This window comes from Pseudomonas sp. 1L-C-7-B-C1 (genome assembly GCF_057291635.1).
Genome location: NZ_JBXAWH010000002.1, coordinates 451,598 through 504,253, shown reverse-complemented (window position 1 = coordinate 504,253; position 52,656 = coordinate 451,598). Strand labels below are relative to the sequence as shown.

The following is a 52,656-nucleotide window of genomic DNA, read 5'->3' as shown; positions in this document are numbered from 1 at the left end:
GGCAAGACGCCAATCAAATTGATGCCCAAACTGACCCAATCCAGCGGATCGCGCTTCTCACTCGTCGCCAGCCGAACGATGTCATTCAGCGCATCAACCAGCGCCATGATGTTGCCCACCACGGGCAAAAAACCGGCAGCGCTCTTGATCCGCTCAAGCGTGACAACCCCGCCGCTGATGTCCCGAAGCCAGGCATCGACATGGGCTGCGCCGGCCCCGACGTCCTCAAGCTGAATCAGATCAAGTGGAACGATCGCCACCTGCGGCTCGTTTTTTGCGTCACTGCCGGACGTAACTGCGGGGTTTGCCAACGGTGCTCTCCGTGCTCAAGAAACCATCCGAGAAGGCGTGAATGCCAATCCGGGGGGCACGGAGATATCAAGGGCTGTGCCAACTATGAATTAGCCAAGCAAAATCAATAGCTTAATAAGAAAAACAGGAGGATTTAGCGAATGCCAACCCAGACGAAAAGGCAAAGGTGCGCAAGAAGTTGCGCACCCCTGCGCAACTTCTTGCGCACTCGTCTGCACACCCCGAACGACGTGGCCTGCAGAGCATTGCCCCTTCCATTTTCAACAAACAGCTGCGCAACTTCTTGCGCACTCCGCCAAACCCGCACGCGACCGCTCTTCACCAGCAACGCCGCACAGCGAACAAAAGTACGGCGAAAAAACGCAGCCAAAAAAAAGCCCCGAACAGTCGGGGCGTTGAGCATTCAGAGCGGCTTAAGCTTTAGCCAACTGCTCCTCATACTCCTTGTGATACTCACGGGCCAGCGACTGCTTCTGCTGGTCGTCCAGCAACTTGCCCGCTGACTGGAAGAACTTCTGCTCTTCTTCCTTCAGGTGGTGATGAACCTTCTCTGACAGCTTCTTGGCCGTGGCCAGCCATGAGGGGCTGGACATCTCGGTCTCGTCGAGCTCTTCCATCATTTCGTCCATTTCATGGTGCTCGGAAATGGCATGGCGGCTGAGGTCGACGCCATTGTCGAACTGCATCAGCGGGATGTAGAAGAAGCGCTCTTCGGCGGTTTCATGGGCCTGGAGTTCAGCTTTCAGCTGTTTGTAGGCCTCGACACGCTCCTCACTGTCGCCATGGGTTTGGATCAAGGCGTCGGCATAGCCGCGTTGCCGTTCATGACTTTCTCTCAGCGCTTCAAAAATGTTCACGGGTGCTCCTGGGTTCGGCAACGGACTGATGTGCTTATCCCTAGACCGCAGCGGGTATTCAGCCGTTCCGTTGCACTTCGGGCATATGGATAGATCTATAAGTTTCTTTCATAACCTGCGCCGTTTTTTATAATGAAAGTGAAGCTGTTCCGATGTGCTCATTCGTTTTCGTGCTGAGCGCCCCTTAGTGCCCGTCCAAGGATCCTCATGTCCCTGCGAAAGATCATCGTCGCCGCTGCGTTAATGCTGGCGACCGTCACCGCTCACGCCGAGCAGGTCATCAATATCGGTTATCAGCGTTCGTCCACGCTGTGGATTCTGCTCAAGAACGACGGCCAGTTGGAGGAGCGACTCAAGCCGCTGGGTTTCACCGTCAACTGGCATGAATTCAGCAGCGGGTTGCTCAGCGCCATGAACGCCGGCAGTGTCGACCTGCACGCCGACGTCGCCGATGCGTTTGCCTTGTTCACGCAGGCGGCGAATGCACCGCTGACCTATTACGCCCGTGAGAATCCTTCCCCGACGGCGCAGGCCATCATCGTCCCGGACAACTCACCGATTCACAGCGTTGCCGACCTCAAGGGCAGAACCGTTGCGGTGTCGAAGGGCTCGGGCAGTCATTTTCTGCTGATTTCGGCCCTGAAGCGCGCCGGGCTGACCCTCAAGGACATCAAGCCGATTTACCTGGAGGCGCCCGACGGTGTCGCCGCGTTTGCCAGCGGCAACGTTGACGCTTGGGCAATCTGGGACCCGTTCCTGGCGACCCAGCAGCGTGAGCATCATGTTCGCGTGCTGACCGACGGCTCCGGCGGCATTGCCAATTACAACCGTTTTTATGTGGCCAACACGAGTTTCGCCAAGGCCCATCCCGAGGTGCTGCAAGTGGTGTTCGACACCTTGCACGACGCCGGGCAGTGGGTGAAAGGTCATCCTCATGAAGCCGCGGCGAATCTGGCGCCGCTGTGGGGCAACATCCCGCCTGAGACCGTCGAGCTGGCCAACAGCCGACGCAGCTACGACATCGTCCCGGTCAAGGTGGATGAACTGGCCGAGCAGCAGCGCATCGCCGACTTCTATTTCGAGGCCGGGATGATCCCCAAAGCGTTGAAGGTGTCCGACATCGCTGTCTGGACCCCGCACGCCCACTAAGTCAGGAGCGCGATCATGAGTCGTCACATTCACCTGTCGGCGTTCCTGCTGACCGGGCCGGTCATTCACAGTCATGCGGTTTGGCGTCATCCCGAAACGGTCGGCCATTACCTTGATCCCGAGTATTACGCCCGCACGGCGCGGGTGGTGGAGGAGGGGCTGTTCGATTTCCTGTTCTTCGCCGACCGGCTGGCGGTGGGTGATCAGATGGGCGGCTCGCGCGACCTGGCCCTGCGTTACGGTGCGCAGGATGCGACGCGTCTGGACCCGCTGCCGATTCTGTCCTATCTGGTCGGGCAAACGAGCAAGCTCGGCCTGGGCGCTACCCGCTCGACGACGTATTACGAGCCGGCGCACATCGCCCGGGAGTTCGCCACGCTCGATCATCTGTCCAAAGGCCGCGCTGCCTGGAACATCGTCACGTCGATGAACGACAGCGAAGGGCGCCTGTTCGGCAAGGACAAACACCTTGAGCACGACCTGCGTTACGACCGCGCTGACGAGTTCGTCGAAGTGGCGCTGAAGTTGTGGCGCAGCTGGGCGCCGGATGCGTTGAAGCTGGACCGGGAAAGCGGCGTGCTGGCCGACCCGTCGAAGATCACTTCGGTGCAGCATCATGGCGAATGGTTCAAGGTCGAAGGTCCGCTGAACATTCCGCGTACGCCGCAAGGCCGGCCGGTGCTGATTCAGGCAGGCTCCTCGGGCCGTGGACGGCGGTTCGGCGCGCGCTGGGCCGAGGCGATTTTCACCATTCACCCGCACCTCAAAGCCATGCACGCGTTTCGCCAGGACGTGCGCGAACAGGTCGTCGCGCAAGGCCGCCACGCCGACAGCTGTAAAGTGCTGACGGCGGTGATGCCGTTTATTGGTGGCAGCGAAGCCGAGGCGCGGGCCAAGCGCGACAAGCACAACGCATTGGCGCGCCCGGAACTGGGGCTGGTCACCCTGGCATCGCAACTGAACGTCGATCTCTCTCCGTTTCCGCTGTCGGCGACCCTGGCAGAGATCGCACGCTCGCCGTCGATACCGCCTGCTGCAGCGGAGAAGCTGCTGATGCAGGGGCCGGACACGACGCTGGAGGAACTGGGCCGGATTTTCGCCAGCAGCGTGCGGGTGCCGCAACTGGTCGGCACGGGGGCGCAGATTGCCGATCAACTGGCGGAGATGTTCACGTTGGGTGGTTGCGACGGGTTCGTGATTTCTCCGGCGTATCTGCCGGGCTCATTCAGCGAATTTGTCGAAAGCGTCATTCCGCACCTGCAACGCAAAGGGCTGTTTCGCACAGCCTATGAAGGCTCGACCCTGCGTGAGCATCTGGGGTTGGAAGCGTTGGAGTCCTGAACACGCGCCTGAGAATTCATCTTCCGTACAGGCCCCCGACAGCTTTGCGCGATCACTGACGGGCTGACATTCGCGACATGCTGCGTATGATGAGCCCGACGTTTTTCGCAAAAAGGCTCACGCTCATGATGAAGTTTTTCGCCGCGCTGCTGTGTGTGTTTACCGGCATGGCCCACGCAGAACCCGCGCTGCTCACCGATCTTGCCCTGCCGTACCTGGCGGCGGCGCCCGCTGAATCCAAAGACAAGCCCCTGATCATTTTCCTGCACGGCTACGGCAGCGACGAGCGCGACCTGCTCGACATCAAAAACGATCTCTCCCCGAATTACACCTACCTCTCCGTGCGGGCGCCGCAGGAAGTCGACGGCGGCGGCTACAAGTGGTTCACCCAGGACACCGATCAGGCCGAATACGAAGGCGTGACCAGCGATGTCGACAAAAGCACCGACCTGCTGCGGACTTTCATCCAGCAGGCCACCGAGAAATACCAGACCCAGCCCGACAAAGTGATCCTGGTTGGCTTCAGCCAGGGCGCGATGATGAGCTATCAGATCGGCCTGCAATACCCAGAACTGGTGCACGGCATCGCGCCCTTGAGCGGCAAGATTCTCGCGTCCCTCCATTCACGCCTGAAACCCGATGAGCGTCTGAAATCGCTGAAGGTGTTCATCGGCCACGGCTCGGCCGACACCCGCGTGGCTTACTCGGGTGCAACCGACGCCAAAGCGGTGCTGGAGAATTTGCTGATCGTTCCCGAGTTTCATGCCTACGCCGGGGCAGGGCATACGATTACAACGGATGAAGTGGCGGACTTGAAGCACTGGCTGGAAGCGCAACTGCAGAAATAACCCCGTGGAAGAGGCCAGGGCCGCTACAGGCCCTGACTGCCACGAATCAGCTCATACGCCCGGCGCGCCCCGGGCATAGTTGGTAAAGTCAGCAATCGTAAGACCAATGCAGGGAGGTGCTCATGAATATCAAAAAACGCAAGGCCAAGATTCGGGAAATGACGGAATTCAGTGCCGAAGCGCACAAGCGTGCTGCGGAGTATGCCCAAGCTCAGCTGCACTTTCTGCGCGTAGCGATCGAAATTGGAAGAGACCTTGAACCAGCCGGCCCCATGGCTGGGTTCAGGGGCTGAACCTTCAAAAGAAAACCGCCGATATCGGCGGTTTTTTCTTGGGCGGCGATCAGCGCCTCCCGCCTATGGCCTGAGCATCCGTTGAGTGCCGTGCTCCGTTATTCATGGCCGTGAGTTCTTCAAAAACCCTAATAACGCCAACACCGGAAATACACTCCCCACGATCACAATCCACACCCAACCACCGTGGTCATACAGCGCGCTGGCCACCACCGAACCCATCGCGCCGCCGATAAAGATGCTGGTCATGTACAGCGCGTTGAGCCGGCTGCGGCTTTTGGCGTCGAGGGCGTAGACCGCCCGCTGGCCGAGGACCATGTTCATCTGCACGCAGAAATCGAGGATGACGCCGGTCACTGCCATGCCGATCACGGCGTAGGCAGGGTCAATCAGGCTGGGCAGAAAACTCAGTGCGGCGAACAGCATCGCGCATAGGCTGGCGACGCAGGTGTGGCCGGCGTCGGCCAGGCGGCCGGCGATGGGCGCGGCGATGGCACCGATGGCCCCCACCAGAGCGAAGAGGGCGATCTGGCTTTGCGACAGGCCATGATTGCGCGCCAGCTCCAGCGGCACGGCGGTCCAGAACAGGCTGAAGGTGGCGAACATGCACGCCTGATAAAACGCGCGCTCGCGCAGGACCGGCTGTTTGCGCAGCAGGGTCCACAACGATTTGAGCAACTGACCATAAGTGGCGGTGTGGGCCGGCTGATGTTTCGGAATGGTGGTCGCCAGCACCACGCTGATCAGCAGCATCATCACGGCGGCGGTGCCGAACACCGCGCGCCAGCCGAAGTGGTCGGCGATCAGACTGGCGGCGGGTCTCGCCAGCAGGATGCCCAGCAGCAGGCCGCCCATGATGCTGCCGACCACGCGCCCGCGTGTTTCTTCCGGTGCGAGGTTGGCGGCCAGTGGCACCAGAATCTGCACCGCTACCGAGCTGAAACCCACCAGCAACGAGGCGACCAGGAACAGATTGGGCGTTTGCGCGAATGCGGCGCTGAGCAGGCTGAGAATGGCAACGCCGGTGGTCACGATCATCAGGCGACGGTTTTCCACCAAGTCGCCCAGCGGCACGAGGAAGAACAGGCCGAGTGCATAGCCGATCTGGGTCAGTGACACGATGAAGCTGGCGAGTGTGCCGGACAGGCCAATGTCCGGCGCAATCAAGCCAATGATGGGTTGCGCGTAATACAGGTTGGCAACGATTGCGCCGCAGCAGAACGCGAACAGCATCGCCAGGCCCTTGGTCATTGTGGCGCCGTGGCTTGCGGAAGAAATGGACGTCATGGGAATACCCGGGAGAGGTCGCAGGCCTGACAGAGACGGCTCTGGTACGGCGTGCAGAATGGAGTGGCGGGAGCTTAACGCTTTTTCGTTGCGTTAAGAAGGGGCTTCGGCGAATAGGTGTGCGATCTGTCCAGGCGGGCGTTTACGTGACAAGTCTTGCGCACCAAAAGGCGGGCAGCCCCCGCCCTCTATGTTGATGCAAGCGACGCTCCGGTCGGTGGCCCGAAACTTTTCCGCGTGCGCTCCGGTCACTTCCTACACATACCCCTCACACCCCATCGGAAATAAAAACTATGCCTCGGGCAATCTGGAAAGGCGCGATCAGTTTTGGGCTGGTGCATATTCCTGTGGCGCTGGTGTCGGCGACGTCGCGGCAAGGTGTCGATTTCGACTGGCTGGACAAACGCAGCATGGACCCGGTCGGCTACAAGCGCATCAACAAGGTCTCCGGCAAGGAGATCAATAAAGAAAACATCGTCAAGGGCGTGCAGTACGAGAAGGGGCGCTACGTCGTTATCAGCGAGGACGAGATTCGCTCGGCGCACCCGAAATCGACCCAGACCATCGACATTTTCGGTTTCGTCGACAGCGACCAGATTCCGCTCCAGCACATCGACACGCCGTACTTCCTTGCCCCCGACAAGCGCGGCGAGAAGGTGTATGCCCTGTTGCGGCAAGCGCTGGTCGACACCGGCAAGGTGGCGCTGGCCCATGTGGTGATTCGCACCAGTCAGCACCTGGCGGCGGTGATGCCGCTTGACTCTGCGATCGTACTCGTACTGTTGCGCTGGCCCTCGGAAGTGCGCGGGCTCGACAGCCTCGAGCTGCCCAAGGAGGCCACTGACGTCAAGCTCAGCAAAAGTGAGCTGGACATGGCCAAGCGGCTGATCAAGGACATGAGCACCGAGTGGACGCCGGACGCCGAAGAGTACCGCGACACCTTCCAGGACCAGATCATGTCGCTGGTGGAAACCAAGGCCCGCGAAGGCAAGATCGAGAATGTGGAGACGGACGCTGGCGACACCGAGCGCAAATCGGCGGATGTCATCGACCTGACCGAGCTGCTCAAGCGCAGTTTGGGCGGTCGCAGCGGCGCGGCCAAGGCGCCTGCAAAAGCCAAACCGGCCAGCAAAAGCAAAGCCGAGTCCAAGGACGATGCGCCGGCGAAGCGCCGTGCGCCACCCCGGAAGAAGACCACCAAGGCCTCTTGAACGCGTGTCCTGTTGAAGCGTTAAAAGATGCACCGTTCCACTGCGCAGAGGTTCATCGTCATGACAAAACCTGTGAGTGAATACACCCGCAAGCGCAACTTCGATGTCACATCCGAGCCGGCCGAGAGCGAGGGCAAGACGCGAAGCAAGAAAGGCAAGGCGCTGAGTTTCGTCATTCACAAGCACGATGCGCGCAATCTGCATTACGACTTTCGCCTTGAGCTGGATGGCACGCTCAAAAGCTGGGCAGTGCCTAAAGGACCGAGCCTGGACCCGAAGAACAAGCGCCTGGCGGTGCACGTCGAAGACCACCCGCTGGGCTACGGCACGTTTGAGGGCAGCATTCCCGAGGGCGAATACGGCGCTGGCGACGTGATCGTCTGGGACCGCGGCATCTGGCAACCCCACGGCGACCCTCAGGAAACCTACAAGGCCGGCAAGCTCAAATTCACCCTGATCGGTGAAAAGCTCACCGGCGACTGGGCGCTGGTGCGGACCCGCTTGCCGGGCAACAGCGACAAGGAGCAGTGGCTGTTGATCAAGGAAAGGGACGACGCCGTGCGCTCGGGCGAGGAGTACGACATCGTGGCCGACAAGCCGGCCAGCGTGGTCAGTGGCGCGACGGTGGGCGAGGGGCGCGCGCCGACCAAGACCGCCAAACGTCGATCGGCAGCGTCTGAGCCCGTTGCCGAGACCTCTACCGCGAAGAAGCCCGCAAAAAAGCCAGCGGGGAAAGAAGCCAAAGCGCCTTCGCCCAAAAAGAGCGGCGTGCCGGCCAAGCTCTCGCCTCAGTTGGCGACGCTCATGGACACCCCGCCCGAGGGCAAGTGGTTTTACGAAATCAAGTACGACGGCTACCGGATTCTGACTCGCATCATTGATGGCGAGGTGAAGTTTTTCACCCGTAACGGCAATGACTGGACCGAGCGACTGCCGTTGCAGGCCAAGGCCGTCGGCGAGTTGAAACTGGACAACAGCTGGCTGGACGGCGAAGTCGTGGTGCTCAACGACGCCGGGTTGCCGGACTTTCAAGCGCTTCAGAATGCGTTCGACATCGACCGCAGCATGGACATCATCTACTACCTGTTTGACGTGCCGTTCCTGAACGGCGAAGACCTGCGCGAGACGCCCGTGGAAGACCGTCGTGCGGCGCTGAAGAAAGTGCTGGGACGACAGAAAAAGGGTCTGCTCCGGTTCTCCGAAGCCTTCTCCGCCGGCCATCGCGACATCATCGAAAGCGCGAGCCTGATGTCCCTCGAAGGCGTCATCGGCAAGCGGGCCGGCAGCATGTACCAGTCCAAACGGAATGCCGACTGGATCAAGCTCAAGTGCAAGCTGCGCCAGGAGTTCGTCGTCGTCGGCTTCACCAAACCCCAAGGCGCCCGTAATGGTTTTGGCGCGCTGTTGCTGGCGGTGAACGAGGAGGGCGCGGGCCTGGTGTATGCCGGTCGGGTCGGCACGGGGTTCAATCAGCAGATGCTCGGCGACGTGCTTGAGCAGATGAAGCCGCTGGAACAGGACGCCTCGCCGCTGGCGAAAAAAGTGACCAGCGCCCAGGCCCGGGGTGTGCACTGGATAGAGCCGACCTTGGTGGCGGAGGTCGAGTTCGGCGAATGGACCCGCGACGGCATCATTCGTCATTCGGCGTTTGTTTCGTTGCGCAGCGATAAGCCCGCCAGCGAAGTGGTTCACGAATACCCCAACACGCCGAAAGACATCAAGGCACCGTTCAAGCCTAGCGCCGCCAAGGGCAAAGCGCCGAGCAAAAAATCCGCAACCAGCGCCGATTCTTCAGCCGTGAAACCCAAGCCTGCCAGCAAGCGTGCGGGCAAGGACCGTATCGACGTGGCCGGCGTGATGGTCAGCCATCCCGAACGGGTAATCGATGCCGAAAGCGGTCTGCACAAGATCGAGCTGGCGCAGTATTACGAATCGGTGGCGGACTGGATACTGCCGCACCTCGACCATCGGCCCGTGGCGCTGTTGCGTTGCCCCGAAGGCGTGGCAGGTGAGCAGTTTTTCCAGAAGCATTCCGAGCGCATGGCGATTCCCAATATCAAGCAGCTGGACCCCAAGCTCGACCCCGGTCATGCACGGTTGATGGAGATCGACAGCGTCAAGGCGCTGGTGGGTGCCGCCCAGATGGGCACCATCGAACTGCACACCTGGGGCGCAACGTACGATCATATCGAGCTGCCGGACCACTTCGTCCTCGATCTTGACCCGGACGACCAGTTGCCCTGGCGCAGCATGATCGAAGCCACGCAACTGACGCTGTCGACCCTCGACGAGCTGGGCCTGGATGCGTATGTCAAGACCAGTGGCGGCAAAGGCATGCACATTGTGGTGCCGCTTGCACGCCGGGCCGATTGGGAGTCGGTCAAAGCCTTCGCGAAGGCGCTGGCGCAATTCATGTCACGGGAGTTGCCGGACCGATTCACCGCGACGTCCGGGCCGAAGAACCGGGTCGGCAAGATATTCATCGATTACCTACGCAACAGCCGGGGCGCCAGTACGGTCGTGGCCTACTCGGCGAGGGCGCGGCCGGGGTTGCCGGTGTCGGTGCCGATCACCCGTGACGAGCTGACCGAGGTGAAGTCATCGGCGCAGTGGAACATCGGCAATCTGCAGCAGCGGTTGCGCAAGCTGAAGGCTGACCCGTGGGCCGGTTACAAGAACACCCAGCGGCTGACCAAACCGATGTGGAAACGCCTGGGCGCCACGCGGCCGGCTTGAAGCATGGGTCACCCGTCGACAGCGCTGATCAGGCTGCGGCGCAGTTGACCGGGCGCCATGCCGTAGGTGTCCTTGAAGACTTTGCTGAACGCCGCTTGGGATTGGTAGCCGACCTGGGCGGCAATGTCGCTCAGGCCTTCTTTCGACGCACTTAATAACCCATAAGCCCGTTGCATGCGAACCTGGGTCAGCAACGTCCACGGCGAGCTGCCGCTGAGTTTCGTGAACGCGCGCATGAAGGTCGCGCGGGACATGTTCGCCCGTTCAGCCAAGGCGTCGACGTTCCAGTCGTGGGACGGATTTTCCAGCATGGCCTGCCACGCCCGACCCAGCCGTTTGTCTGTCAGCAGCGCCAGGCTCCCGGTGTGCTGCGGGAACTGGCCAAGGTGCTCGCGCAGGACGAGGGTGAACAGCGCCGAGGTCAGCGCATTGACCATGAACTGGCCCCCCGCCAGGTTGGCGTCCGCTTCACTGCGCAGCAGTGCGACCAGCGCCGGTAACGGGTCGCCGTGGCCCAGCGCCTGGGTCGAGACCTTCACATGATCGGGGAGGGACGAGAACAACATCGCGTGGGGCTGATGGATGAAGCGGCCGCACAGTAAATCCAGCTCCACCCCGTCGCCGAAGCGTTGCATCGGCAGTAAGCCTGCGTCAGTCCGGCGCTGGGGCCGGGAAGGCGTCACGCGCTGGCCGGGGCTCAACAACAGGTGCTGGCTGCCTCGCGGCAGAACCAGAATGTCCCCGGCCGTCAGGGTCAATCGATGTCGATCGGCCATCTCAACGTGACAGTGCCCGGCCAGCACAATGTGGTAGGGGGACGTGCCGGCGGGCTCCTGTTCATGGTCAAGGGCCCAGTCACCCTGAAACTGACAGCGAAGGTCGAGGCTGCCGCGGATGTCAGCGAGGGCGATGAGCGTATCAATGGCATTCATAGGCGACTTTCGGACAAAAGAATGAGCCAAACGAGCAAGTCGCCGCGCCGTGGCTGGCGGAGACTGAAGGTGTTCCGGCGCAGTCTAGTCGCCGCCCTCAGGAGATACCAACATGTTCAGCAATTGGCCCGATCTGGTTTCCACCATCAAGCAGTCGTTTGGCGCGCTGTCCAAATCCAACCCGAAAATGGTCAAGGCCTACATGGCCCTTGGCGAAGCCGCCGCAGAGAACAACGTTCTCGACGCCAAGACCCGCGAATTGATTTCCCTCGCCGTTGCCGTCACTACTCGCTGCGACGGCTGTCTCGGCACCCATGCCCAGGCCGCGATCGCCGCTGGCGCGACCCGCGAAGAAGTCGCCGCCGCACTGGCTACCGCGATCTCGTTGAATGCCGGCGCCGCGTACATCTACTCCATGCACGCGCTGGAAGCGTATGACGCGCTGAAGTCATAAATCGCGGTAACTCGCGGCGATACGCAAAGGCTGGCAGGTTTATTCGCCGGCCTTACGCGTCGCTTCCGCACTTGGTTAGATCACTTGACCCCGTCAGTCCGCTCGCCCACCTCTGCCGGGTAGAACTCCCCTTCAAGCCCTGCGGTCAGCAGGCGTTCACGCACTTGTGTTTCGACTTCAAGCACCTGCTCAGAGTCGTCGATGTCGTCAACCACCAGCCACACCGGCATGACGTTCTGACCATGGGTGCCTTCGCTGAGCATGTCGTGGGAGAAGACTTGGTTGGCGCGCCACAGGCACAGTTCGTCATCGGTGTGGCCGGGTTCGCGAACGGCGGTCGGCGAGGTCAGCCAGATTTCGGTGTAGGGGCGCAGATCGGCATTGGCGAGTTCATTCAGGGTAATGACGGTTTTCATTTCGTGTCCTCCAGTGTTCAAGATGGAGTTCTGACGCATCGTACTGGGCAGCGTTCCCGATATATCAATTGCGTCGGCCTAACGGCCTCGGTTTCGCCTTCGGCGAGTTACTTGGAAAAGCACCCCAAGTAACCAAGGGTGCTTGCTCTCGGTTGGGCCCGACTTCGTCGGGTTCCCTCACTCCGACGACGCTCCGTGGGCCCGCGCCGAACGGACATCCATGTCCTGACGGCGCTCTCGCCGCATCCATGCGGCTCGGCCCACTGCGCGTCGTCTGCGTTCGGCCTGCACCAAAGTCGCGATTGGTGGTGACTGGACTTTTTGCGCATGAAGATCAAAAGCAAATTAAGATCAAAAGCTTCCCGGCTGAAGCCGGTCCTACAGTCAGAGCCAATTCCACTGGCTGCGCGCGCTGCTGTTTAGTGGGACCGGCTTTAGCCGGGAAGAGGCCGGCCGGGGCGCAGGCATTCTTGCGGTGTTTAGAGGGGACTGATTTATTTACAACGCTTCACCGTAAATTAATCTGTCCCCGGTTCAGAGGTTTTCGATCGTTCCCACGCTCCGCGTGGGAATGCATCCAGAGACGCTCTGCGTCATTCCGGGTCGTTAGGGGAGTGATTGAGTTCCAGCGCGGACCTGCGATCTGCGCAGATGGTCGTGCGGACTTGAACCGAGGCCGCCTGCGTGGGGTCGATCAATCACTGTGCGCTCACGTCAGCCCGCCCCGGAGACATGCCCGTGACCGACCCACGCCCGCTCACCCGCAGAAGACTGATCACCCTGGCAGCAGGTGCCTCGGTGGCGCTGGTTCTTGACGCCTTCGGGCGCCGTGCGCAGGCATCCGAAGCCCCGCCACCCGGCACATCCCCCGGTCAACCAGGAGAACGGAACATGCTCACGCGAGACATTCCATCCAGCGGCGAAGCCTTGCCGATGATCGGACTTGGCACCTATCGCGGGTTCGATGTCGAACCCGCGAGCGACGCGTACAAACTGCTGCCCGCCGTGGTCGACCAGTTGTTTCAGGCGGGCGGCACGGTGATCGACAGTTCACCGATGTACGGCCGCGCCGAGGAAACCACCGGCGAGTTGCTGTCGATCCATCAGCCGTCATCGCCAGCGTTCCTGGCGACCAAGGTCTGGACCCGAGGACGGGACGAAGGCATTGCCCAGATGGAAGCTTCGTTTCGGCTATTGCGAACCGCGCGCATCGACCTCATGCAGATCCATAACCTGCTGGACTGGAAGACCCATCTGCCGACGCTGCGTCAGTGGAAAGAGGAAGGGCGCATTCGTTACATCGGTCTCACGCACTACACCCCATCGGCCTACACCGAGGTGGAAGCTGCGCTGAAGGCTGAGGCGTTTGATTTTCTGCAGATCAATTACGCACTGGACGATCGCGCTGTCGAGGCACGGCTGCTGCCGCTGTGTCGTGAGCGCGGGGTGGCGGTGATCTGCAATCGGCCGTTCGGTGGCGGCGGTCTGCTCGGCCGCTTGCGCAACACGCCGCTGCCGGGCTGGGCGGGGGAGGTTCAGGCCAGGAGCTGGGCGCAACTGGCGCTGAAGTTTCTGATCTCACACCCGGCGGTGACGTGCGCGATCCCCGGCACGGGAAATCCCAAATACATGAAGGAAAATGCCGAAGCTGCGCGCGGTCCGCTGCTCACCGACGCCCAGCGGCAACAGCTGATTGCATTGGTGGGGTGAGCACCCGTCAGGGGACTGATTTATTTACAACGCTTCAGCGTCAATCACCCGGTCCCCGGTGCGGAGGCTTAGCCGACACCGGCCCGGTCATCATCTATTCACCAGCTTCGCCGGCAACGCCACCACCAGCAGGCTGCTCAAAATCAAACACCCGGCAAAGAACCACAATGCCCCGGCGCTGCTGCCGGTGACGTCGATGGCGATGCCCATCATCGAGTTGCTCACCAATCCCGCAATGTTCGCCAGCGAGCAGGCCAATGCAAAGCCTGTCGCCGCTGCCCGGCCCTTGAGGAACGTCGCCGGCAGGCTGAAGAACACCGGCACGGCACCGATGATGGCGGCTGAAGCGACGGCGAACAGCGCGACGGTCACGACCAGGTTATGGGTGAAGAACGGGCTGGCGGCCATGGCGACGGCGCCGATCCAGAACGGCACGATGATGTGCCAGCGACGTTCGCGACGGCGGTCGGAACTGGCGCCGATCATCAGCATGCCGATCAACGCGGCCACGCTGGGCAATGCGGTCAGCACGCCGATGTGGAAGGTGTCGGTGACCCCGGCGTTCTTGATGAACGTCGGCATCCAGAATCCCATGGCGTAGGCGCTGAGCAAGATCGAGAAATCAATGCCGCCGAGCATCCACACTTTCAGATTGAAGAAGCCGTCGCGAAAGCTGTGCTTGCTGTCTTTGCCCTCAACGTCGTCCAGGCGCAGTTCGCCTTCCAGCAACGTTTGTTCTGTGCTGTTCAGCCATTTGGCTTCTTTCGGATTATTCGGCAGCGCCCAGAACGTCATCACCCCCAGCAGCACGCTGGGAATGCCCTCGATCAGGAACAGCCACTGCCAGCCGCGCAGCCCGGCGGTCTGGTCGAAATGGCCCATGATCCAGCCCGACAGCGGGCCGCCGATGACGCTGGAAAGCGGCAGGCCGATCATGAACAACGCGATGATGCGGCCACGGCGATAGGTCGGGAACCAGGTGGTCAGGTAGAACAGCACGCCGGGCAGAAAGCCCGCTTCAGCGGCGCCAAGGAGAAAGCGCAGCACATAAAACTGTGTCGGCGTGCTGACGAACAGCGTGCAGGACGACAGCAAACCCCAGGTGATCATGATCCGCGCGATCCAGATTTTCGCGCCGACCTTCTCCAGCACCAGGTTGCTCGGCACTTCGAAGAGGATATAGCCGACGAAGAACAGCCCGGCGCCCAGCCCGAACGCGGTCTCGCTGAAGTGCAACTGGTCGAGCATCTGCAGCTTGGCGAAGCCGATGTTGATGCGGTCCAGGTAAGCGGCCAGGTAGCAGAAGCACAGGAAGGGAATGAGCTTCCAGGTGATCTTGCTGTAAAGCGCCTTGATCGGGTCCGCGGCTAAGTTCGCGGAGGTTTCTACATTCGCAGAGGGCATGGGTGTCTCCTGGCGGTTCTACGACCGGTGAGCGCGGCGGCGGCTGATTTTGCCTGTGTTTGCGGTGTTGTCATATGGGGGAAGAAGCGGCAAGCGGTAAGCCTCAAGCTGCAAGAGGGGACCGCGTGCTCTTCACTTGCGGCTTACCGCTTGTAGCTTGCAGCTCATCGCTTACCGCTTGGCGCTCACGGCCAGCAACTGCTCCATGGCTTCCTGCTTGCCGACCACATCCCCGTACTTACTATCGATGTCGAACAGGTTCGCTTCATGGGGATCGGGGTGACGGTCGCCCACGCATTCGCGCACCACGATGGTCCGGAAACCATGCTGCACGGCATCCACCGCCGTTGCCCGGATGCAGCCGCTGGTGGAGCAACCGGCCAGCACGACGGTGTCGATGCCTTGGGCGTGCAGCATTGATGCCAGTGACGTGCCGAAGAACGAACTCGCGTACTGCTTGCTGATGACGACCTCTTCAGGCAATGGCTGCACGGCCTCGCAGAACGCGGCCAGCGGATTGCCTTCGACCATGTCCTTCATCACCGGCGCTTTTTTCACCCACATGCCGCCGTCTGCGAAATGCGTGGGGTGGTAGCGGATATTGGTGTGCACCACCGCGATGCCGTGTTCCCGTGCGCAGGCCAGCAGCTCGACGCTTTCGGCCACCGCGCCGACCACGCCCGGCGCATACAACGGCGCACCGGGTTGGGTGTAGCCCTGCATGAAATCGATCATCAACAGGGCCGGTTTCGCACCAAAACCGATGCGATTGCCCCAGACGCCCTGATAGTTGGCGTCCGCGCTTTGTGGGTCGGTCATTGGGTTCTCCTGTTCATCGTGTTAAGCGAAGGCCGTTAATTGAGCGGCGTACCGAGAAAATCCCCGAACGCGGCAAAGAACCCCGGGAGGTTGTCCCACGGAATCATGTGGCCGGCGTTTTCCACTCGCGCGATCAGAATGTTCGGTTGCAGCTGTCGGATTTCGGCTTCGTCTTCCGCCTGAATCACGCCCCCACGCTCGGCGACGATTAACAGGGCAGGGACCGGAAGGTTCGGCAGGTCCTGATGGAAATCCACGTCATGGAAGTCGTTGAAGGCGCGCACGATGGCGGGTTCGTAGCAGGTGTGCAGCCACTCGGCGCGCAGCTGCAGTTGCTCCTCGGTCCAGGTCGGGCAGAACGCGCGCATGTCTTCCGCGCTCATGCCCTGTTGCGACTGGCGGATCGAATCGACGTACCACGGTAACTTCGCCGGGTATTCACGACGCCCCGGACCGGACACGGGCGGATCGATCAGCACCAGGCTTTTCAGCCCCTGCGGACAACGAACCGACGCCCGTACGGCAAACCGCGCACCCATCGAATGACCGGCCAGGTGATAGCTGTCGATGCCTAAGGCGGCGGCGAACGCACCGATGTCGTCGGCGCAGGTGTCGACGCTGTAATCCAGATCCGGCCCCGTGGAGGAAAGTCCGCGCCCCCTCGCGTCCAGCACGTAGGTATCGAAATGCTGACCCAAACGTTCAGCGACGAACCCCCAGGTAATCGCCGGGCTGGTGATGCCCGGAATTAGAATCAGCGCCGGTTTGCCGGAGTGAGTGTCGCCGCCGTAGCGCAGGTAATGCTGACGGATGCCGTTGGCCTGGACGTTGCCGCCATGGATGAATGTGCTCATGCCGCCACCCCCGATTTCAGCTCCTGGCCGTACAAGTCATAACCGTAGACCCAGGCCGGATCTTCCTGGGTGCGCAGCCAGGTGTTGGCGTTGGAAACCGCCTGCACGCGAGAGGCGCGCTCCTTGCGATTGGCTTCGTAGAGCTGGAACGCGGTGCGGTAGTCGCTGAGGCCGGTTTCCTGCAGGCAGCGGGTGAGCATCGCGGCGTCTTCGATGGCCATGCCGGCGCCCTGAGCCATATGCGGCTTCATCGGGTGGCAGGCGTCGCCCAGCAAAACGAGGCGGCCGCGACTCCACAATGGCAGCGGGTTGCGGTTAAGCAGCGGCCACTTGGTCACGGTTTCAGTGGACTCGATCAGGGCCTGCACGGTGGGGTGATACCCGGCGAAGGCTTCGTACATTTCGTCCCGGCTGCTGTCGACCCAGTTGCCTTCGAAATCCCATGCTGCATGGGGCACGCCGGTGACGTAGTAGTACTCATCGCGCTTGCCGGTGGTGTGGTAAACCATCATGTGGCGGTCCTCGCTCCACCACTTCACGCAGTTCTCGAACTCAAAGTCGTACTTGGTCAGCACCTCGCTGGGGATCAGCGCGCGGTGGGCGACCCAGCCGCTGTACAGCGGTTTCTCGTGGCCCAACAGCTCTTCGCGAATCCTGGAATTGATGCCATCGGCGCCGATCACGATGTCGGCATCGGCATGGGTCCCGTCGGCAAAATTCAGACGCACACCATTGTCGCGTTCCTCCAGCGTGGTCAGGCACTTGCTGAAGTGCACGCTGCCGGGCGCCAGCGTCGACATCTGCAGTGCGTGCAAATCGCCACGGTGCACGGTGATGTAGGCCGCGCCGTATTCCTTGAGCGAGAACTCGCCCAGGGCGATGCGCGACAGGTAGTCGCCGGTCGCACCGTCGCGGCTGAACCAGAAATCCGGGTGCGAACCCATGTCGCTGAGCTGTTGCTCGATCCCCATGCGCCGGAAGATTTTCATGATGTTCGGGCCCATGTGGATCCCGGCGCCGATGCGTGAAAACGCAGGGGCCTGTTCGTAGATGTCGACGTGGAAACCGGCTTTCTGCAACAGCGTCGCAGCCGCAGCGCCCCCCAGACCGGATCCGACGATGGCGATTTTTTGCGTGGTTGGCATGGCGCGCATTCCTTCGTGTTTCGTGAGTTCTGAATGACAGCAGCTCTGGATGACCGCGAAGCGAGATTGACTGTCACGTCGTAGCGTTTTTGAAGTGTATACGCTGATATTTTCAAAAGTGAACCGATATTTCCAGAAACGGCCGGCGGTGTCGTAAACAGGCATGTCACTCGCTGTAACCCATATATTCTGGTATCTGTGTGGTTAGGTAACAGAATGGCGTGCCTATTGCAGCGGCGCGCGGATTGATGTCTTATCGCTTTTAATAAGTGTGTACGCTTTAAAAAATGCACTGGTCTGATGCGCGACGCCTTGCAATGGTGCATCCGGCTCGTCATCCGCCCCAGAGGAGAAAAGAGATGCCGGTTAGCGATTGCGAATTGACCCAGATGTTCGAGCACGTCCTGAAACTGTCGAAAGTGGGCGCGACCCAGAGCGTGGCAGTGCTCAAGAGCCACTACTCCAATGCGCGTACGGTGCGCGCCGCGATGGACGCTGCTCAACGCTTGGGCGCCAAGGTTTATGCGGTGGAGCTGCCGTCGTTCAATCACCCCAAAGCCATGGGCAACGACATGACCGCCTACTGCGGCGACACCGCGCTGACCGGCAACATTGCCGCGCAACGTGCCCTTGAGGCGGCGGACCTGATCGTCGACACGATGATGCTGCTGCACTCGCCGGAGCAGGAGCAGATCCTCAAGACCGGCACGCGGATTCTGCTGGCGGTGGAACCCCCGGAGGTGCTGGCACGGATGCTGCCGACAGTGGCGGACAAAGAGCGAGTGCTGGCCGCCGAACAGGTGCTGAAGGCGGCGCGCTCGATTCAGGTGAAGTCCCGCGCGGGCAGCGATTTCCGTGCGCAACTGGGGCAATACCCTTCAGTGACCGAGTACGGTTTCGCCGACGAGCCGGGCCGCTGGGATCACTGGCCCAGCGGTTTTCTGTTCTCCTGGCCCAACGAAGAGACCGCCGAGGGCACGCTGGTCATTGATGTCGGCGACATCGTGCTGCCGTTCAAAACCTATTCCCGCGAGCAAATCACGCTGGAGATCGACAAGGGGTTTATCACTGGGATTCACGGTGGATTCGAAGCCGAGTACCTGCGCGAATACCTGAAGTACTTCAACGATCCGGAGGTCTACGGCATTTCCCACATCGGCTGGGGCCTGCAACCGCGCGCACAGTGGACGGCCATGGGCCTGCACGACAAGAACGACGGCATGTGCATGGACGCCCGGGCGTTCTATGGCAATTTCCTGTTTTCTACAGGGCCGAATACCGAAGTCGGCGGCACCCGCAAAACCCCGTGCCATCTGGATATCCCGCTGCGCCGTTGCGATATATATCTCGATGATCAGGCCGTGGTGTTGGCGGGAGAAGTGGTGGCGCCAGAGGCGTCGAAAGCCTGAGGTTGATGTCCGCGCTTAGGAGGTAGTTTTGAGCGACGGACACCACGGTGTTACTCAGAGAACGCGGTCCTTGTGGGAGTGAGCTTGCTCACGAAGACGGCATTCCTGCCGCCTGATTTCTGGAGGATGTATTGTCCTCTTCGCGAGCAAGCTCGCTCCCACAGGTTTTGCATACGCCCCGGGATCTTCCGCGCACAGCAATCTTGTGGGAGTGAGCTTGCTCACGAAGGCGGCATTCCTGCCGCCGAATTTCTGAAGGATGTACTGTCCTCTTCGCGAGCAAGCTCGCTCCCGCAGGGTATGAGGAAGGCCGGGCCATCCGTGTCCGGTCACGACACAACTCACTCATTCCGAAGATTCCCCTCAACCCCCGCAAACGTTACTGTAGCCACCACTTCCCCGATCCTGCCAAACGAGCCATCCGTGTCCACTGACCACCCTTCCGATAACAATCCGTCCTACACCTTCTCCGAGCAGGTCGGCCATCTGCTGCGCAAGGCCTACCAGCGGCATTTGGCGATCTTCCAGCAGAATGTCGGTGATTCGCAGCTCACGGCGGTGCAGTTCGTGACCCTGTGCGCGCTGCGCGATCACGGCCCCAGCTCGCAGACCGAGCTGGTCAAGGCCACGGCCGTGGATCAGGCGACCATTCGCGGCATCGTCGATCGCCTGAAAGCCCGGGACTTGATCAGTCTTGAGCCGGACCCGCAGGATCGCCGCAAAGTCATCTGCAGCCTGACCGACAGCGGCCTGCAACGGGTGCAGGAAACCGTGCCCCGCGCCGCGCAGATCAGTGAGCTGACCCTGAGCAAACTCAACCCCGCCGAACGCGTGGCCGTGTTGTTTCTGCTGCGCAAACTGATCGATGAGGGAGATGAATAACGCCGCCTGACCCTCTCGCCAGGCGTCATCTCCCTCCCGAAAACTCCATCGTCCTACAGCCTTTTCTCCGCTGGCATGCTTCCTGCTCTCGTTTCATGAAGTAATCACTTCATCAAATGCAAGCTACAGCAGGTAACACATGACGGCTGACACAAGCGAGCCACAGCGGGCGGCAGAGAAGACCGTGACCCTGAACGTCAACGGTCAGGCCACGAGCGTCACGGCAATGCCTGACACGCCGCTGTTACTGATCCTGCGCAACGACCTGCACCTTAATGGCCCGAAATACGGCTGCGGCCTGGGCGAGTGCGGCGCCTGCACGGTGATCATCGATGGCGTCGCTGCACGCTCCTGCGTGTTTCCGCTGGCGGGCGCACAAGGACGGCAGATCACCACGCTTGAGGGTATCGGCTCGCGAGACCGCCCGCATCCAGTGCAGCAAGCCTTCATCGACGAACAGGCCGCGCAATGCGGCTACTGCATGAACGGCATGATCATGACCGCCAAAGCGTTACTCGACCGCAACCCGCACCCCACCGAAACGCAGATTCGCAACGAACTGTCGGCCAACCTGTGCCGCTGCGGCACGCACCTGGAAATTCTCCGCGCGGTCATGCGTGCCGCACGTCATCAGCCCAGCCCGGATCCCGTCCAATGACCCAGACTTTGCCCACGCGCGATGAGTTGCTCGCCCAAAACGGCGTGCTGTTGATCGTCGACGACATCCTGCCGCCATCCGGTCCGGTCGCCAAAGGCGGCACCCCCACCGTCCGGCCCGTGGAATTGGGGTTGTTCATTGCCATCGATCAGGACGGCCGCGTCTTCGCCTTCAACGGCCACGTCGATCTGGGCACCGGCATTCGCACCTCGCTGACGCAGATCGTCGCTGAAGAGCTGGACCTGCAGATGGATCAGGTGACGATGATCCTGGGCGACACCGAGCGTGCGCCGAATCAGGGCGCGACCATTGCCAGCGCCACGCTGCAGATTTCCGCCATTCCCCTGCGCAACGCGGCCGCCGAGGCGCGGCGCTATTTGCTGCAACAGGCCGCGCAGCAGTGGTCGGTCGATGTGGATTCGTTGGTCATCGACAGCGGCGTGATCAAGGCGCAGGACGGTCGCGAACTGACCTTTGGCCAGCTGCTGGTTGATCAGCGCGTCGAGTTGCGCATCTCCGGCGACGCACCACTCAAGCGGCTGGAGGACTACAAGCTGGTGGGGCAGGGCGCCGCCCGCGTGGACATTCCGGGCAAGGCCACCGGCGAATTGACCTACGTCCATGACATGCGTTTACCGGACATGCTCCATGGCCGTGTCGTACGTCCCCCCTATGCCGGTTACGACACGGGCGACTTTGTCGGCACCAGCTTGCTGGAAGTAGATGAATCCTCCATCGCCCACATTCCCGGCATCGTCCGCGTGGTGGTGATTCGCGATTTTGTCGGCATCGTCGCGATGCGCGAAGAGCAGGCGGCCAAGGCGGCGCGCGAGCTCAAGGTCACCTGGAAACCGTGGCAGCATCAGTTGCCGGACATGAGCAACATCGAGCAGGCGATTCGCGACAACCCGAGCATTCAGCGGGTGGTGCTCGATCAGGGCAATGTCGAAGAAGCGTTGGCTCAGGCCAGCGAGCGGATGACGCGAACCTATCTGTGGCCTTACCAGATTCACGGCTCCATCGGACCTTCGTGCGGGCTGGCGGACTACAGCAAAGAAGGCATTCGGGTCTGGTCCGGCACGCAGAACCCCCACATGCTCCGCGCCGATCTGGCCTGGCTGCTGGAATATCCTGAAGAACGTATCGACATCATCCGCATGGAAGCGGCCGGCTGTTACGGGCGCAACTGCGCTGACGATGTCTGTGCCGACGCGGTGTTGCTGTCCCGCGCCGTGGGCCGGCCGGTGCGCGTGCAACTGACCCGCGAGCAGGAACATGCCTGGGAGCCGAAAGGCACCGCCCAGTTGATGGAAGTCGACGGCGGGATTAACGCCGATGGCGGCATCGCCGGGTATGACTTCAGCACCCGTTATCCGTCGAACAATTCGCCGACGCTAGCCTTGCTGCTGACCGGGCGCGTGGAGCCGGTGGCGACGATGTTCGAAATGGGCGATCGCACCTCGATTCCGCCCTACGACATCGAGCACATGCGTGTCACCATTCACGACATGGCGCCGATCGTGCGGGCCTCCTGGATGCGCGGGGTGTCGGCGCTTCCCAATACCTTCGCTCACGAGTCCTACATCGACGAGTTGGCGTTCGCTGCCGGCGTCGACCCGATCGAATACCGGCTTCGTTATCTGCACGACGAGCGCGCTGCCGAACTGGTTCGTGCCACGGCGGCGCGGGCTGACTGGACGCCGCGCACTCAACCCATGCAGATTCCCGAAGAGGACGGCGTCTTGCGCGGGCGCGGTTTTGCCTACGCGCGCTACATCCACAGCAAGTTTCCCGGCTTCGGCGCGGCGTGGGCGGCGTGGGTCGCAGACGTGGCGATCGACAAGCACACCGGCGACGTGTCGGTGACCCGTGTGGTGATCGGCCACGACGCCGGGATGATGGTCAACCCGGCCGGCGTGCAGCATCAGATCCACGGCAACGTCATCCAGTCCACCAGCCGAGTGCTCAAGGAGCGGGTGACGTTCGAGGAGTCCACCGTGGCGAGCAAGGAGTGGGGCGGCTACCCGATTCTGACGTTCCCCGAAGTGCCGAAAGTCGACGTCATGATGATGCCGCGCCAGGCCGAGCCGCCCATGGGTGCCGGGGAGTCGGCGTCGGTGCCGAGTGCGGCGGCCATTGCCAATGCCGTTTACGACGCGACCGGGATTCGCTTTCGCGAGCTGCCGATCACGGCGGAACGCATTCTTGCCGCGCTGAACAGCGCTGGCGTGGAATCCAATAGCCAACCGCCGCAATCGCCGAAGGGCAGGCGCTCAAAGTGGCTGTTCGGTTCGTTGTTTGCAGCATTTGGGGCGTTGCTCGGCATGGCGGCGACCGCGTTGCCCTGGCGTGCGGAAGTCGCGCCGATCACGCCGCCCGCAGCGGGCACCTGGTCATCGGCGACCCTGGAGCGCGGGCGTTTACTGGCGGCCGTGGGCGACTGCGCGGTCTGTCACACCGCCCCGAATGGCGCCAGCAATGCCGGCGGGCTGGCGATGCAGACGCCATTCGGCACTTTATATAGCAGCAACATCACCCCGGACCCGGAGACCGGCATTGGCAACTGGTCGTATCCGGCGTTCGAGCGGGCGATGCGTGACGGCATCAGTCGCGATGGCAAACACCTTTATCCGGCGTTTCCCTACACGGCGTTCAGAAATATCGAGGACGCCGACATGCAGGCGCTGTACGCGTACCTGATGTCGCAGACCCCGGTGAAACAGGTGCAGCCCGCCAATGACATGCGCTTCCCCTTTAATGTGCGGCCGTTGATGGCCGGCTGGAACGCGCTGTACCTGCGCAAAGGCGAGGTGCAGACGCAGCCCCAGCAAAGCGCGCAATGGAATCGCGGCCAGTATCTGGTCAATGGATTGGGGCATTGCGCCGCCTGCCATTCACCCCGGGATCTGCTGGGGGCGGAGAAGGGCGGCACGTCGTTTCTTGCCGGCGGCACGGTGGACGGCTGGGAAGCGCCGGCGCTCAACAGCCTGTCGAAAGCGCCGACGCCGTGGACCGAGGATCAGTTGTTCAATTACCTGAGCAGCGGGTATTCCGATGCTCACGGTGTCGCGGCGGGACCAATGGGGCCGGTGGTGTCGGAGCTGGCGAAACTGCCGAAGAGCGATGTGCGGGCGATTGCGGTGTATCTCGCGGCGTTGAATGAGCCTGCGTCTGGCAGCGCTGATGTCGGTCCGGCGACGGCGACCCGTCTGGCAGAGAAGTCGAGCGTTTCGCCCCAGTCGTTGAGCAATGGCCAGCGGGTGTTCGAAGGCTCGTGCCAGGGGTGTCATGCCGACGGCCTGGGGCCGAAGTTGTTTGGCGTGAGCCCGTCGCTGGCGACCAATACCAACGTCCACAGCGCGCTGCCGGACAATCTGATCAAAGTGATTCAGCAGGGAATAGACAAGCCGGCGACGGCAGATCTGGGTTACATGCCGGGCTTCAAGGACAGCCTGTCCGACACCCAGATTAGCGATTTGGCCGCCTACCTGCGCAACCGATTTGCGCCGAAGGAGCCGCAGTGGACGGGGTTGCCGGAGAAAGTGGCGCATTTGAAAGCCAATCCCGGAACGCACTGACTCGGCGAGCCTCTTTGGGTGACATCCCGCTTCAGGCAACACGCTGACGCCCGGCAAAATACGGTCCCGTGGGAGTGAGCTTGCTCACGAAAGCGGTATCTCAGCCACAGAATATTCAGCGGATGTACCGGCGCCTTCGCGAGCAAGCTCGCTCCCACAGACTGCGTTTCAACCGCTAAATATCTAGCGGATGTACTGGCTTTTGTGGGAGTGAGCTTGCTCACGAAGACTGCATTTCGATCGCTAAATATCTGGCGGATGTACTGGCCTTTGTGGGAGTGAGCTTGCTCACGAAAGCGGTATCTCAGCCACAGAATATTCAGCGGAAGTACCGGCGCCTTCGCGAGCAAGCTCGCTCCCACAGACTGCATTTCAACCGCTAAATATCTAGCGGGTGTACTGGCCTCTGTGGGAGTGAGCTTGCTCACGAAGACTGCATTTCAACCGCTAAATATCTAACGGATGTACTGACCTTTGTGGGAGTGAGCTTGCTCACGAAAGCGGTATCTCAGCCACAGAATATTCAGCGGATGTACCGGCGCCTTCGCGAGCAAGCTCGCTCCCACAGACTGCATTTCAACCGCTAAATATCTAGCGGGTGTACTGGCCTCTGTGGGAGTGAGGTTGCTCACGAAGACTGCATTTCAACCGCTAAATATCTGGCGGATGTACTGGCTTTTGTGGGAGTGAGCTTGCTCACGAAGACTGCATTTCGACCGCTAAATATCTGGCGGATGTACTGGCCTCTTCGCGAGCAAGCTCGCTCCCACAATTTAGACTTGTGGCGTCTGAGGGGCCTTCGCCACACCCCGCATCACGAGGTCCTGAATAAACGCCAGCCAGTCCGTGCGCTCTTCCTCCGCGGCCATGTCCTGGCCCAGAAACGAGCTGAGGGTGTGCAGGTTGGAGTTATAGAAGTAGCACAGCGACGCGATCATCAAATACACGTGCTTGATGTCCAGGTCCTGCCGAAACAAACCCTGCGCGTGACCGGCGTCGATGATCGGTCTGAGCACGCCGACGGCTTCGCCTGACAGGCGTCGCAGCTCCCCGGACTGGCGCGCGTGCTTGCCCTTGTGCAGGTTTTCGATGCTGAGGATGGCGACGAATTCCGGGTGGCTGACGTAATAGTCCCAGACGAACGCCACCAGTTGGCGCAGCGTCTGCACCGGTGTCGACGGGTCCAGTGACAGCAGGCTTTCGGCGCGGTTGAACTGCTCGTAGGTGTGCTCAAGCACTTTGACGAACAGCTTCTCCTTGCTGCCGAAATAGTAATAAATCATCCGGTCGTTGGATTCGGCTTCGGCGGAGATCTTCTCGATGCGCCCGCCGGAATAGCCGTCGCGGGTGAACACCGTGATCGCCGCCTGAAGAATGCGCGCGCGGGTTTGATCGGCCTGTTGCGCGCGAACGCCAGTGCTTTTGCCCATGGTCGTCAGAGAATCCGGTAGAGCAGGCGCTCGACGCGGACCCGGCTGACCCGGCGCAGAAAAGTGCGCACGCCAACCGGGTATTCGCTCAGAGTATCGAGCTCGTCAAACTTGCCGACCCGATGGGTATTGCGCATCAGCAGCGCGATTTCCTCGGCGCGCGGCTTCAGCCATTCGCCCTTGGGGTCATCGATCAGCACGGCGTTTTCCAGGTCCAGCTGAAAGGCCCGAGGGTTCAGGTTATTCCCGGTCAGCAGGGTGTAGCGGTCGTCCGACCACAGGCCCTTGAGGTGATAGGTGTTGTCGCCGTCTTTCCACAGATGAATATTCAACTGGTGCTTGGCGATCGCCGTCTGATGCTTCTGCATGAAGCGACGCAGGCTGATCTCGTACAGATACGGCAACGCGGAGATCACCTTGAACGGCTCCTCCGGCGAAATGAAAAAGTCGTTGGCGGTCTTGTCGCCGATGATGATGTCGACCTTCACGCCCCGCTTCAGCGCGCGATTGATCTCGCGCTTCACCACCAGCGGCATGTTGAAGTACGGCGTGCACAGCGTCAGTTGCTCGTCGGTCGCGGCAATCAGATCACAGAGGGTTTTACTCAGCGGGTTCTTGTTGCCAATGCCCAGCAGCGGAATGACACGCAGCTCGCCGTTGTCACGCACGCCATCGTTGACGTCGTAGCTGGCGCGCTTGAGGTGCTGGCGAAACTGACGAATCTCCCCGCGCAGGCTGCGAGAGCTGGGCGGCGAGGGCAGGTCGAGGCGATGCACGGCGTCGGACGGCAGAATGTCCTGCTGCACCAGGCGCTGAAACGAGTCGGCCAGGCCTTTGCTGTCGATCAGGTGATAACGATCGAGCCGGTATTTGCCGAGTTTGTGCAGATAAACGTTGTTGATGCTGGCGCCGCTGTAAATCACGCAGTCGTCGATGACGCAGCCCTTGAGGTGCAACACGCCGAACAGCTCGCGGGTTTGCACCGGCACGCCGTACACCGGCACTTCCTGATCGTGTTCCAGGTTCTGCGCCTTATACCACGCCGAGTTCCCGGCCTGCTTGCCGGCACCGATCAGGCCGCGTTGGGCACGGAACCAGTCGACCAGCACCACGACGTCCAGCTCCGGGCGCGCAGCTTTGGCGGCATACAGCGCATCGAGCACTTCCTGGCCGGCTTCATCCTGCTGCAAGTACAGGGCAACGATGTAGATCCGTCGGGTGGCGGCGGCAATCTTGGCCAGCAGTGTCTGCCGGTAATCGGCAGCACTTGGCAGAATCGTGATCGCCGTGCCGGAGGATTCAAAACCGCGCAGCGCTGCAAGGGTAGAACGTCGGAAGGGAGCCCGCATAAGCCTCTCGATGGGTCGGATCAACAGCGCACGAGCTTACACCAGAGTGCGCCCTCTGGTGGTTTTGGCAGCGTTATCCGTGAGTTGTTCAGCGGATTATCAGCGACGGCTCACCCCTTGCGGTCTCGCCTGCACCTCATACCTTCAGAATCAGCTTGCCGCTGTTTTCGCCCTTGAACAGCATCTGCAGGGTTTCGGGGAAAGTTTCCAGGCCTTCGACGATGTGCTCCTTGCTCTTCAGCTTGCCCTGGGCCAGCCAGCCGGCCATTTCCATCCCGGCCTTGGCGAAGTTTTCCGCATGGTCCATGACCACGAAACCTTCCATGCGCGCGCGGTTGACCAGCAGTGACAGGTAGTTGGCCGGGCCTTTGACGGCTTCCTTGTTGTTGTACTGGCTGATGGCGCCGCAGATCACCACCCGAGCTTTGAGCGCCAGGCGGGTCAGGACCGCATCAAGGATGTCGCCGCCGACGTTATCGAAATACACGTCCACGCCTTTCGGGCATTCGCGTTTCAGCGCCGCATGAATGTCTTCGTTCTTGTAGTCGATGGCGCCGTCGAAGCCGAACTCATCAATCAGGGTCTGGCACTTTTCCTTGCCGCCGGCGATACCGATGACCCGGCAGCCTTTGATTTTGGCGATCTGACCGGCAATGCTGCCCACCGCACCGGCCGCGCCGGAAATCACCACGGTGTCACCGGCCTTGGGCTGGCCGACTTCGAGCAGGGCGAAATACGCCGACATCCCCGTCATGCCCAGCGCCGCCAGGTACACCGGCAATGGCACGAGGTTGGGGTCGACCTTGTTGAAGCCCTTGGGCTCGCCGACGAAGTAATCCTGCACCCCGAGCACGCCCTGCACGTAATCGCCCACCGCGAATTTCGGGTGCTGCGACTCGATCACCTTCCCCGCCCCCAGCGCGCGCATCACTGCGCCCAGCTCGACCGGCGCGATGTAGGACTTGCCTTCATTCATCCAGCCGCGCATGGCCGGGTCCAGGGACAGGTATTCGCTTTTCACCAGGATCTGGCCTTCGGCGAGTTCCGCAACGGGCACGGTCTGGAAGGTGAAATCTTCACGGCTGGCGGCACCCACGGGGCGGCGCGCGAGGAGGAATTGGCGGTTGTTCAAGGCGGTCATGGCAGGCTCTCGGTTGGAGTGGCTGAAAGGTTTTAGGGATCGCAGCAGTGATAGACCGTAACGGTCCGGACAGCAAGGATTGCCGCCGTACGGAATGCCCGCCGATCCATACTGATGATGGCGCTCGTTGCTGATCATCATCGCCACCAATGGCCCGGCAACCGGCCTTTTGATAGTGCTGACGTTGATTGTGTCGTGACCGCTAAGCTGCGGCCCATCGCCGGCCTGTGCCGAGCCTTCCATCAATAAGTACAAAAGGACGAACCCATGAGCATGACGTTTTCCGGCCAGGTCGCGTTGGTCACCGGCGCCGCCGCGGGCATTGGTCGAGCCACCGCGCTAGCCTTCGCCGAACACGGCCTGAAAGTGCTGGTGGTGGATCTGGACAGCGCGGGCGGCGAGGGCACGGCCGAGTTGATTCGTCACGCGGGCGGCGAAGCGCTGTTTCTGCCGTGTGACGTGACCAAGGACGCCCAAGTGCAGCAAATGATGGCCCAGGCCGTGGACGCCTACGGCCGCGTCGATTACGCCTTCAACAACGCCGGCATCGAAATCGAGAAGGGCCGCCTCGCCGAAGGCAGCGAAGCCGAGTTCGACGCGATCATGGGCGTCAACGTCAAGGGCGTCTGGCTGTGCATGAAATACCAGCTGCCGCTGATGCTGGCCCAGGGTGGCGGGGCAATCGTCAACACCGCGTCGGTGGCCGGGCTGGGCGCGGCGCCGAAAATGAGCATATACAGCGCGTCCAAGCACGCGGTGATCGGCCTGACTAAATCGGCCGCCATCGAATACGCCAAGAAACACATCCGGGTTAACGCCGTTTGCCCTGCGGTGATCGACACCGACATGTTCCGCCGCGCCCACGAAGCCGACCCGCGCAAGGCCGAATTCGCCGCCACCATGCACCCGGTCGGGCGGATCGGCAAAGTCGAAGAAATCGCCGCCGCCGTGCTTTACCTGTGCAGCGACGGCGCCGCGTTCACCACCGGGCACTCGCTGGCGGTGGACGGGGGCGTCACGGCGTTCTGATCGGTCATGTCTTCCGCTACGCGGTGGACTGATTAGCTGCACACCCCGTAGGAGCCGGCTTGCTGGCGAACGCAGTTTATTGGTCGAAATCGTTGTCGCTGACCCCCCGCATTCGCCAGCAAGCCGGCTCCTACAAAATTCATGTACATCGAAGATTCCGGATGGTGTCGAGATTAACGATAGGAGCGCGCTTGCCCGCGAAAAATATCAGCCGCGACTTCCAGCCGCCTGACCCCCCGCATTCGCCAGCAAGCCGGCTCCTACAAAATTCATGTACATCGAAGATTCCGGATGGTGTCGAGATTAACGGTAGGAGCGCGCTTGCCCGCGAAAAATATCAGCCGCGACTTCCAGCCGCCTGACCCCCCCGCATTCGCCAGCAAGCCGGCTCCAACAGCGTCATCACCATCATCCTTCGCCCCGATTCGCTCCACTCTTCCCCCGATAATGTGACCGGCACTTCCCTGCAGGGTATTCAGCTAAGCTCCACGGGCTGTCCACCCTCAGGGAATGTCGATGGATCATTTGTGGTTCGCCTATCCGTTGATCAGCGCTTCCGTGCTGCTGGTCATCGACCTCACGCTCTGGCAATGGCTGCACCCGCGCTGGCGCCGGCGCAAGCTCGTTTGCCGGCTGGTGCTGTTTGTGCTGTTCAGCATGGCGCTGCTGGATGGCGGGCTGAGTCCGCTGTATCCGGTGCCCGCCGACTGGTCCGTTCCGCGACATGTGCTGGCGACCATTCTGACCATCGCCTGGTGGCTCTACGGCGCGCGAACCCTGACTGTGCTCGCCGTGGTGATCATGGAGCCTCGGATCGGCGGCAAGGGCCATCTGCTGCAAGACGTCATGGGCGCGATCATCTTCCTTGTTGCAACCGTGGCGGCGGCCGCCTACGTGCTCGACCTGCCGGTCAAAGGCCTGCTGGCGACCTCAGGCGCCGTAGCGATCATCCTGGGTCTCGCCGTACAAAGCACCCTGGGCGATGTGTTCTCCGGCATCGTCCTCAATGCGACCAAGCCGTTTCGGGTGGACGACTGGATTCGCGTCGACGACATAGAAGGCAAAGTCATCGAAATCGACTGGCGATCCACCCACCTGCTGACCTCCGAAGGCAGCATGGCGGTGATCCCCAACGCCATGGCCGCTAAGACCCGCATCGTCAACTTCAGCCGGCCGGACCATTTCCATTCGGTCACCCTGTCCATCGAACTGTCTACCCGCCTGCGGCCCAGCCTGGTGCTGGACTCTCTGGAGAAAGCGCTGCTCGGCTGCCGCGAATTACTGGCCCAGCCCGCGCCATCGGCAGTGGTGGTCAAGTCCGGGCTGCGCATCGTCGAATACCAGGTCACCGGCTACGTGAAATCCCGGGACCGAAGTTCAGCGGTGCGCAACCAGCTGTTCGACCTGATTCACCGACAACTGGCGTCCACCGAAACCCGCCAGGACCAGCAACGCCCTGCCACGCGGCAGTCTGCCGTGCTGAATACCGTGAATGCGTTGCGCATGCTTAGCGACGCCGACCGCGCGCAACTCGAGCAGCGCATGCGCCTGGGCGCTTATCCGGCGAAAGACATCGTGCTGGCCGAGGGCGTGGTGCCTGATGCGCTGTTCATTATCGAGTCCGGCGTCGTTTCAGTGTCGCTGCAACGACCGGACGGCTGGCTTGAAGTAGGGCGCATGGGGCCGGGGGAGTTGCTGGGTGAGGGTGGGTTTGTTGATGGGGCACCGACGCTTGGGCGGTTTTGTGCGTACACCGACTGCATGATTTACCGGATCGATAAGGCCGATCTGGAGCCGTGGTTGGCGGAGCATCCGGAGTTGATTGGGGCGTTGGCGGGGTTGGCTAAGTTTCGGGCGAAGGCGAGGGCGGCGATGTTGGAGGCCAAGCCGGTGGTGGCGGATGCCAATGGGTTTCTGGGTTGGTTGCGCAAGAATGTGAGGCGGTTTGAGGTGACGCGGGGGCAGGGGCCGACTGACAAGAGAAGCTGACGAGAACAGCTGATGAGCCTGCTGGTTGTAGGTGAGGGAAATTTTTCACGGTCAATCGATGTTTAGCCAAAGCGGCCCCTCGACGACGTCGCCAAACGAGACTGCCGATGGATCTGGAATTACGATACCTGCCACAAGTTATCGATAGCCGAAGTGATCTCACCCAATATCCGCATGAGGCCACAGGCGCTCAGCAAGCTGGAGCGTTGCTGAAATACCTCATTGCCCGCAGCTGACTCTGCTGAGGGAACTGATTTGTGTAATGCACTGTCGTAGCCGCGCTGTACGCCAAATTAACGTGTAGCAGATGGGCTACCAAGGAGAGGTAAAAGATGGCTTTCGACGCCTTTATTCAGATCGCAGATATTCCTGGCGAAGCTCTGGACGAGAAGTACAGTAAGTGGATTGAAATCACCGGCTATAATTTTGGCGTTAGTCAAAGCACTTCCGCAACCGCAAGTTCCGCAGGCGGCGCTTCATCTGGCCGTACTACCATGACCAACTTCACATTTACCAAATACCTCGACAGCGCGAGCTGCAAGTTGATGGAAGCCAGCTGCGCTGGCCAGCATCTAAAGGAAGTGAAGCTTGTCCTGTGCCGCGCTGGCACTGACAAATTGAAATACTACGAAGTGGTACTTGAAGAAGTCATCATCGCCGATTACACCCAGACCGCCAGTTCCGGCACCCCCATGGAAATCGTGCAACTCAACTACGGGCGAATCAAAACCACCTACACCCAGCAGAAACGTGTCGATGGAACCGCGGGTGGTAACGTGGCAGGGGGATGGGATCGCATCAATAACAAAAAATATTCGTGAGGCATGACCATGGCCGAGGCGCGTTCCTTCATCAACTCCAAAACACAGACCTTCGACTCTTTGAAGGCCAGTATCCCGCTGCCCAAGAATATCAAAGCTAAGTTTGTTGCCCTCAACTCCCACATCTCGGGCGGAGTTGTGCTTGCCGGTGAACTGGTGATTGTGGGCGATGCCTCAACACCGTCGTCTACAGCTCAAGAAGCATTCCTGATGGCAAAGGCTGCCGTGGTGCATACGGCATTGCTTACTAATGGGGTGGAAGCTGATGATTTTTTTCTCGACAATTTTGAGCTGCTCAAACAGGCGATATCCTACACGTCCATGGGCGTAGGAGCTGCGAGTGATGGTTGGGCTAAGCATATGGAGGAGATCAAGAAATCGCTTCAAGCCATCGAAAAACTGTACCGGGAGCACATGGGCTCCGGCACTATGACTCAACGAGATACTTTCTACGCCAAGCGAACAGAACTATTCATGAAGCTTGACAGGCAACTGGATAATTTTCTGTCATATGGGTCCGGGCTTCGCAACGAAGGCTCAATCAAAAGAATGCTCGGGCTATCAACCAACAGCTATCTGCATGCCGGAGAAATCGCGGGATACGCCGACAAGGTATCTGGGGTGGCGCAGGCTGCTAGATGGGTAAAACGAGGGACCTACATTGGAACAGCGCTTGATGTAGGCGCCACCGCACTAGCAATTCGAAATGCTTGCGCGGTGGGACGCGAGGAGCAATGTACAAGAGCAAAATATGTTGAAAGCAGCTCTCTCGTTGGAAGTTTAGCGGGAGCTGGTTTCATGGGATATGTGGGCGGCTTTGCTGCAGGAGCCGCATGCGTAATCATTGGTGTTCCCACGGGCGGAATGGGGACGCTCGCGTGCGGAGTTGTAGGAGGGGCATTGGGAGGAATGGGCGGTGGAGCCTTAGGGGAATCAGGTGGCGAAGCTTTTGGTGATGTTTTATACGGTAAATTCGGAAAATGAACAGCATTCAGATTGGTTTGGCTAACGGGATCGTATTGTTGCTTTTGTTGTTAGTGTGTTTTTCAGTAGCGTTCATTGCCCATAGGTATATTGACGCTATCGAGAGTCGTCTGACCAACTGCTCTTATGTGACTGATACGCGAAAGGTGTGGGGTAATGCTGGTCTGATCGGAAAAGTCATGAGGGGTGGAGTTATTGCTACCGTAGTAATGATGCCAAAGATCCATGCTAAACGAGGTTTGGTCGATGCTGGAGAGGTTGAACGCCTCCCTGGTGCTTACAAGAAGCTTTTGGTTATGCCCATTGCTTTGGGTTCTTTATTAATTCTTTGTCTCATCGCTCTTCGAATAGCGTCGCGCCTAATTAGCCAGTGATTACGCCACAGGGGCGCGTGCCGGGCCTGTCGCAGCGCGGGAACCTATCGCGTGGAAAACTACGCGCGCTTTGCACTCATTTTTTGTCGGTTTTGATGGAGCCACGGATGGAAATCATGGACAACCAGCAAGAAAACGCACTCGAACAATCACTCAGGCTGGCGGCGGATGAGCCGGCCCATCGGCCTGAGTCTTTCATGAAAACGGGGACGGATTTATTTTCTAGGTGAAATAAAGCCGTCTCCTATCGCGGGATCTAAAGCGATCCCTCACCAGCAGTTGCTTTCGATCCGATCACTGAAGCAACCAATGACTAATATTGAGCCCTACCTGCGGACTGATGTCTACGTGTGGGATGCAATCACTTTCGGTAGCATCCGATGCACCAGCTTGCGTCTTGGCTACAGGCATCTTCGGATTGACTTCTACCAGCGGCGACTGAGGACCGCAACAGCAGCGATCATACGCCATGCATAGGACTTGCCCATTGCGCAATAAAACCGGCAATTCTCCGCTCGATGTCACTCTCAACTGTCCGCAGCCGCAGAATCGGAATACCACTTGTGGCTAAAATCTCATTTTTCATGGCGTCCCGAGCCGCCTGCACGGGTTGGTCGTGGTATCCCCCATCAACCTCAATCACCCCGATCGGTTTCTTGCCTACTTTGAAATAGATCACGAAATCGCAACTGGCGCGCCTCATGAACGCTCGCTGGCGCTCCGTCCAGTCGAGGCTAGCCGGCGATGCAAGCTGATCTAGCTGGATCTGTTTGTGATATTTCAATGCCTGGTAGGCCGGGGCTGACAGCGCTTCGCGCAGCAACTGCGCAATGATCTGCTCGGACTTGTAGCGAGAATCCTCGGTCCTGAGCCGGGCGTCCAAGCGCGCCAGAGATTGGTCGTACTCGCGATAAAGCAAGTCGAATGCCGACACCACCGGCGCTCGGACAATCTGCTCGCCCTGCGCGTAATAACTGATGTAGCGGATCAGCGCGGCGATATGGCCATTGTTGTCAGTAAATACCTCATCGCCGGTTACCAGGGTGAAACGATGTTTGGCCCGCGAAACCGCCACATTGATCATGCGTGGTTCGTCGACGAAATCGAGGCGTTCTCGCATTTGGTTGTAACGCTTCTTGTCGAGCACGGTGGAGAAGACGATTTCGTCGCATTCGCGGCCCTGAAACTTGTGCACGGTGTCTTTGACGAAATCCGTCGGCAAGTGCGTGCCGGAAAGCTTGACTTGCGCCCGAAACGGGGCGATGTAACCGCGGCCGTCGCCGTCCATTCCGGCGGCCGGCCCCTCGTCCTCAAGGACCTTCAGCAGAGAGTCCAATTCCCGAAGATTAGTGTTGTTCCTGGCGTGGTTGCCTTTGGCTGTCACCACCAGGCGCAAGGGGTCTTCGCCGTTGTCCTCGGTCATTGGCACCAGCGCGTTGTCGTAGAACTGCTGATTGCAGAACTGGATGATCCTGGGGTGGCAGCGGTAATGTTCTTTCAGCAGGGTCCTGGGCAGCGTGTCCTGGAACACGGCAATGCATGAATCCAGCAAGCTGTAGCGCTCGCAATCGTAGGCATCGGCGGGCGCTTGAATCCCTAGTGATACAGGAATATGCGGCAACTGGCGGTTGTCTCCAACGACGATCAGATTCTTTGCGCAGCCTAGCGGCAGGATGCCTGGAACGATGTCCTGCAAAGAAGCTTCGTCAATGATCACGTAGTCGAGGACCGCTCCCGGCGCGATCGAGTTGACGATTGAGTGCGTGCCGCTGCCAAGGACAGGAAAACGCTTCACGAAGGCATCGAAATGCCTGCGGTAAGTTTTGGCATCAAACCGGTCAGACGTCGGTACCTGAAGTTGCAGATGCTGCTTCAGATGGTGCATGGATGCTGATGTAAGTTCATTCAGCAGGGCTGTGAAATTCGCGCGTGCCAGCGACTCACGGCACGTCCGTAGTTCCGCCTCTTTGTCCCGATGTGACTCGTCGTAGTAGTGCATCTGCAATGCTTGAAAAACAGCGAGGCGCGCTTCGCCCTCGGCAAATGGCTTGGTGCGAAAGATTCTGAATTTAAACAGTAGCTCAATGCGGTCTTTTAGATGAATGCGCTGCTCGCCGAGGTAAGCCAGATAAGCCATAAGGTCCGTAGTCTTGCGCGGTGTCAGGCCGTACTTGTCGAGCGAGCCTATCGCCGGCACATCGCTTTCTGCTTGCCACTGCTGCAGGTGGCGCCGCTCAATGACCAACTCGTCCAGCTCAATTTGCAGTTGTGCCGCCCTGTTATGGTCTTGCAGGTGCCGCTTCAAGCGGCTCAGCAATCCCTGAATATTCTCTAGGGATGGTGCGGGCTCGGGTGCGCTTGTTGGCCACGCGGGCAGGTCAGCGAAGAAGGCCTCACGTTTGCTCTGATTCCCGAGTTGGGCGACCAAGTGGCCCAGGCCGTGCTTTTCCAGCTTTTCATAGACGTTTTCTACGGCAGCGTTGTTGTTGGACAGCACTGCTACTGTCTGCCCGCGTAGCAGAATATTGGCGAGGATGTTGAGGATCGTCTGGGTTTTGCCGGTCCCTGGCGGGCCCTCTATCACGCTGACTTGTGAGCTGAACGCTCGCTCGACCGCCTGAAGCTGACTCTCGTTAAGCCCGAACGGGTAGATAAGCCCCTGACCCGGCGTCAGCGTGCCGTTGCGGCCCGTACAATAGGCGTCCAACGCAGTGCCAGCGATGGCAGGAAGTTTGTTGAGCTGGCGCACCACGTTGTCGGCAATGTCGCGATCAGTCTTGGACTCACCTCGATCCCGCCGGGCATTCGCCACCATGGTGAAATAGCTGAAGACCGGCGTTTCTTTCATCGGTGTCGGCGCGGTCAAGCCGATAGTGTCCATCTTGTAGACATAAGGCTTTTCGGCTCCCGGATAGTGCACTACGACGTATCGCTCGTCATAAATCGTAGCCTTGGCAACGGGCTTGGCGATCGTGCTGCCGGTCTTGTGCAGCAATACATTAGTCAACTCGCGGATGGGCGAAACCTGGCAGTTGCTGAGCGGGCGAGTGTATTTTTTCTTTGAAGGGTAGTGACAGGTCAGTTCCAGGGTTTTGTCCTTGTCGTTCCAGCGAATCGTCCAGTCACTGATCTTTGCGGTCTTGTCCTCACCATCCATCTTAATTGAAGCCATCTTCCCTATCCCTATGCGCCTGACGTCCGGCTTGCTTTGCGCCAAACGCTACCTTTCTCCTAAGGAAGTCATAGTGCCATCGTTGCATGCAAGGTCGATAGCCGATTAATGCGTTTAGTCCTCTTCCGTGGTTCGGCGTAGAGAGAAACCTGGACATAAAAAGGATGGATTTATTTTCTGAGTTAAATAAATCCCTCCCCTTATCCATGCATTTCCACTGCACCCTGTCCATCGAACTGTCGACCCGCCTGCGGCCCAGCCTGGTGCTGGATTCCCTGGAGAAAGCGCTGCTCGGCTGCCGCGAATTACTGGCCCAGCCCGCGCCGTCGCCGTCGGTGGTGGTGGTGGTGGTGGTGGTGGTGGTGGTGGTCAAGTCCGGCCTGCGCATCGTCGAATACCAAGTCACCGGCTACGTGAAGTCCCGGGACCGAGCGTCAGCGGTGCGCAATCAGCTGTTCGACCTGATCCACCCGCGCGCAACTGGAACAGAACATGCGCCTGGGCGCTTATCCGGCAAAAACACATCGTGCTGGGTGAGAGTGGGTTTGTTGATGGAGCACCGACGCTTGGGCGCTTTTGTGCGTACACCGACTGCATGATTTACCGGATCGACAAGGCCGATCTGGAGCCGTGGTTGGCGGAGCATCCGGAGTTGATGGGGGCGCTGGCTGGGTTGGCTAAGTTTCGCGCGAAGGCGAGGGCGGCGATGCTGGAGGCGAAGCCAGTGGTGGCTGACGCCAATGGTTTTCTGGGTTGGTTGCGCAAGAATGTGAGGCGATTTGAGGTGACGCGGGGCCCGGGATCTGATGACAAGAAGCGCTGAAAAAGAGAGCGGGTTATCGAGAGGTAAAACTCTCCCAGGCAACTGACACCGCGAGGCGTACCTTAGATGCTGCTGAACGCTTGATCTGAGCTATGCCTTGGGCGCTTGGGTCTGTCCGCTGGCTGACCTGAATTCGACTCGTCTAAAGACACTTGCTCCCAAGGGAATGATCATGCCTATCCCTTGGGAGCTCTGATTTAGAAGTCTATGGTGCCTGAGAGTTTGACCAGACGCGGGTCGCCCTGGCTGAGATAGCCTCCGTTGGCTGAGGCCCAGTAGTTCTTGTCGGTGATGTTCTCCACATTGACGCGCAACGTCAGGTCCCTTTGATCGACTTTAAGTTTGTAGCGCGCCCCGGCATCGAACCGATTCCAGGTGGGAAGGCTCAGGTTATTGGCCTGGTCCGCATACTGGCCTCCAGTACGAAGCATACGGGCGCTAAGGGCAGCTCCCTCCAGGCCAGGAACGTCCCAGTCGACGCTCGCATTTAGCTGGAAGCTGGGCACCCCGATGGCATGGTTGCCATCAGCGAGCCCGCCCGCGGTCTTCTTCAGCTCCGAGGTCATGCGCGTGCCGCCTGCCATCAGGCGAAGGCCTTCGATGGGCTCACCAAACACGCTCAGCTCAACGCCTTTGTTCACCTGCTCGCCGTCGCGAATGTAGAGGCGCTGTGTCGCATCGACGTAGCCATCGCTGGGCTTCTCGATTCGGAACACACCAAGATTTGCGCCGAACGATTGCATGTCCAGCTTGATACCCGCTTCCAGTTGCTTGGTGCGGCCAGGCGGGAAAGCCTCCCCAAGATTGGTGACGGTACCGGATGCGACCGGCCCTTTGGCCAAGCCTTCAATGCGGTTTGCATACAGGGAAACGGTGTCAGTCGGTTTATAGACGATGCCGTACACCGGAGTGGTGATGGATTCGTCGTAAAGCGAAGTACGGCTGCCGTCATTGGCCGCGTTAGCGGCTCCGTTGGAAGTGGTGCCGTCGTACGAGTAGTTCTCTACGCGCAGCTGCTGACGGCGTACGCCATAGGTCAGCAGCAAACTGTCGTCGAACAAGCCAACTGTGTCGGAAACGGCCAGGCTTCGGTTGCGGGTTTTGCCGGTGACGCCCGGATCGCCCATATCGCCGCCGGTGCTGGAGACCGCCGTTGGCTTGGGCAGACTAGGTGTGGTGTAGATATTGGTATTCCCGGTGACCGGGCGGTAGAAGGTGTAGGCGTTCTCTTGCTGGGTCCAGATGGTAGAGGCGCCAATCGCGATCTGATGACTCACCGGCCCGGTTTGAACATGACCGTTAAGCCCCGCTGCAAAGCTGGTGTTGTCCTCATTGTGCGGGATCTCAGAGCCGCCGACAGTTGCAACGCCGTTATTACCTACGAGGGTTGGCGTGCCGTATACGCCCGTTTCACGCGTATGCTTGGCGCCCCCTGCAAGGTAGGCCGTCCAGTTTTCATTCAGGTCCCAGTCGCCACGCATCATGCCGAACGTGTCTTCGGTTTCGGCATTAGTCCAGTCCTGGCCGTAGTTGTGGCTGGCGTCAGGGGCGGTCGGGATTTTAGTCGCATTACCCAATTGCACGGTGTTGCGTAAACCGTTGATGCGCTGTTTCTGGTAGCCAAAGTCGGTAGAGACGCGAAAGTTGTCACCCCGATAATCGAGTCCCGCGACGAACAACTTGGTGCGCTGGTTTTCGTCATCAATCGCAGTGTCGCCTTCGCGTTGGCTAAGGTTGACTCGCGCTCCGAATCGGTTGCCCTCGCCGAAGCGTTGGCCAAGGTCCAGATGCTCACCAACGCGGCCGTCAGAACTGATGTCTTGGGTGTAACGGCGAGTCGGCACGTCTTCAGCACGCTTGGGCTGCAAATTCACGCTGCCACCCAAGCCCGTACCGGTGGGGCTCACGCCGTTGATAAACGCGTTGGGACCTTTGAATACTTCCACCCGCTCAATGGCGTCCGTGGAGAGAATTTGCCGAGGAAGGACTCCGTACAGACCGCCGTAGGAGATATCGTCGCCTGCCAACGGCAAACCGCGGATCACGAATATCTGCGACTGGTTACCGAAGCCGTAAGACTGGCGCACCGACGGGTCGTTGAGGAGTACGTCTCCCACATCTTCAGCCTGCTGATCCTCGATAAGCTGGGAGGTGTAGCTGGTCATGGTGAAAGGGACGTTCATGTTGTCCTGATTACCCAGAACACCCATCTGCCCGCCCCGAGCGACCTGACCACCTGCGTAGACCTCAGGCAGCGTGTTGGAATTAGCCTTGACGGCATCCGCGTTTATGTCAGTAGCGCCGAGCTCAACCGCCGAATCGGCAGCATTGGCGATGAAGCTCGCAGAGCAGCAAAGCGCAAGCAGGGTGGGGCGAAACGGATGCGAAAGGAACATTACGGGCTACCCAGCAAGGTGATCAGAATGGGTTGACGCCTCCCTGGCAATGCGAAGTATTCGCAGGTGAGAATGATATCAGAGTGCTTTTAAGTTTGTTGCCACTGACGACACATTTTTCACATCGTGTGAAACCCCTGACCATGTCGAATGCAAGGCGCTGCCATCAGCAGAGCGTCGTGTCCTTCCTGTTTTCACAGTCCCGTGGAAAACTACGCGCGCTATGCACTCATTTGTTGTCTGTTTGGTGGAGCCACGGATGGAAATCATGAACAACCAGCAAGAAAACGCCCTCGAACAGTCACTCAGGCTGGCGGCCGATGAGCCGGCCCATCGACCTGAGTTTTTCAACATGCTGCTGAACTCAGTTGTCTACGTGCTTGGCACTGCCGGGACTGGCAAAGGTCATGTAACGCTCGAGGCGGGTAGCAACATCAGGATCGCGAATTGGCAGAAGGCTGACGGCTCACCTGTCATCCCGTTTTTTTCTTCGTTGAAAGTATTGCAAGGGTCCATAGACAGCGAAGAATCCTACGTAGAAATCCCGGCCAGATCGCTGTTTGAAATCACACTGGGCGCGCCTCTTTTCCTCAATCCGAAGTCGCCTTACGGGAAAGAGTTTTTGCCGGAGGAAGTGCGCCATCTGCTCTCCGACGGGGTCGGCCAGAAGCCTGCGCAGCGCACGGTCGAAAAAGACACGAACGTGCTGCTCGGACAGCCATCGCAATACCCATCGAGGATGGTCAACTCGCTCACGCAGTTACTCGCTAAACATCGCAACGTTAAACGTGCATTTTTGGCGTTGATGCATGACCCATCGGTTGATCAAAAGCCTCATCTGATCATTGGTATTGCAGTGGACGGAGATTTTGAACGGGTGATGCGCGAAGCCGGAACCGTTGCCGGAGATACCGCTCCGGAAGGCGAACCCGTTGACCTCTATCGCGTGACCGAAGGCGGGGAGGGCCTTAGCGATTACTTCCTCAAGGAAACAACGCCTTTCTATGAACGGAAGTCGGCAGGCTGGCTGCGGTCATTGCTTGGTTTTGGTAAAGCGTGAAAGGGATCAAATCCGGACGATGTCACAGTCTTTTTCTACCAGACGTGAGATCCGAGTCTGTTCGCCAAATTGAATGTAGCGGCCTGTCGTTTTAGACCATAAAAATTTACCAGCGCGTCTTGCTACCAAGCGCTCAACTTGAGGTTTCACCTTGGGACTTTTCTCCAAAATATTCGGAAAGCCATCCGAACTTGTTCTCTACACACTCTTTCCGGTTCGACCCTCGAGCGATTTGGGCGCCTGGGCCGCCAGCTTCCCGAACCACACCGAGGTTATTGGTTACTCAAGCCTCGGCCATTTCTTTCTTCGCAACCCACACGACTCGGAGTACCTCGTGCTGCACCCTTTCAAGTGCGCGGCAAAGTCGTACGGAAGCCACCCGTCAATCGAAGATTTTGAAGCGGAGGTATTGAAAGAGCCGGGGTTCGAACTGTATGTCCTGGACTCGGATCACGTCGCCGAGTTGTTCCGGCACCTGGGCCCGCTTTCTGAAAATCAGGTTTACATACCGAATCCTTACCCGTTTCTCGGCGGCAGCGAGGCGCCGGAGACGTACGAAAAGGGTGATGCGTGGGTCTTCATGCACGTGGTGGCCCACATGCATGGCCTCGACGGCGGCGCCTGAAAAGCCGCCCGGTGACGCTGAAAGCCGGTGGAATCACGTGCGGCAGGGCATCCCTTCCTGTGTGACTCGTCCGGAAGACCCCCTGTCAGCTAGATAGGTCTGCGCCCCATCAAGGAAGGCACATGAGCCAAGTCGACATTCAACGGATCACCCATCTGCCCGCGCAGATTCGGGTGCTAGAAAAAGAGGCGGTCGGCGAAGGTTTCAGGTTTCTGACCCGCCTGATTACCGAATGGGATTCCGGGACAAATCGCTTTAATTCCCCCGGCGAATGCCTTATGGCCGCGTATCGAAATCATCAGCTAATAGGCATCGGAGGCCTCTCGGTTGATCCCTCCGTCAAAAAGAACATGGCGAGGTTGCGACGGGTCTATATCAGCGCTTCATCAAGGCGGCATCACGTGGGACAGACGTTGGTAAAGGCGCTTGTTGCACATGCAGCTCTGCGCTTTCAGAGCGTGTGCCTTTTCACCGATACCGCTTTTGGCGACGCGTTTTATCTGAAGTGTGGCTTCATGCGAACAGACCATGACCATGCGACCCACGTAATGTGCTTAAGCAACAGCTAACTCAGATGAGCAGAAAGGGGACGGGTTGATTTTTTTAAACAAAATGAATCAGTTCCCTTATCTCGGTCCTCTTATCTCGTCTGCAATTAACGTCGGTCGAAGCCTTTATCTGACGCTGACTCAGTCTTGAAACCAAAAATCAAACCGACCTCCGGAAGTTTTATTGCTGCCTTTCCAGATAACTTGAAAGGAAGCACTTCAAGCATGGAAACGACGTTTTCATACACCAGACCATACTCTCCCGCGTCATTCACCCACTCATACAACTGATCGATTTGCTCCTGATAAGATAAGGATTCGGGGGAGAAGAACCAAGCCACCTCCGGCTGAGATCCGAGCTCAGCAAGAACGAAGCTGAGATTATTTTCAATGAGTCGGTAATCTGTATTCATAGCATATGCTCTTAAGTGTCAGCGGGGTGTCCGGTCAATACCGGGTCTATCGCCGAATCATAAGCCCTCTTATATCTACACCCACTTGACTCGAAGAAACTGTCAGGTAGCCGCTCATATTCACGACGCAGAGCGCTCATGAAGGTAATCCTCAATGTACTCTGCTATAGGCTTATCCGTACCCAATTCGAACAACTCACCGGTATTCCGGTCAATCAGAAATGGGCTATTTCCCGCTAACTGATCAGACGAATCGCCAGTTCGTAAATACTCAGCTGATTGATAGCAAAAGAACCACCCCTCCGCGAACTCACCTTCATACGTAATCTGCAAAGGTAGCTCTGAATCCTCAAGATACTCTTTCGCCTTATTCAGAGCATATTCATAGTCGAACATCAATTGGTCCTCAATAACTGCAACGTGTCGAAATTTAGTAGATTTGCGGACTTTCCGGTCTGCCCATCCAAATACCGGACAGCACCACTCTGATTGACAACGTTAAAAACATGCCCCGGCTGCCCTGGGCCGTACGAACCGAAAACGATCCCTCTCGCCCCATGCCCGGCTTCAACCAATTTGCTGAATAATCTTCTCAGGTGTTGTCGCCAAGCCAAACTTGCCCCCAAACTGCCTCTCCAAGACACTAATCGGCACTCCTTTGGTTGATCTGATAGGCAACGCTGATGCAGGAGCCCCGGATAAGGTTGCATTAGTAGCAATCGAACAGTTAACACAGTTAGGGTTTCGCCCTTGCTGTGGGTAGCCTGGGTTCAGCTTTTTCATTGATCCGGCCTTCTTCCACTTCACTCGCCGCCTTCCGAAACGGGCGCGTCTGTAGCAGCTCCAATTGGTGTTGCGGTCCCATCCCGACTTTAAAAATAAAGGGGCCGGATTTATTGCCCAGACAGAATATATCCGTTGTCTCTTCTCTTAAAATGTTTAAGCAAGCGCAATGTATTTCTCAGCCCAGGTAGACACCATTTGGCCCTTGCATCTTCTTTTCTCTTTCTTCCCGCATAGCCTTCTCCTCGTCGGACTCAGGCAGATAAATCTTATCGCTGGTCTCGGGTTTGAGTGACATGGCGAGTACCGCAACCAAGAAAATCGTGAACGTACCCAACGAGATATGGATCAAAGCGCTAATCCAGAACCCCTTCATAACGTCCAGCAACGTGACCGCAGTTTGAGTGAGCGTCAACACTTGATCAGTTCCCAAGAAAAGATAGTTGATCAAAAACATAATCACTAGGCCAAAGCCGATGTTCATGTTGGTCTGGTGATCCCTTCTTTGCTCGTTTTCTTTGTCGAGCAACTCAATAATGAGTTTGTCTCTTTCAATAAGCCCTTTTTTGCGGACGTCAGAAGGATAGCGATAATCATGATTATTTTTTTTATCTTTGGCTGGATATTGCCATTTAATCCATGTGGTAACCCCTAGTAATACGTAACGCAAAACAGGAAAAAGCAGGGCCATCAGAAACGCAAAGATTCCCAGGAAAACCAAAGCCCCTGCGGCGTTGACCTCAGGAGCGCTTAAACTACCGAAAGACTGCAGAAGGTTCTTTTTGAAGAAAATCATCAGGCAGGAATCCAGTGCCAACAGAAACGAAGTCAGTAACATGAAGTGGCGAAACTCAACTGCTTTATCAATGAAGGTGGTGCTAGTGGTAATGACTTTACTGATGCTGTTACTTGAGTCGGCCATGAACATCCTTGGGACTTATTGATCTGGGAAGTTGCTAGTGTGCCACCTCCTGGTAATTCGTACAATTTTCGTCGTTCACTTCCCGCCCCTGACATCTGTTTCAGCATCGAAAGCTGCAGGTAATGAATGTCCGCATCAGGCCGGTTGCAGCTTGCCACCAGCGGCTGACACTGACCGGTTCTGCCATTCTTCAGTGGGCGGCTCACCCCTCTACCAAAAAGAACATTGCAAGGCTTCGGCGGGTCTATGTCCGCGCGTCGTCAAGGCGGCGTCACGTGGGACAAGCGCTGATAAAGGTGCTCGTCACCTGCACTGGCAGAGCGTAGAACTGGGGCCCGTAGACAAGATTCATTCTTTTTCAGGCACGAACATTTCCGCGTTAGAGTACAGTTGGGAATCTTGGCATAGCTCTGTAAGCGCTTTCAGCGAATCGTCGGAAACCTGAAAGTAGATATTTTCCACCTCGTTATTGTCATCAAGAAAAATGGACATGCCAATATTGCCTCCTACATATTTTTTGATGCCTGAGTACAGCTCAATAAACTCGAGCCTTAATGCCGCAATCAAGTGTTCTGCAACCTCCCTAGATAGCCGTTCAGAGCTCTCAAACTCCCACCCATTCTTGCCTAAAACTTTACTTGCCCCGATAGGAATCAAAAAAGCTGCCGTATATCTTTTTATCATCATGTCGGCTCCTATCTCGCTTCATCATCACGCAAGGGTGCTTGTGGTCACGAACTACGCAACCTCCAAGACTTCGATTAAAAATCTGAAAAGCTGTAAGCCTCAAGGGGCCCAAGTTGGGACAGAAAAACCAAATGCTCTACTGCTTTAACTTTCTCTAGATGTTCCAAGGCTACTGATCCACCCAGCATAAGTGCCGGGACGAACCCGTACATCTCATCGTGACGAAGCGTGCCAAGTTTTTTCTGTGCGGGCTTAAAAAGCTGACCGAAGTCGTTGTGCTCAACCTCCTTAGATAATAGAAAACCCTGAACGCGTTTGTCAGACTGGTCCTTAGATAACACCGATGTCTGTGTTACGGAACGAGAGACGACACTTGAGATCTTTAGCGAAGCCCCTGTTTCCTCTCCCCAGAAGTATAGGTCGCCAAATGCACTTCGGGCGATCAGATGATAACTATCTAAACCCTTAAGCTTCGTTCCTTCGAGCCATGACGTAACCACGGGCTCAAATTCCTGCGGATTAACTAACCAAAAAATCCCTTCTCCAAATCCACACCACCCATGTTCGGCCCAGTACTCCAACAAAAGGTTAGGCAGCTTGCCTTTATAGCGTTCGATGCTTGATCCGGGTACTTCTTGGCGATCAACGGGCTCACCGAATTTTTGTATAAATCGAGCAAATACCTTGTCCATAATATTTTTCCTTTTCAATCAACATTTATGCAGTCGAACATTCAGGAAAGTTTTGCCACGTATATCCATGGGGATGCCCTCTGCTGCGTTTTTTAAGCTTTTTATTCTGGACCGCCACTGGGCACCGATACTGGAATTAACCTGACGATCACCAAAATCGTCGATGAAGTCGTTCCCTCCTGCACTCAGATCTGGATTGTGTAACCCTGCAAGACTCGTCATCGTCTCCTTGGCTTTTACGAATGCCGCCTCTTCTGCGTCGAGAGCGTCCATCGTTTGCAACAACTCGTCGAAATACCTGGACTGTAGTTGGGCATGCAAATCCGCGCGAGCCCGCTTTGCAACTGTTGGGTCTCGAGCTATCGGACTAGCGACATTCTTCAGATATTCATCCGCCGTCAAGCGATTGAGCCCGTTCTCTTGACCTTTCAGTTGTCGTTCGAATTCTTCAATCTTGGACATAGGCATGTTGTCTGCCTTGAAGCAGTCCACCTCATGCAGTGGCATGGCGCCCGGCTTATCCCTGTGTGACTCTTTGTTTCTGGGATCTTGCCGACCTGATGGTGGGCCCTCAGACCCAATCGCGCCTCTACGCGGCTCAGCCTTCTGCAAATCAGGCCTACCCTTCAACGCATCCTCATGCTTGAGCATCCACTGCCCAATGTTAGCGCCTTTCGGACTGGCTCCCATCTCCTGAGCTAGTCTGCCTGCGTTCCCCCGACCACGAGTCAGGTATTCAACGATGGCACCTAGCAGCAGAACGACGACCTCTACATGGCCGAGTGCGATGTTATGGGCAGCGCTGCTCACAGCAAAGGGGTCATCCTGGCTGAAGGGGGTCAGTCCTTCCTCGCCTCGGGGGCCTTCCCATGCAGTTTGAATCCCGGTCAGGTAATACCCGCCAACGCGAGGTAGGCCTTCGACGAAGTATTCTGCAACGGACTGCAGGCCAAGTATTGTCAAGATCCAACTGCTGACCTGCATACCCAGTGCAGCTCCAGCGGCACCCATCGGGATAGCACCCGCACCGCCGAAAAATGCGCCCACGCCCGCGCCAATGGCGCCGCCCGTCAGGGTGCTGCCCGCGACGATCATTGCCATTTGCGTGACGACATCAATCAGATCATTGAGGATGGCAGAGATGTCGAGGTCAGCGAAACGTCGTCTTAATAGATCGCCCGCCTGCCATTCAGCTTGATAAAACGCAGACCTGACGCTCTCGACACGGCGGATATTCAGGCTGAGGGACGGCGCAGGTTCGCCCCAATGATTTCTAAACTGAGCACCACCTTGGTAGCCCATTTCCTGCCTTATTCGATCTTCGATCTCATGCCACGAGGGCACGATATGCCACAAGAACATTCAACGTTTCCCTGACAATGCCCAGCTTGGGACGCCGCTCGCTTTTAATCATGGTTAAGCGAGTGCAAAAAATTTGGAAACTGAGTATTTCATGACCCAAGCGGACACCCTAGATCCCAACCTCCCGCGATGACGTAGGACGCTTCTGAACTTAAGCAATAGGATCTGCCACATCTTGATTTCCTGGAGCGCTAAAGCTTCCTGTCTGCCGCTGCACTCGGGGCTCGGATGTGGCTGCAGGAACATCAGACCTGCCAGCAGCCCTCTGACGACGGCGGCCGGCGGTTTCAGTCTCTATCGTCTGGCATCCTCAAACCGGCGTTTGCGGCGGCGTGTGGTAGACGGATTCGTTATCCGACGTCGCAGTGTGGAAGCTGGCGTCGTCATCCGAGGAATCATCCACCGGCACTGTGGTTTGAACCTGGAGCGGGGCAGGTGCCGCCGAAGACCTCGACCCTGGCCGCGCTGCTTCGCTGGAAGGGCCGCCGCTGATCGTGGGCTGCGCTTGCGCGTCCTTGAGGCTTGCCCGAACACTGCCTGCTGGAGACTTGGCAGAGGCGGGCGGCGAGTTCTCGGCATTCGTGATCCGATTGCCGGTGAGGCTGGTTCGTGGAAGAGAGCCCGAATCAGACGCCGCGCGCTGGGACCGTTGACTGGACGGTCTACTGGTGCGGGTTGCCTGGTCGGCGGGAGTCTCGCCGGCAGCGTCGGTCGGATCTTCATGCACGGATTGAGCGGTCTCGGTAGCGCCCGTCGTGGGTTCCGCCGCTGTCTTGCGTCGCGATTTGAAGTCGTCAACCAGCTTGTCCCCGACTGCCACACCTGCAGCGTTGCTGCCGAACACGACCGAGCCACCTGCCGTATTGATGGCGTGTTTTGCAAATGAACTCAACGCGGGGTGCTGCGCGCTCAAGGCGTTGACCGCAGCGCCTTTACCGGCTTCCAGTGCGGTGAAGCCAGCGGTCAGCGTGCTGACATTGGCGGCGCCGGAAGGGGTGAACGTGGCTTTGGCGGTTCTCGATACCGCTCCGAGCGGATCGGATACCAAGGTGCGGCCGGCGTCGGCCAGACGTCCCACTCCATTGGCGAGCGGCGTACGAATGGTTGTCGCGTCCCGCAGTGCCTTCAACGTGTCGATCCATTCGGTTTCCTGACTCAGATCCTCTTTGGCCTCGGCATCTCTTCGTCCCAACAACAGCGCGGGTCCACTGGTGCCTTGCTCGGTGCGCCGACTGTTTGCGAGGTACCCGGTGCCGGTCCCTGCCGCGAGCCCACCCGCAATGGCAATAGCTGTGTCCACAATGGGCTCGGCCTTCGGATTGATCGCCGCCACCACCGGGCTGACAACCGTCCTTAGTGCGTTTCGCATCGTGAACGTCTGCGCCTCCTTGGCGTTCTGGACGGCCAGGTTCGCGGTGGTATCGATAGTCTCCAGCGCGGCATTCAACGAATCATGCAGTTTGTCCGCAGGCGCATGCAGGTAGTACGCGTCTTCTCGAAGTTTTTTAATGGAAGCGCCGCCGACCTGATCCATCGCTGATGCTGCCGCGAGTGAGATCGTGCCCAGGGCTGCCGCTTTTGCCACCGGGTTTTGTATGTTTGCCCCGATTCCCGTGATCACGGGAATGGCCGCCTGAAGCGTCGACGCCACCGCGAACGGCACGCCGCCCGTTGTACCCGACACCATTGAAGCGTTGCGGTCCATATTCTTGGCTTTCTCCATCAACGTTCCAAGCTCTTCGAACGAGATGTTCTCTTCCATCAGTTTGTTGACGCGGCTCTCGATGATTTGATCGATTTCTCCCCGGTGCCCCGATTCCAGATCCAGACGATCCTTGTAGGGCTTGAACTGAGTGGTCATGTAGTCAGTGAGCAAGTGCCTCATACTCTGGGCTTCGCGCAGAGCTGCTGCGTTGACCTGAGCGGATTGAGGATGACCATGGCCCACGGAAGCGTGGTCGGTGGCGGCGGTCGAATTTGAGCGTTGCTGAAGTTCGATGGAGGGTGAGGGAACGGGGGGTTGCTGGCCAGACACGCGCATGGGCAAGTCCTCTCTGGTTATAGGGATGCAGCTCGACAGCATTGCTATCAACGATGGCTTTCCAGAGGGTGTGTGGTTGGAGGTGCTATTCCGGTTCCTGTTGGAACGGCCAGATTTGACGTTTGTGTTTCAGGGTGATGACGAATTTCTGTGGAAGAAAGTGTATTTCAACGGGGCCCGGTTCAGCGTCACTGCACGCCTGCCCATTTTCACTCGGTCACCATGTCAATTAAGCTGTATATCCGCTTGTCTAGTAGCGGATTAATTGGGGCAGGCATTGCTGGGCTGCCACGAGTAACCGGCGCAACACGCGCCGTTGGCGGTGGTGGTTGAGTCGGTTGCGCGCATAGTGGTCCACGAGGTCACCGGCTACTTGAAATCCCGGGACTGGCGTTCATCGGCGCCTAATCAGCTGTTAGCTGTTCCACCGCCAACTGACGTCGACCGTAACCCGCCAGGATCAGCAACGAGCCTCGAACCGCCAGTCTGCCGTGCTCAACAGGGTGAACGCTGTGCATGCCCGCGACGCTGACCGCGCGCAATTGAACTAGACTGCGCCTGAGCGCTTATCCGACCCAAGACATCTTGCCAGCCGCCTGGGTGGTCCCGGATGCGCGTTTGGTACTGAGTCCGGCGTCGTTTTGGCGTCGCCTCAACGGAAGCACGGCTGGCTGGAGGTGAGGCGCACAGGACCGGCCGAGCTGGTTCGGAAGAGCTGGTTCGGAAGAGCTGTTTCGTCAACACGACTCCACAACCTGCTCTACGCCCCTGGCTGATGAGGTTGAGATACGAGATGCAACGTGGGACCTCTGACAGCTTGATTTCGCTTAGGTGCAGCAACTTCCACAATCTGCTATAGATCACTAAGCAGGAAATTGCTGCTGCAAGAACTCAACATCCACCAGGGTAGGTATGGATAAGTGATCAGTCAGATAGACATCGCAAGCTTCGGCAGCTTTTCAGGTCTTGAATGGAAGAAGGCCGTTAGGGATAGCGGAAAAAATGTTAAAAACTTCCACCGGTTAAATATCCTCTACGGTCGCAATTACTCGGGTAAGACCACCCTTTCACGTATTTTCCGTGCAATGGAGACCGGTAAGCTTCCGACCAACTACACAGACTCCGCTTTCACTGTCACAGGCGACGGAGGCGTGGTCACCTGTTCGGGCCTAATGACTCACAGCTATGACGTGAGAGTGTATAACCGCGATTTTGTAGAGGAGAACTTGAGCTTTCTTGTCAATCAGGATGTCGTTGGAGAGATCAAGACCTTCGCAATCGTTGGTGAGCAGAATAAAGAGATCGACGACGCCATTGCCGCAATCGAGGCCAGGCTGGGAAGCGTTGACTCAAAGGCAGGCCTTCGTTTTGAAGTTGAAGCAAGAAAGAAAGAGCGGGATCACGCCAAGGCCAGCCATGACAGAGCTCTAAGTGCATTGGAGGGCAAGCTGCGTTCACACGCTGCTGATAAGATTAAAAAAAATCTCCAGTATGGAGTACCGGTCTACAACATCGAAAACATTAAACGGGACATTGCAACAACAAAGAAGGCAGGATTTGCTCCGCTGACGCTTCCAGAGCAGTCTGGAAAGCTCGCGCTCCTTAAGCAAGAAGCTTTAGCCGATATAACCGATAGGCTTGAAATTCCCCTCAGATATGAATTGCTTAAGAGGCAAGCTGACCCACTTCTCTCCAAAGTTATCACGCCGACAAAGCCTATTCAGGAATTGCTCAACGACAGTGTATTGCAGCTGTGGGTAAAACAGGGTATCACCCATCATCGAAATAAACGTGACGTGTGTGCATTCTGCCGGCAGAGCTTGCCTCATGACATTTGGAAAGTGCTCGATGAGCATTTCAGCGAAGAATCTCGTGAGCTTGAATCAGATTTAGAAAATGCTATCACTGCAGTACAAGGCGAAATTTCAGCTTTGACCGGCTTAACGATGTTGAGAAGCGATCAGTTTTACACAGAGGAGCGGTCTATCTTTGACGCAAGTAGCCAGAAGCTTGCTAATGAGCTAGGTATCTACAAGAAAGATTTGGAGACGCTCGAGAGGTCACTGGAGTCAAGGAAAAACAATCTTTTTCACCCCGTGATGCTGCTGCCCTTTTTGCATAACTCCGAAGATATCCAGCTTCATGTGGATGCTATCAATGGTTTGATTGCCACTAACAATGGCAAAACAAAAACTTTAGAAAACGACAAAATTGCCGCCAGAAATGAACTTCGATTAACGGACGTCTCTGCATTCGCGGATGCGATTGCTTATGACGCCGAGCTAACGAGTATATCAAAGGTCAAGGCTGGAGCTGATGCTGCAGAACTAATCTGCACGAGTGCTGAAAAAGAAATTCGTGATGCCGAGCTCGAAATCCAAAACTTGCTAAATAAACAAAGGGATGAGCGCAAGGGGGCTGGAAGAGTCAACTCTTTGCTTAATAACTTCTTCGGGCATGACGGCCTCAAGCTTGAGCCTCGCGACGATGCTTATAGGGCAGCCGTTAAATTTGAGATCACACGTGATGGCAAGGCAGCATACAACCTGAGCGAAGGAGAATGCAGCTTGATCGCGTTCTGCTATTTTATCGCAAGGCTAGAATCGCCCGACAGTAAGGGCAAAGAATTAATCATATATATTGACGATCCGATTTCGAGCTTGGATAGCAATCATATATTCTTCATGTTTAGTCTGATTGAAAGCCTAATTGCCAAGCCAATTAAAAAAACTGATGGCTCCAATGGCTATAGGTATAAGCAACTTTTTATTTCAACTCATAATCTGGACTTTCTGAAATATATAAAGCGGCTTTCAATTCCAACGAAAAAAATATCTGCTGTTGACGGCAAGACAAAAAGTATTCCTGATCATGAGCATTTCATTATTGAGCGCAGTGGAGCTGCAAGTAATATTTCACTCATGCCGTCTTACCTCAGGGACTACATAACCGAATTTCACTACCTGTTTCACCAGATCTACAAGTGTAAAGATCAAGCAGCGGCTCAGATCAGTCATGAGCCTTTTTTCGGCTTTGGCAATAACTTGCGAAAATTCCTTGAAGCCTTCCTTTTCTTTAAATATCCGTACCATGATGACAGAAATGACAGCTTTGAAAGAATAAAAAAGTTTTTTGGAGAAGAAGAGGCTGCTGTTGCCCTTGTAAATCGGCTAAACAACGAGTTTTCTCATCTTGAATCTGCGCCGGACAGAAGTTTTAAGCCAATAGAAATTCCCGAGATCGCAAAGGTGGCAAACTATGTCCTCAATAAAATCTACGCATCTGACGCTGTCCAATATAACGCTTTATTAAAAAGCATTGGGGAACCTGAGCGGATCGTTTAAAAAAAGATTGGTAAGTTGGGCCCTATTCTCCTTTAGCTCACCCAAAGCTGCCCTTTGCCAAGGTGGCATTGGGTCTGCTGATGCCGCTCTACTCGTGCTCAGTCGATCGCAGCACTCGACGCAGCTTCCCTTTCTAAATCGACTCTAACTTAGGGCGAAATTGGCCAGCCAGATACGCGGAATGTCTTCAGCAGGGCGAGCGCTGGTAGTGACCAAGTGCCAAATTTGAAACAGAGTGATGACGTTTATACGATCTGTAAAACCTTGGTTGAAACTTTAAGAAAAACTGGATTTTGGATTCATATCTGATATTTCAAAAGTTTGCGCGCTGATAATATATTCGATATGAGAACCGTCAGCTAATGCAGCCCGGCGT

At 58.1% G+C, this 52,656-nt stretch carries 46 protein-coding genes; 24 read left to right on the top strand and 22 right to left on the bottom strand.

Annotation, left to right across the window (positions count from 1 at the left end):
- Both AC0Z8Z_RS05540 and AC0Z8Z_RS05535 read right to left on the bottom strand, forming a co-directional pair.
- Positions 1–260 (bottom strand): hypothetical protein (locus tag AC0Z8Z_RS05540; protein WP_485618252.1); only part of this gene is annotated, 260 nt, incomplete at its 3' end.
- 465 nt (positions 261–725) lie between these two features.
- Positions 726–1,169 (bottom strand): hemerythrin domain-containing protein, encoded by a 444-nt coding sequence (locus AC0Z8Z_RS05535; RefSeq protein ID WP_485618251.1) that lies wholly within the window; start codon positions 1,167–1,169, stop codon positions 726–728.
- 207 nt (positions 1,170–1,376) lie between these two features.
- Here AC0Z8Z_RS05535 and AC0Z8Z_RS05530 point away from each other — a divergent pair, with 207 nt between their 5' ends.
- The 4 genes from AC0Z8Z_RS05530 to AC0Z8Z_RS05515 all read left to right on the top strand — a co-directional run bounded on the left by AC0Z8Z_RS05530 (position 1,377) and on the right by AC0Z8Z_RS05515 (position 4,800).
- Positions 1,377–2,318 (top strand): aliphatic sulfonate ABC transporter substrate-binding protein, encoded by a 942-nt coding sequence (locus AC0Z8Z_RS05530; RefSeq protein ID WP_485618250.1) that lies wholly within the window; start codon positions 1,377–1,379, stop codon positions 2,316–2,318.
- A gap of 15 nt (positions 2,319–2,333) precedes the next feature.
- A complete protein-coding gene (locus AC0Z8Z_RS05525) occupies positions 2,334–3,659 on the top strand; it encodes an LLM class flavin-dependent oxidoreductase (protein WP_485618248.1) in 1,326 nt (441 codons plus the stop codon).
- Between the two features lie 125 nt (positions 3,660–3,784).
- The gene (locus tag AC0Z8Z_RS05520) at positions 3,785–4,507 is read left to right on the top strand and encodes an alpha/beta hydrolase (protein WP_485618246.1); all 723 of its coding nucleotides are present in this window, start codon (positions 3,785–3,787) and stop codon (positions 4,505–4,507) included.
- Positions 4,508–4,629: 122 nt separating this feature from the next.
- Entirely contained in the window at positions 4,630–4,800 is a 171-nt protein-coding gene (locus AC0Z8Z_RS05515; RefSeq protein ID WP_172611525.1) for a hypothetical protein, read from the top strand.
- A gap of 102 nt (positions 4,801–4,902) precedes the next feature.
- Here AC0Z8Z_RS05515 and AC0Z8Z_RS05510 read toward each other — a convergent pair whose 3' ends face one another.
- Complete coding sequence (locus AC0Z8Z_RS05510) at positions 4,903–6,087, bottom strand: MFS transporter (RefSeq protein ID WP_485618244.1); 1,185 nt, start codon at positions 6,085–6,087, stop codon at positions 4,903–4,905.
- Positions 6,088–6,380: 293 nt separating this feature from the next.
- On the opposite strand from AC0Z8Z_RS05510, the gene ku reads away from it, so the two are divergent.
- Both ku and ligD read left to right on the top strand, forming a co-directional pair.
- The gene (gene ku, locus AC0Z8Z_RS05505) at positions 6,381–7,298 is read left to right on the top strand and encodes a non-homologous end joining protein Ku (protein WP_172611526.1); all 918 of its coding nucleotides are present in this window, start codon (positions 6,381–6,383) and stop codon (positions 7,296–7,298) included.
- 60 nt (positions 7,299–7,358) lie between these two features.
- Positions 7,359–10,034 carry a DNA ligase D gene (ligD, locus tag AC0Z8Z_RS05500; protein WP_485618243.1) on the top strand — a complete coding sequence of 892 codons (2,676 nt, stop codon included), beginning with the start codon at positions 7,359–7,361 and terminating at the stop codon, positions 10,032–10,034.
- 8 nt (positions 10,035–10,042) lie between these two features.
- Here ligD and AC0Z8Z_RS05495 read toward each other — a convergent pair whose 3' ends face one another.
- Complete coding sequence (locus tag AC0Z8Z_RS05495; protein ID WP_485618242.1) at positions 10,043–10,966, bottom strand: AraC family transcriptional regulator; 924 nt, start codon at positions 10,964–10,966, stop codon at positions 10,043–10,045.
- A gap of 112 nt (positions 10,967–11,078) precedes the next feature.
- Here AC0Z8Z_RS05495 and AC0Z8Z_RS05490 point away from each other — a divergent pair, with 112 nt between their 5' ends.
- Positions 11,079–11,420 carry a carboxymuconolactone decarboxylase family protein gene (locus AC0Z8Z_RS05490; RefSeq protein WP_122624893.1) on the top strand — a complete coding sequence of 114 codons (342 nt, stop codon included), beginning with the start codon at positions 11,079–11,081 and terminating at the stop codon, positions 11,418–11,420.
- Positions 11,421–11,500: 80 nt separating this feature from the next.
- Here the strand turns inward: AC0Z8Z_RS05490 and AC0Z8Z_RS05485 are convergent, their stop codons facing one another.
- Positions 11,501–11,836, bottom strand: a complete 336-nt coding sequence (locus tag AC0Z8Z_RS05485; protein ID WP_172611529.1) for a hypothetical protein — start codon at positions 11,834–11,836, stop codon at positions 11,501–11,503.
- Between the two features lie 732 nt (positions 11,837–12,568).
- On the opposite strand from AC0Z8Z_RS05485, the gene AC0Z8Z_RS05480 reads away from it, so the two are divergent.
- On the top strand, positions 12,569–13,546 hold the full coding sequence (locus AC0Z8Z_RS05480) for an aldo/keto reductase (RefSeq protein WP_485618241.1): 978 nt from the start codon (positions 12,569–12,571) through the stop codon (positions 13,544–13,546).
- A gap of 90 nt (positions 13,547–13,636) precedes the next feature.
- Here the strand turns inward: AC0Z8Z_RS05480 and AC0Z8Z_RS05475 are convergent, their stop codons facing one another.
- The 4 genes from AC0Z8Z_RS05475 to AC0Z8Z_RS05460 all read right to left on the bottom strand — a co-directional run bounded on the left by AC0Z8Z_RS05475 (position 13,637) and on the right by AC0Z8Z_RS05460 (position 17,768).
- Positions 13,637–14,950, bottom strand: coding sequence for an MFS transporter (locus AC0Z8Z_RS05475; protein WP_205484140.1), 1,314 nt, complete (start codon positions 14,948–14,950; stop codon positions 13,637–13,639).
- A 171-nt stretch (positions 14,951–15,121) separates the two neighbouring features.
- Positions 15,122–15,769, bottom strand: a complete 648-nt coding sequence (locus AC0Z8Z_RS05470; RefSeq protein WP_485618240.1) for an N-carbamoylsarcosine amidohydrolase — start codon at positions 15,767–15,769, stop codon at positions 15,122–15,124.
- 35 nt (positions 15,770–15,804) lie between these two features.
- Positions 15,805–16,623, bottom strand: coding sequence for an alpha/beta fold hydrolase (locus AC0Z8Z_RS05465; RefSeq protein WP_485618239.1), 819 nt, complete (start codon positions 16,621–16,623; stop codon positions 15,805–15,807).
- Positions 16,620–17,768, bottom strand: coding sequence for an FAD-dependent monooxygenase (locus AC0Z8Z_RS05460; RefSeq protein WP_485618237.1), 1,149 nt, complete (start codon positions 17,766–17,768; stop codon positions 16,620–16,622). The genes AC0Z8Z_RS05465 and AC0Z8Z_RS05460 overlap by 4 nt, the downstream gene beginning before the upstream one ends.
- A 359-nt stretch (positions 17,769–18,127) precedes the next feature.
- Here AC0Z8Z_RS05460 and AC0Z8Z_RS05455 point away from each other — a divergent pair, with 359 nt between their 5' ends.
- The 4 genes from AC0Z8Z_RS05455 to AC0Z8Z_RS05440 all read left to right on the top strand — a co-directional run bounded on the left by AC0Z8Z_RS05455 (position 18,128) and on the right by AC0Z8Z_RS05440 (position 24,295).
- Positions 18,128–19,177: a 2,5-dihydroxypyridine 5,6-dioxygenase gene (locus tag AC0Z8Z_RS05455; RefSeq protein WP_485618236.1), complete on the top strand. Its 1,050-nt coding sequence runs from the start codon at positions 18,128–18,130 to the stop codon at positions 19,175–19,177.
- Positions 19,178–19,600: 423 nt separating this feature from the next.
- Entirely contained in the window at positions 19,601–20,059 is a 459-nt protein-coding gene (locus tag AC0Z8Z_RS05450; protein WP_172611535.1) for a MarR family winged helix-turn-helix transcriptional regulator, read from the top strand.
- Between the two features lie 139 nt (positions 20,060–20,198).
- Positions 20,199–20,717, top strand: coding sequence for a (2Fe-2S)-binding protein (locus AC0Z8Z_RS05445; protein WP_485618234.1), 519 nt, complete (start codon positions 20,199–20,201; stop codon positions 20,715–20,717).
- Entirely contained in the window at positions 20,714–24,295 is a 3,582-nt protein-coding gene (locus AC0Z8Z_RS05440) for a molybdopterin cofactor-binding domain-containing protein (RefSeq protein ID WP_485618233.1), read from the top strand. The genes AC0Z8Z_RS05445 and AC0Z8Z_RS05440 overlap by 4 nt, the downstream gene beginning before the upstream one ends.
- A gap of 773 nt (positions 24,296–25,068) precedes the next feature.
- Here the strand turns inward: AC0Z8Z_RS05440 and AC0Z8Z_RS05435 are convergent.
- The 3 genes from AC0Z8Z_RS05435 to AC0Z8Z_RS05425 form a co-directional block, all read right to left on the bottom strand.
- Entirely contained in the window at positions 25,069–25,725 is a 657-nt protein-coding gene (locus tag AC0Z8Z_RS05435) for a TetR/AcrR family transcriptional regulator (protein WP_485618232.1), read from the bottom strand.
- 5 nt (positions 25,726–25,730) lie between these two features.
- Entirely contained in the window at positions 25,731–27,074 is a 1,344-nt protein-coding gene (gene pssA, locus AC0Z8Z_RS05430) for a CDP-diacylglycerol--serine O-phosphatidyltransferase (protein ID WP_485618231.1), read from the bottom strand.
- A gap of 136 nt (positions 27,075–27,210) precedes the next feature.
- Entirely contained in the window at positions 27,211–28,215 is a 1,005-nt protein-coding gene (locus tag AC0Z8Z_RS05425) for an NADP-dependent oxidoreductase (protein WP_272635271.1), read from the bottom strand.
- Between the two features lie 267 nt (positions 28,216–28,482).
- On the opposite strand from AC0Z8Z_RS05425, the gene AC0Z8Z_RS05420 reads away from it, so the two are divergent.
- From AC0Z8Z_RS05420 to AC0Z8Z_RS05395, 6 genes are all read left to right on the top strand, one after another.
- Positions 28,483–29,244: an SDR family oxidoreductase gene (locus AC0Z8Z_RS05420; protein ID WP_485618230.1), complete on the top strand. Its 762-nt coding sequence runs from the start codon at positions 28,483–28,485 to the stop codon at positions 29,242–29,244.
- A 516-nt stretch (positions 29,245–29,760) separates the two neighbouring features.
- The gene (locus tag AC0Z8Z_RS05415; protein WP_485618229.1) at positions 29,761–31,233 is read left to right on the top strand and encodes a mechanosensitive ion channel domain-containing protein; all 1,473 of its coding nucleotides are present in this window, start codon (positions 29,761–29,763) and stop codon (positions 31,231–31,233) included.
- 332 nt (positions 31,234–31,565) lie between these two features.
- The gene (locus AC0Z8Z_RS05410; RefSeq protein ID WP_485618228.1) at positions 31,566–32,054 is read left to right on the top strand and encodes an Hcp family type VI secretion system effector; all 489 of its coding nucleotides are present in this window, start codon (positions 31,566–31,568) and stop codon (positions 32,052–32,054) included.
- A 9-nt stretch (positions 32,055–32,063) separates the two neighbouring features.
- Entirely contained in the window at positions 32,064–33,038 is a 975-nt protein-coding gene (locus AC0Z8Z_RS05405; protein ID WP_485618227.1) for a hypothetical protein, read from the top strand.
- The gene (locus tag AC0Z8Z_RS05400; protein WP_485618226.1) at positions 33,035–33,412 is read left to right on the top strand and encodes a hypothetical protein; all 378 of its coding nucleotides are present in this window, start codon (positions 33,035–33,037) and stop codon (positions 33,410–33,412) included. The genes AC0Z8Z_RS05405 and AC0Z8Z_RS05400 overlap by 4 nt, the downstream gene beginning before the upstream one ends.
- Before the next feature lie 107 nt (positions 33,413–33,519).
- Positions 33,520–33,642 carry a hypothetical protein gene (locus AC0Z8Z_RS05395; RefSeq protein ID WP_485618225.1) on the top strand — a complete coding sequence of 41 codons (123 nt, stop codon included), beginning with the start codon at positions 33,520–33,522 and terminating at the stop codon, positions 33,640–33,642.
- Between the two features lie 230 nt (positions 33,643–33,872).
- Here AC0Z8Z_RS05395 and AC0Z8Z_RS05390 read toward each other — a convergent pair whose 3' ends face one another.
- Positions 33,873–36,584, bottom strand: a complete 2,712-nt coding sequence (locus AC0Z8Z_RS05390) for an AAA domain-containing protein (protein WP_485618224.1) — start codon at positions 36,582–36,584, stop codon at positions 33,873–33,875.
- Positions 36,585–36,748: 164 nt separating this feature from the next.
- On the opposite strand from AC0Z8Z_RS05390, the gene AC0Z8Z_RS05385 reads away from it, so the two are divergent.
- Both AC0Z8Z_RS05385 and AC0Z8Z_RS05380 read left to right on the top strand, forming a co-directional pair.
- A complete protein-coding gene (locus AC0Z8Z_RS05385) occupies positions 36,749–37,183 on the top strand; it encodes a hypothetical protein (RefSeq protein WP_485618223.1) in 435 nt (144 codons plus the stop codon).
- A complete protein-coding gene (locus AC0Z8Z_RS05380; RefSeq protein WP_485618222.1) occupies positions 37,180–37,407 on the top strand; it encodes a hypothetical protein in 228 nt (75 codons plus the stop codon). The genes AC0Z8Z_RS05385 and AC0Z8Z_RS05380 overlap by 4 nt, the downstream gene beginning before the upstream one ends.
- A gap of 197 nt (positions 37,408–37,604) precedes the next feature.
- Here AC0Z8Z_RS05380 and AC0Z8Z_RS05375 read toward each other — a convergent pair whose 3' ends face one another.
- Entirely contained in the window at positions 37,605–39,803 is a 2,199-nt protein-coding gene (locus AC0Z8Z_RS05375) for a TonB-dependent receptor (RefSeq protein ID WP_485618221.1), read from the bottom strand.
- A 259-nt stretch (positions 39,804–40,062) separates the two neighbouring features.
- On the opposite strand from AC0Z8Z_RS05375, the gene sseB reads away from it, so the two are divergent.
- From sseB to AC0Z8Z_RS05360, 3 genes are all read left to right on the top strand, one after another.
- A complete protein-coding gene (gene sseB / locus AC0Z8Z_RS05370; RefSeq protein WP_485618220.1) occupies positions 40,063–40,863 on the top strand; it encodes an enhanced serine sensitivity protein SseB in 801 nt (266 codons plus the stop codon).
- A gap of 151 nt (positions 40,864–41,014) precedes the next feature.
- Entirely contained in the window at positions 41,015–41,488 is a 474-nt protein-coding gene (locus tag AC0Z8Z_RS05365; protein ID WP_485618219.1) for a hypothetical protein, read from the top strand.
- Positions 41,489–41,610: 122 nt separating this feature from the next.
- Entirely contained in the window at positions 41,611–42,057 is a 447-nt protein-coding gene (locus AC0Z8Z_RS05360; RefSeq protein WP_485618218.1) for a GNAT family N-acetyltransferase, read from the top strand.
- 86 nt (positions 42,058–42,143) lie between these two features.
- On the opposite strand, the gene AC0Z8Z_RS05355 is transcribed toward AC0Z8Z_RS05360, so the two are convergent.
- From AC0Z8Z_RS05355 to AC0Z8Z_RS05320, 8 genes are all read right to left on the bottom strand, one after another.
- Positions 42,144–42,449 carry a hypothetical protein gene (locus AC0Z8Z_RS05355; protein ID WP_485618217.1) on the bottom strand — a complete coding sequence of 102 codons (306 nt, stop codon included), beginning with the start codon at positions 42,447–42,449 and terminating at the stop codon, positions 42,144–42,146.
- Positions 42,450–42,569: 120 nt separating this feature from the next.
- Complete coding sequence (locus tag AC0Z8Z_RS05350; protein WP_485618216.1) at positions 42,570–42,845, bottom strand: YrhB domain-containing protein; 276 nt, start codon at positions 42,843–42,845, stop codon at positions 42,570–42,572.
- Positions 42,845–43,159, bottom strand: coding sequence for a toxin glutamine deamidase domain-containing protein (locus AC0Z8Z_RS05345; RefSeq protein ID WP_485618215.1), 315 nt, complete (start codon positions 43,157–43,159; stop codon positions 42,845–42,847). Before AC0Z8Z_RS05345 ends, AC0Z8Z_RS05350 begins: the two co-directional genes overlap by 1 nt.
- Before the next feature lie 251 nt (positions 43,160–43,410).
- A complete protein-coding gene (locus AC0Z8Z_RS05340; RefSeq protein WP_485618214.1) occupies positions 43,411–44,154 on the bottom strand; it encodes a hypothetical protein in 744 nt (247 codons plus the stop codon).
- A 348-nt stretch (positions 44,155–44,502) separates the two neighbouring features.
- Entirely contained in the window at positions 44,503–44,841 is a 339-nt protein-coding gene (locus AC0Z8Z_RS05335; protein WP_485618213.1) for a hypothetical protein, read from the bottom strand.
- 74 nt (positions 44,842–44,915) lie between these two features.
- On the bottom strand, positions 44,916–45,533 hold the full coding sequence (locus tag AC0Z8Z_RS05330; protein ID WP_485618212.1) for a GAD-like domain-containing protein: 618 nt from the start codon (positions 45,531–45,533) through the stop codon (positions 44,916–44,918).
- A gap of 18 nt (positions 45,534–45,551) precedes the next feature.
- Positions 45,552–46,895 (bottom strand): DUF6861 domain-containing protein, encoded by a 1,344-nt coding sequence (locus AC0Z8Z_RS05325; protein ID WP_485618211.1) that lies wholly within the window; start codon positions 46,893–46,895, stop codon positions 45,552–45,554.
- A gap of 310 nt (positions 46,896–47,205) precedes the next feature.
- Positions 47,206–48,936, bottom strand: coding sequence for a hypothetical protein (locus tag AC0Z8Z_RS05320; RefSeq protein WP_485618210.1), 1,731 nt, complete (start codon positions 48,934–48,936; stop codon positions 47,206–47,208).
- A 920-nt stretch (positions 48,937–49,856) separates the two neighbouring features.
- Between AC0Z8Z_RS05320 and AC0Z8Z_RS05315 the strand changes: the two genes are divergently transcribed.
- A complete protein-coding gene (locus tag AC0Z8Z_RS05315; RefSeq protein ID WP_485618209.1) occupies positions 49,857–52,280 on the top strand; it encodes an AAA family ATPase in 2,424 nt (807 codons plus the stop codon).
- Positions 52,281–52,656 lie beyond the last annotated feature (376 nt).

Bases quoted from the DNA above. Each gene is read 5' to 3' on its own strand.
- AC0Z8Z_RS05345 (WP_485618215.1), bottom strand. From the start codon at position 43,159: ATGCAACCTTATCCGGGGCTCCTGCATCAGCGTTGCCTATCAGATCAA.
- pssA (WP_485618231.1), bottom strand. From the start codon at position 27,074: ATGCGGGCTCCCTTCCGACGTTCTACCCTTGCAGCGCTGCGCGGTTTT.
- AC0Z8Z_RS05440 (WP_485618233.1), top strand. From the start codon at position 20,714: ATGACCCAGACTTTGCCCACGCGCGATGAGTTGCTCGCCCAAAACGGC.
- AC0Z8Z_RS05330 (WP_485618212.1), bottom strand. From the start codon at position 45,533: ATGGACAAGGTATTTGCTCGATTTATACAAAAATTCGGTGAGCCCGTT.
- AC0Z8Z_RS05530 (WP_485618250.1), top strand. From the start codon at position 1,377: ATGTCCCTGCGAAAGATCATCGTCGCCGCTGCGTTAATGCTGGCGACC.
- AC0Z8Z_RS05320 (WP_485618210.1), bottom strand. From the start codon at position 48,936: ATGCGCGTGTCTGGCCAGCAACCCCCCGTTCCCTCACCCTCCATCGAA.
- AC0Z8Z_RS05325 (WP_485618211.1), bottom strand. From the start codon at position 46,895: ATGTTCTTGTGGCATATCGTGCCCTCGTGGCATGAGATCGAAGATCGA.
- ku (WP_172611526.1), top strand. From the start codon at position 6,381: ATGCCTCGGGCAATCTGGAAAGGCGCGATCAGTTTTGGGCTGGTGCAT.
- ligD (WP_485618243.1), top strand. From the start codon at position 7,359: ATGACAAAACCTGTGAGTGAATACACCCGCAAGCGCAACTTCGATGTC.
- AC0Z8Z_RS05435 (WP_485618232.1), bottom strand. From the start codon at position 25,725: ATGGGCAAAAGCACTGGCGTTCGCGCGCAACAGGCCGATCAAACCCGC.
- AC0Z8Z_RS05350 (WP_485618216.1), bottom strand. From the start codon at position 42,845: ATGTTCGACTATGAATATGCTCTGAATAAGGCGAAAGAGTATCTTGAG.
- AC0Z8Z_RS05375 (WP_485618221.1), bottom strand. From the start codon at position 39,803: ATGTTCCTTTCGCATCCGTTTCGCCCCACCCTGCTTGCGCTTTGCTGC.
- AC0Z8Z_RS05420 (WP_485618230.1), top strand. From the start codon at position 28,483: ATGAGCATGACGTTTTCCGGCCAGGTCGCGTTGGTCACCGGCGCCGCC.
- AC0Z8Z_RS05340 (WP_485618214.1), bottom strand. From the start codon at position 44,154: ATGGCCGACTCAAGTAACAGCATCAGTAAAGTCATTACCACTAGCACC.
- AC0Z8Z_RS05360 (WP_485618218.1), top strand. From the start codon at position 41,611: ATGAGCCAAGTCGACATTCAACGGATCACCCATCTGCCCGCGCAGATT.
- AC0Z8Z_RS05490 (WP_122624893.1), top strand. From the start codon at position 11,079: ATGTTCAGCAATTGGCCCGATCTGGTTTCCACCATCAAGCAGTCGTTT.
- AC0Z8Z_RS05385 (WP_485618223.1), top strand. From the start codon at position 36,749: ATGGATTTATTTTCTGAGTTAAATAAATCCCTCCCCTTATCCATGCAT.
- AC0Z8Z_RS05455 (WP_485618236.1), top strand. From the start codon at position 18,128: ATGCCGGTTAGCGATTGCGAATTGACCCAGATGTTCGAGCACGTCCTG.
- AC0Z8Z_RS05510 (WP_485618244.1), bottom strand. From the start codon at position 6,087: ATGACGTCCATTTCTTCCGCAAGCCACGGCGCCACAATGACCAAGGGC.
- AC0Z8Z_RS05405 (WP_485618227.1), top strand. From the start codon at position 32,064: ATGGCCGAGGCGCGTTCCTTCATCAACTCCAAAACACAGACCTTCGAC.
- AC0Z8Z_RS05465 (WP_485618239.1), bottom strand. From the start codon at position 16,623: ATGAGCACATTCATCCATGGCGGCAACGTCCAGGCCAACGGCATCCGT.
- sseB (WP_485618220.1), top strand. From the start codon at position 40,063: ATGGAAATCATGAACAACCAGCAAGAAAACGCCCTCGAACAGTCACTC.
- AC0Z8Z_RS05520 (WP_485618246.1), top strand. From the start codon at position 3,785: ATGATGAAGTTTTTCGCCGCGCTGCTGTGTGTGTTTACCGGCATGGCC.
- AC0Z8Z_RS05355 (WP_485618217.1), bottom strand. From the start codon at position 42,449: ATGAATACAGATTACCGACTCATTGAAAATAATCTCAGCTTCGTTCTT.
- AC0Z8Z_RS05410 (WP_485618228.1), top strand. From the start codon at position 31,566: ATGGCTTTCGACGCCTTTATTCAGATCGCAGATATTCCTGGCGAAGCT.
- AC0Z8Z_RS05415 (WP_485618229.1), top strand. From the start codon at position 29,761: ATGGATCATTTGTGGTTCGCCTATCCGTTGATCAGCGCTTCCGTGCTG.
- AC0Z8Z_RS05395 (WP_485618225.1), top strand. From the start codon at position 33,520: ATGGAAATCATGGACAACCAGCAAGAAAACGCACTCGAACAATCACTC.
- AC0Z8Z_RS05480 (WP_485618241.1), top strand. From the start codon at position 12,569: ATGCCCGTGACCGACCCACGCCCGCTCACCCGCAGAAGACTGATCACC.
- AC0Z8Z_RS05525 (WP_485618248.1), top strand. From the start codon at position 2,334: ATGAGTCGTCACATTCACCTGTCGGCGTTCCTGCTGACCGGGCCGGTC.
- AC0Z8Z_RS05515 (WP_172611525.1), top strand. From the start codon at position 4,630: ATGAATATCAAAAAACGCAAGGCCAAGATTCGGGAAATGACGGAATTC.
- AC0Z8Z_RS05425 (WP_272635271.1), bottom strand. From the start codon at position 28,215: ATGACCGCCTTGAACAACCGCCAATTCCTCCTCGCGCGCCGCCCCGTG.
- AC0Z8Z_RS05400 (WP_485618226.1), top strand. From the start codon at position 33,035: ATGAACAGCATTCAGATTGGTTTGGCTAACGGGATCGTATTGTTGCTT.
- AC0Z8Z_RS05380 (WP_485618222.1), top strand. From the start codon at position 37,180: ATGATTTACCGGATCGACAAGGCCGATCTGGAGCCGTGGTTGGCGGAG.
- AC0Z8Z_RS05460 (WP_485618237.1), bottom strand. From the start codon at position 17,768: ATGCCAACCACGCAAAAAATCGCCATCGTCGGATCCGGTCTGGGGGGC.
- AC0Z8Z_RS05485 (WP_172611529.1), bottom strand. From the start codon at position 11,836: ATGAAAACCGTCATTACCCTGAATGAACTCGCCAATGCCGATCTGCGC.
- AC0Z8Z_RS05495 (WP_485618242.1), bottom strand. From the start codon at position 10,966: ATGAATGCCATTGATACGCTCATCGCCCTCGCTGACATCCGCGGCAGC.
- AC0Z8Z_RS05445 (WP_485618234.1), top strand. From the start codon at position 20,199: ATGACGGCTGACACAAGCGAGCCACAGCGGGCGGCAGAGAAGACCGTG.
- AC0Z8Z_RS05390 (WP_485618224.1), bottom strand. From the start codon at position 36,584: ATGGCTTCAATTAAGATGGATGGTGAGGACAAGACCGCAAAGATCAGT.
- AC0Z8Z_RS05475 (WP_205484140.1), bottom strand. From the start codon at position 14,950: ATGCCCTCTGCGAATGTAGAAACCTCCGCGAACTTAGCCGCGGACCCG.
- AC0Z8Z_RS05335 (WP_485618213.1), bottom strand. From the start codon at position 44,841: ATGATGATAAAAAGATATACGGCAGCTTTTTTGATTCCTATCGGGGCA.
- AC0Z8Z_RS05470 (WP_485618240.1), bottom strand. From the start codon at position 15,769: ATGACCGACCCACAAAGCGCGGACGCCAACTATCAGGGCGTCTGGGGC.